Raw genomic sequence first — 57,671 nt, forward strand, 5'->3', positions numbered from 1 at the left:
TGTTATCCATAATTGGCATCATATTCGGCATTTGATTGTTATCCATGATTGGCATCATATTCGGTGGTTGATTGTTATCCATAATTGCCATCATATTCGGCATTTGATTGTTATCCATAATTGGCATTATATTCGGTGGTTGGTTGTTATCCATGATCGGCATTATATTTGGCATTTGAATATTTGGCGGTATGACTTGTGGAATAACTACATTTTCTTTCGATACATTTGGCGATACTATATTTCCTACATTCTCTTTCTTCACTTGTGGTGACACTATATTTCCTACATTCTCTTTCTTCACTTGTGGTGACACTATATTCCCTACATTTTCTTTTTTCACTTGCGGCGACACTATATTTCCTACATTTTCTTTTTTCACTTGCGGCGACACTATATTTCCTACATTTTCTTTTTTCACTTGTGGTGACACTATATTCCCTACATTCTCTTTCTTCACTTGCGGCGACACTATATTCCCTACATTTTCTTTTTTCACTTGCGGCGACACTATATTCCCTACATTTTCTTTTTTCACTTGCGGCGACACTATATTCCCTACATTTTCTTTTTTCACTTGCGGCGATATTATATTATTTTTTTTCGTTTGCGGAGAAATGATATTGTTAGGTTTCATTTTACTAATTTGAGGAGCAATTAACTCGCTTCCTTTTTTTATTACATCTGAAATTTTATATTCTTTTTTCGGTTTTATTGGTGGTTGTGGCGGCTGCGGTAATATATTTACCGAAAACTTCGTGTTTTCTTTTTCCGCCGGTTTTTGTTTTTCTATCACAGGTGGTTTTTGAATAACAGACGGTTTTTCTTTTTGAATTGGCTGTTCTTTTTGCACCTCTTTTTGCGGTTTCACCTGTACTTCTTTTTGCGGCTTTACCTGCATCTCCTTCTGTGGTTTCACCTGTACTTCTTTTTGTGGCTTTACTTGCATCTCTTTCTGCGGTTTTACTTGCACTTCTTTTTGTGTTTGTTGCATAGCTGGCTGCTGTGTAATTGGTGCTGATTGATACGTAACTTCTTCCTCATCTTCTATTCCAAGCGGAGTTGGTGTTGCTGCAAATTCTTTTTGCTGCACTTCTTTTACGTATTGCTTTGGAGGCGCTGAACCTGCTCCAGCCTGTTGTTTCATGTGAACACTCTTTGATGGCACTTTAATTTTCATACCTGGCATGATTAAATCTGGATTACTAAGTTGTGTATTTGTTTTTTTCAACGTATCAAAATCCACTCCGTACTTTTTCGCAATTTTCCAAAGGGTATCCCCTTTTTGCACGATATGAATTTTCAAATTTTCCCCCTCCTGTATAACTTATCTATAAGTAACAAATCTCATAAAGTAACTCTTTCTAAATAACATTAACTTCTTTTCACTTTTATCACTTCTTCGATTTTCAATATTATTCGAAGTAGAATAAGCATAAAGAACCACAATGATTTCTTCAAAACAATGTATGCCCATTTCGTTCTCGTTATGATTATATGTATGAAAAAAAGCAACGGGAATACCGTTGCTTTACACACGCTCTAACATACGATTTAATGCAAGAACTGCTTCTGCCGTTACTTGTTTGTCTACGCTAATAACGTTAATTTCTTCTCCTCTTTCTATCGTTTCAAGTGTCCATAATAAGTGAGGCAGATCAATTCGATTCATCGTTAAGCACGGACACATAAATGGATTAAGCGAAACAATTTCTTTATCTGGATGTTGCTGAATAATTCGATTCACTAAATTCATTTCTGTACCAATCGCCCATTGGCTACCAGATGGCGCTGATTCAATCATATCAATAATATATTTCGTTGAGCCTGCATAATCTGAAGCAGTTACAACTTCATAGCAACATTCTGGATGTACAATAATATTCATATCCGGATGATTTTTTCGTACACTCTCAATATTCTTCATTGTAAAATTTTGATGAACAGAACAATGTCCTTTCCATAAAATCACTTGAATTTCTTCTATATCCCCATCGTACTCTAATGAATCTGTGTGTGGGTCCCATACTGCCATTTTATCTAACGGGATACCTAAATCGTGCGCTGTATTTCTCCCTAAATGTTGGTCTGGTAAAAAGACGAGACGTTCTTTTTGAGTAAACGCCCAAGATACCATTTGCTTTGCATTAGAAGAAGTTACTGTTGCTCCTCCGTTACGACCACAAAACGCTTTAATTGCAGCTGTAGAGTTCACATATGTTAACGGAATCATCGTATCTCCAAATAATTTCGTGAGCTCTTTCCATGCTCTTTCTGTTTGTTCAATATCTGCCATATCCGCCATCGAACAACCTGCACGCATATCTGGTAAGATGACAACTTGATCATCTGTAGTTAACATATCTGCTGTTTCCGCCATAAAGTGCACCCCGCAAAACACAATATATTTTGCATCTTTATTGCTCGCTGCAACTTGCGCAAGCTGAAGTGAATCCCCTGCTGCATCTGAAAATTGTACCACTTCATCTTTTTGATAATGATGCCCTGGAATGAATAACATTTTCCCCATTTTCTCTTTAATTTCACGAACACGCTTTTCCATATCTTCCGTTGACATTGTGTAATAACGCTCTGGTAACATCGTTTCAATTGGCTGTACTTTTTCTAAAATACTCATATACGTTTCTCCCCCTCTAAGCCACTTTCCTTACTCTTCAATATTGAAACTAATATCAAGTGCTTTCACTGAATGTGTTAACGCTCCAAGTGAAATATAATCTACCCCTGTTTTTCCGTATTTCGATAAATCTTCAATTGTGATGCCTCCTGAAGCTTCCGTAACGATGGCACTTGGTACAATCTTTGAAAACTCCCGGATTTCATCTGGCGTACGATTATCGAACATAATAATATCCGCACCAGCAGCGACAGCCTCTCTCACCTGTTCCTCAGTTTCTGTTTCCACTTCTACTTTCACCATATGTCCTAACTTTTCTTTCACTGATGTAACAGCTTTTGTAATAGAACCAACAAAAGCAATATGATTGTCTTTAATCATGACACCATCATATAAACCGAAGCGATGATTAAATCCACCGCCGCACACGACTGCATACTTATCAAACATACGTAGTCCTGGCATCGTTTTTCGCGTATCACAAATACGAGTATAGCTACTATCTAAAGCAAGAACCGCTTTACGCGTCATCGTCGCTATTCCACTCATACGCTGAATAACGTTTAATATAACGCGCTCTGCTGTTAATAACGATGCGATTGGACCTTGCACTGTTGCAATAATTTCTCCTTTTTCTACAAGATCCCCATCTTTTTTATGAAGCTCTATTTCAATTCTCTCATCAATTAATTTAAATCCTGATTCAATTACTAAACATCCTGCAAAGACCCCTGTATCCTTCGCAAGAAACGTTCCTTTCGAAAGCAAGTTATCTGGAAAAATAAGCTGAGATGTTACATCTCTTTCTCCTATATCTTCTAAAAAAAATCGGTTTAATGCTTCTTTAACTTTTATCGTGTTCATAAAGCCTCTCTTCCCCTCATCACACAAGTTGTAGTTTTCTCTTTACTCGAACAATCTCTTTCTTTCCTATATTTCTATCTGGATAATCACTCCGGTAATGCCCGCCAATACTTTCTTCTCTTTGCAAGGCTGACACAACTATAAGCTCACAAGCCGTTAACATATTAATAAGTGTTATCTCTTCATTCGTAAGAACATCATGTTGTAATATCATATTTCGAACACCATACTTACTAAACCATCTCTTCGCATAAGATAAACTTTGCTCTGTTCGCACAATCCCAACATATTTCATCATGCATTTTTGTATTTCTTCTTTCGTCGGTAAATGATTCAGAACGATAAACTTTGCTTCCTTTTCAGCTAGCATGTTCACCTTTTCTTTTGTCTCTCTAGATAAAATGTGTCGTCCGATTCTTTTTCCAAACACAAGACCTTCTAATAATGAATTACTCGCTAATCTATTTGCACCATGAACTCCGTTACAAGCTACTTCACCGACTGCGTATAAGTTCGGAATAGACGTCTCTCCATCACAGTTCGTTTTCACGCCGCCCATGTGAAAATGAGTACCAGGCACGACTGGAATAAGTTTTTTATTTATATCGACTCCATTTGTTTTACATATCGATGACACGGTCGGAAAGCGTTGTTCAAAGTTTTGAATCATTTCGATGTTTAAGTACACTTTTTCACCCGCAAGTAGCTGTTCATGAATAGCCCGTGCGACTACATCACGAGGTGCTAGATCCTGTTCGGAATGTATATCCATCATAAAATGCTGCCCTTTTCCATTTATAAGGACAGCTCCTTCTCCGCGAACAGCTTCGGACACGAGGCCGGAACAACGCCCACCCGCGTATAACATCGTCGGATGAAATTGTATAAACTCTAAATCTACAAGCTCTCCGCCTGCACGGTACACCATTGCAAGTCCATCGCCTGTAATCGTCTCATCATTAGAAGTAAAGGCGTATAAACCGCCAATACCGCCTGAAGCTAACACCGTATAATCTGCATTGTAACGTTTCAATTCTCCTTTATTGTTGCGAGTTAAAGCCCCAACACATTTATCTTTTTCTATAATAAAATCGAGCACCATTTCCTGTTCCACTACCGTAACGTATGGAGCTACTTCTTGAATAAGATGCTCTAATAAATTCTTTCCTGTTGCATCGCCACCTGCATGTAAAATACGACGTTTTCGATGCGCTCCTTCTTTTCCAAGATGAGGACCTGTTTCATCTCCATCAAATTTCATTCCTCTTTCAATAAGGTTATTAATTTCTTTCGGTCCCTCCTCGACTAAATAACGGACCACTTCTTCATTGTTATAATGACACCCTGCTACTAATGTATCTTCAAAATGATCATTAGGATTGTCATATGTAGCTACCGCTGCGGCAATTCCACCTTGAGCTAAATGTGTATTATTATTACGTTTCGTCTCCTTTGTGATAATAATCACATTCTTTTCGTGACAAATCTCTTTTGCAACACGAAGTGCCGCAACACCACTTCCAATAATTAAGACATCTGCACTTGGCATAATTGTTGCCTCCTACTTTACACTTTTCAACTGTCTTGACACCTATATTTACATAGTTTTAAAATAATGACAAGAGTTTTTTTATAATTCTTATTTTCACTACCATTTAAAAAGTAAAAGAACTGTAACTCTTACTAGAGAGAGGAACTTACATGATGATATATCTTGACTATGCAGCTACTACACCTATGAGCGAGGAGGCGTTACAAACATATATGAAAGCAGCGTCGCAATACTTCGGAAATGAACAAAGTTTACATGATATTGGAGGAACAGCTGCTTCTTTATTACAAGTTTGCCGAAAAACATTTGCGGAAATGATTGGAGGAAAAGAACAAGGAGTATTTTTCACAAGTGGCGGATCGGAATCAAACTATCTTGCGATCCAATCACTTCTAAATCCCCGAACTAAGAAGCATATTATTACGACACCTATGGAACATGCATCCATTCGAAGTTATTTTCAATCTCTAAAATCAAAAGGCTATACGATCACTGAAATTCCTGTTGATAAAAATGGACTCATTTGTTTAGTAGATTTAGAGGCAGCTATTACAGAAGATACTGTGCTAGCAAGTATACAGCATGGAAACTCTGAAATCGGAACCGTTCAAAACATTACAGAAATCGGGGCACTTTTAAAAAAATATAATGTTTTATTTCATACGGATTGTGTGCAAACGTTTGGTAAACTGCCTATCCATGTTTTTGAGATGGGGATTGATAGTCTTTCTGTTTCAGCACATAAAATATACGGACCAAAAGGTGTCGGCGCTTGCTACATAAATCCGCAATCTCGCTGGGAACAAGTATTTCCAGGAACTTCTCACGAAAAGGGATTTCGCCCAGGTACAGTGAACGTTCCCGGCATCGCATCTTTTTTAACAGCTGCTGAAAATATATTAAAAACTCAATGGGAAGAAAGTTTACGTTTTAAAGAGTTACGCTCCTACTTTTTAGGGCAAATACAAACACTTCCGCTAGAAATTGAAGTAGAAGGTCATTCTACTTCTTGTTTACCACATATTGTTGGGGTTACAATAAAAGGAATAGAAGGTCAATATACTATGCTAGAATGTAATCGCCATGGTATCGCCATTTCCACCGGAAGTGCTTGCCAAGTCGGTAAACAAGAACCTTCGAAAACTATGCTTGCAATTGGAAAAACGTATGAAGAGGCCAAACAATATGTCCGCTTCTCTTTCGGACAACAAACAACGAAAGATCAAATTGATACTACTATTCATGCACTACACACAATTGGAAATCAATTTTATAGAGGTGTTAAATCATAATGAAACAAAATGACCAAAAAAAGATTTTAGGCGAAGAAAGACGACAGCTTATCCTTCAGTGGCTTCTCGCTGCAAATGAGCCGTTATCTGGGAATGAACTATCGAAGAAGACAAACGTAAGTAGACAAGTTATCGTGCAAGATATTTCCTTGCTTAAAGCACGAAACGAACCAATTATTGCGACTGCCCAAGGCTATTTATATTTAAAACCACAAGAGAAACAACAAGCTTTTGAACGCGTAATCGTATGCCAGCACAAACCAGCAGAAGTACGTCAAGAACTTACAATGCTTGTTGACCATGGCGTTACGATTAAAGATGTAAAAGTTGAGCACCCTGTATACGGTGACTTAACAGCATCCATCATGGTAAGCAATCGCTTTGATGTAGAGCAATATTTACAAAAAATCGAAAACACAAATGCTTCCTATCTTTCACAACTAACAGATGGTATTCACTTACATACAATTGAGGCAGATTCTAAAGAAAAGTTAGATGCTGCTTGTGAGGCGTTAGATAAAGCAGGATTTCTCGTTTATTAATGTAAGGCACAGAGTTTTTATCATTCTCTGTGCTTTTTTAATGCTATAATATTGTAATCAATCGTAAAGGAGATCAAATATGGGAATTGAACTCGTTCACTTTAGCATTGGCAAACCGAAACAAATGAAATATGGCGAAGATAAAGAAATGATAACAGGTATATGTAAAGACCCTACAGAAGAGGCCTTTCTCTCAAAAGACGGATTTCGTGGTGATGACGTAGCGGATTTAAAACATCACGGCGGTCCTGATCGTGCTGTTTGTGTCTACCCACACGAGCATTACGCACTATGGGAAGAGGAATTTCAAACTACGCTTCCAGCTTCCACATTTGGCGAAAACATTACCGTAACAAATATGTTAGAGCGTGATGTTTGCATCGGAGATACATATCAACTAGGTGAAACAATCATTCAAGTGACACAAGCAAGAGTACCTTGTAGCACAATTTCAAAACGTCTTGGCATCCCTGGCATACTGCCACGCATTGTAGCAACTGGATTTACAGGCTACCTATGCCGCGTTCTTCAAGAAGGTACTGTACGTAAAGATTCTAAAATTACATTACTAGAACGTCAACCGAGCAATGTTTCTGTCTTGTTCTCTAACGAAATTTATTTTCATAATAGAAAAGATAAAGATGGTATTGAAAAAATTCTTGCCGTTCCAGAACTAGCTGATATTTGGCGTGGTCAGTTAGAAGATCGTCTTGCGAAGTTAAAATAAAGAATCCCACCTTCTGCAGGTGGGATTTTATTAATCTATTAAAAAATATATTAGGCAATGAAATGATATTGACGATTAGACAAATACCAACATTCCATCTACATCTTACAACCAATAAGAAGAATAACTCCCCAGCACAGTAACAGAAAAACCGAGTGCTTCAAGTTCCATCGTTACGCCTGGCAATAATACGTCATCGTATGCTTTATCAACATCGATTAAGAAAAAGTAATTTCCAAGACCTGTTTTCATCGGACGCGATTCGATTTTTGATAAGTTTAATTTTCTCCATGCGAAAGCTGATAACACTTGATATAGGGCACCTGCATAATCTGCAGGTAACGTTATCATAAGTGTCGTTTTCTCTCCGCGATTCTCTCCGTTATTCGGGAGTACTGCTTTCTTTTTCTTATGGAGTACCAAGAAACGTGTGTGATTATTTTTATGCGTATGAATACTACGTCTCACAATTGTTAATCCGTATTTTTCTGCAGCCGCTTCATTTGCAATAGCGGCAATTTTCTCTTCAGGATGTTCTTTCACATATTGCGCAGCAGCACTTGTAGATGTCATATCTCGAACAATTACTCCTTTTAATTCTTCATTTAAAAATTTGTGGCACTGTGCAATGGCATGCGGATGAGAATGCACTGCATATACTTCATCCCACACTTCTGCATACTGCGGATGTACAAGTAAATGCTGCTGAATTGGTACTGTAATTTCTCCTACAATGGAAAGCGGCTGCTCATGTACAAGGTAATCAACCGTTATATTCACTGAACCTTCTATTGCATTTTCTAACGGTACAACTGCGAAGTCTACATTTTCATTTGCAGCTGCATCTATACAATCTGGAATCGTTCGATATGGTACATGCTCTGCTTCCGGAAAAAAACGACTCACCGCCATATTTGTAAATGTTGCTTCTGGTCCTAAATATCCTACTCGAATCATCGTCTTTTCCCCTCTTTTTCGTTTTCTTACTGTTATACCATACTTTTTTATATTCTTCTATGTAAATTTCGAATATTAAAAAAAAGACTAGCGTTCGCTAGTCTAAATGTTTCTTATATTCTCTTTGAGCGAAGAAGAAATAAATGATACATGCTGCGATATAAAACAGAATGAACAAACCTACTTTTCTTAATGATCCATCCATAAAAAGCGTATTATGAAACGTATATAACGCAACTGCACTATGCATACTCCCTACTATAATTGGCGCAAAAAATAGCATACATAATTGCCAACGAGAAATTTTCCATACTTCTTCCTTCGTCATTCCAAGTTTAGAGAGTGCACCATACTGCTTTCGGTCCGATGCAATATTATGGAACCATTTAAAATAAACGATACTACATGAAGTAAGAAAGAATAATATACTAATAAATGAGCCTACAAATAGAGTAATATCGCCGCCTTCTTTCATATTTACATACAACTCCATATTGCTTCGAAATGCATTATTATTATCTTGTTTCATATGTTTCCGTAAATCTTCATTTAATTTCTTCGTCTTTTCGATATTTGGTAATGTGTAGCCTCTATATATCATTTTTTCAGAATCAGGAACCTGATTTGCTATACTATCAAAATCTTCATCATTCATAACGAAGAACAGACCATTAATGTACGAAGGGTGATGGTTAAATTGAACCCCTTCTTTCTGACCGTTAAATACGAATTGATATGGTTGATTCATTACTTGCAATTGAATCTCTTTTTGATTATATACATTCGAATTATTGTATTTATTATAATAAACGAGTGTCACTGTACCTTTTTTAGGACGATACGTTTTCTGTTTTTGTTTCCTTGCTTCTTGGTTATATTCACTTTCTTTTATAAGCGGTACTATTGTTGTTTCTCCTTTACTAGACTGAAAGGATGCATACACTCCAACAAAACTCATATATTGAAAATCGTCATACCCATATTGATGCAGTAATTTTTCAACCGCACCTTCCTCAAAGACTTCATGAGTAGAAATACCTTTTTCTATGTACGAAAACGAGTGTACCCCTCCAGTTCGCCACATATCTTGCATGCTAGAAAAATATAAGAACACCGTACCTGTTGCTGTAACTACAAACGTCGTTGCCATAGACATCAGAAAGAAAAAGCGACCATTTTCCTTCATTCGATGTGACAATTGATTCACTATAAATAAATAAGGATATGTATACATAATCTTTTTATTTCTCTTTATTATTTCTAACACTTGGGTAGCTCCATGTGTAAAAGAAAAGTACGTTCCAAAAAAGACAAGTATAGACACAGGGAAAAAGTATATCGCTATCGTAGCCATCGTCACTTGTAGCGCCAATGCATACCCGCCCACTAAACAAGCAAAACCGAATAAACAGAGCCACTTTGATGTTTTCTTCTCTTTTTTATCTGTTCGAAATTCTTTCAATAACCGAATGATTTTTATATTCCATATACGTAAAGCACTTATAAAAGATAACAAAATAAAAACGACCATATATGTAATAAATGTTACACCAATCGCCCTTACGTCAAATATGACAGGGAGTTCTTTCGGAAGCCCCAGTAACATACTAAATACCATAAAAAAGAGCTTTAAAAATATCATACCAAGCCCAATACCGAAAATATTCGCGAAGACCCCGATTAAAATTTGCTCGGTCATAATCACTCCTATTACGTTAGACTTCGTTGCTCCCATTAACATATATAACCCTAATTCTTTCTTACGTGCTTCTATGAAAATAGAAGTAGAGTACAAAATAAATATGACGAAAAAAGAAATGATTATAACATTACATATGATAAGTCCCCAGCGTACGTTTTGATACCACATCGTCTCTTGCATATATGGATGCACAATGACAGACATATATGCGTAAGAAGCAAATATTGCAAAACAACTACTTAAGAAAAACACTTTATAATTACGCCAATTTCCTTTTATATTTTGCAGCGCTAGTTGCCGAATGTTCATCTATCGTCCTCCTGTAACTTACTACATAGGCAAAAAGCTAGAGGTTCCCCTAGCTTTTTACGTGTTTTAAATATCCTCTTTGCGCGATCATAAAGTAAATGGCAGAAGCTAAAATGTATGCTCCAATTACAAGCGCACCTGATTTCCACAAATTAATATAAAGCATTTTTCCTAACGTATGAAGAGCAAATCCACTATGAATGGAACCGATTAAAATTGGGATAAAGAAGATAACTCCCATTTGTCGAATCGCAATTTTGCGAATTTCTTTATCTGTCATACCAATTCTCTTTAACGATTTAAATTGAATACGATCTTGTTCTTTATCGTTAAACCATTTAAAGTATGTCATACTACAAGCGAAGAAGAAGAACAGTACCGCTACGAAGAAACCGATGAACATTGTAATTGCTCCACCTTCTCTTATATCCTTATACGCAAACACTGAATTTCTCAATTCCCCTTGCTTTTCTGGTACAATTTCATTTTTCAAATCTAATACAAGATTTTCTGTACTTTTCCAATCCTCAATATAATAACCGTAATATTTCGTCTTTTCTTCATCTGGTACGAGTTTTGCATATTTCTCAAAATCTTGTTCATTTACAATGAGATATTCACTATCATTAAAAACAGAATACTGCGTTGGATTATTTAATTGAACAGACTGCTTTTGTCCGTCAATTATAAATTCATACGGTTTCGTACGATCTATCTTCATCAGTTCATTTGACATATCAACCATAACCATCGTTGCACTACCTGGTGCATTATGAACTTCTGTAGGTTGCTCTCTCTTTTGTTTGCGCACTTCTGCATTATATTCTTTTTCTGAAATAATCGTCATCGGTACTTCATGTTCACTATTAAACAACGTTATTTTCTGTGTTGCTGGTAGTTTAACGTATGTTACTTTTCGTGCATCTTCAAACCCGTGTCTCTTCACAAGCTCCTGTACCTTTTCTTCATTAATAAGGTTATGCGTATTTAACCCCTTTTCCTCATATGAAATAGCATGTGGTGTAAGTTCTACCGTTTTCGCACTCATATTTTCAAAATATACGTACAGTGTACCCACCGCTGAAGATACTACCGCCGTAATGATAGAAATTACAAATAGAAAACGAGCATTATCTTTCATTTTATAAATAAGGTTGCTAAGGACGAACATATTTGGGTACGTATAAAAAGATTGCTTTCTTTTTTGTAATGCTTTTAATACAACTGTACTACCTTGTGTAAATAGTAAATACGTTCCGCCAATTGTCAGTCCTACCACCGGTAAAAAGAGGATGAGGAAATTCAGAAACGTTACTTGGAAGCTAAGTACATATGCAACAATAATACATCCTATACCAACTACACATAACCATGTAAATGCAAACGGCTCTACTTTTTGCTTTCTTGCCTCTCTTAATAAATCAATAATTTGCAAGCGTCCTACTGTCCAAACACTAAACAATGATAGGATTAAAAATAGAATAAAGTATACACCAGCTGTAATAAGAACTGCTTTACTATTCCAAACAAGTGGAAGTGTCTTATCTATTTTTAATAATACGCTTAACGCTTGGAAAAATAATTTTGAACAAAGCATCCCAACCCCAATACCAACTACAATTGCAATACTACCTAACATCAGTTGCTCTAATATAATCATTCGGCCGAGCTGCGATTTCGTTCCGCCTATTAATGTTAGTAGACCAAACTCTTTTTTTCTTGCTCGTAAAAACGTTGAATTTGCATATAAAATAAAGAGTGCCGAAAAGATGACCACAATATAATTCATCGATTCTAATCCTTTTGTGATCATCTTTCTCATACTAATATTACCGCTTACGACATCTGGATGATAAATAAAAGAAGCATACATGAAAAATACGACAATTGATAAACAACTACTTATAAGAAACGCTTTATAGTTACGCCAATTTCCTTTTACGTTATTAAGCGCGAGCTGGCGAAAGTTCATGATATTCTCCTCCTAGCATCGCAAGTACGTCCAGAATTTCTTGGAAAAAGGCTTGTTTCGTTCTTCCTTTATGTATTTCCGAGAAAATTTCTCCATCGCGTATGAAAAGGATACGTTCACAATAACTAGCCGCTACTGGATCGTGCGTAACCATTGCAATCGTTACTTTCTTTTGCTCGTGTAAATCTTGCAGAGCGCCCATTAGCGATTTTGCTGACTTCGAGTCTAAGTTTCCAGTTGGCTCATCTGCTAAAATTAACGTCGGTTCATGAATGATTGCTCTCGCTGCTGCTGCACGTTGTTGTTGTCCCCCAGATACTTCGTATACTTTTTTATTTAAAATTTCTTCGATGTTTAAAAACTTCGCAATTTCCAGTACTTTCGCATCAATTTCATTTACAGATTTCTTCGCCATTACAAGTGGTAAAATAATGTTTTCTTTAATGGATAACGTATCAAGTAAATTAAAATCTTGGAAGATGAACCCTAAATGTGTACGGCGAAACTCCGCTAATTTTGCAGCACGCATTTGATTAATTTCTTCACCATTTACAAGCACATGACCTGAAGTTTGCTTATCAATTGTTGCTAATAAATTTAAAAGCGTCGTTTTCCCACTTCCTGAAGGACCCATAATCCCTACAAATTCGCCTTCTTCTATTTTAAAATTTATATCGTTTAAAGCAGTCGTCGCTACTGAACCTTTTGATTGGTACACCTTCGTTAATCCTTTTACTTCAAGAACACTCATTTCTAATCCCCCTACGTGTTTTCTTCTTACATTTACTATAAGAAAAATAAGAAAAAGAAACGAGTGATTTCCCTTACAAAACGTTTTGTTATCTTACAGTTTTGTCATTTTTCTCATCAATGTATGATATTCTTCATCTTTTGCAAATTGGAATGTGAATGTTGTCCCTTCTCCTTCAGCCGATTGGACATACATTCCATGATGTAAATTATCGCAAATTTCCTTCGTAATATATAAGCCCATCCCAGTCGCTTCTCTCGTTTTACGTCCATTTATTCCCGTAAAAAATGGATCAAATATACGCTTTACGTCTTGCTCTGGAATACCAATTCCATTGTCCTTAATATGTAATAACACCTTTTGATTTTTCTCTTCAATTTGAAATTGAATTTCTTTTTTCTCTGCCGCTGAAATTTTTGTATACTTGATTGCGTTTACAACAATTTGACCTATAGCAATGCTCAACCATTTTCTATCAGATGCAACCATACAAGTATCTTCTTCAAACATCACTTTCGGAAATACAGACGATTGAATAAAGGATTTCCGATTTTCATTAATAATACCTCGCACGACATCTATAACATTTACTACTTCTATCTTATAATCTTTCGCAAACTGCTCTAGTCTTGCCATATGTAACGCTAAATCTAAACCATTTAGTATACGGTTATTTTCTTCACGAATACTTTCAACTGTTGCTCTTGCCTCACGATGCTCTTTGCCAAACTTTTGCAGCAATAATTCAATAACAGATACTGGTGTTTTCATTTGGTGAATCCATTGGTTCATAAATATCATTTGCTGTTGCTCTTTCGCATGCTGTTTATGAACTTCATTCATATATTGCTGTCTTAATAACGTAAAAGATTCAACGACCATTTCTTGCTCTGATGTATAAGATTCATCAATAAGTAAAGAGTCATGTAATGTATTTCCACCAGTAACATACTTTTCGATCCTCTTTAAAAACACACTCCGTTTTCGGTAATCGTAAATGAGGTATACAGTAAACACAACTGTTCCTAATAAAAGTCCATATAACCACGTACTCCAATCAATGGATTTCTTTTCTAAAAGACTTTGCAGCTGTAAAACGAGCCCAAATAAACAAAGGCTAACAATATAAGAAAGAATTAAAGAAAAGCGGTCCATGAGGTAATTTTTAACCTTCATGCCCTTCGCCCCACTCCGTAAGAAGCGCATAACCATATCCACGTTTCGTTACAATTGCATTTTTAATGCCTAACTCCTCTAGTTTCTTCCTTACACGTTTTACATTTACGGTTAATGTATTATCATCCACAAATGCTACTTCATCCCATAGAGCTTCTAACAGTTCTTCGCGCGTTACATATTGATTCACCTGTTTCATTAAACACTCTAATAAGTAAAACTCATTTTTTGTCAGTTCAGTTTGTTGTCCTTGCCACTCAACAATATGCTGAGACGGGAATAACAACAGTCCATTTACACCTAAACAATCACTCTCAGCGGCAGAAGCATACTCTCCGTAACCACGGCGAAGTGCACTCTTCACCTTTGCCATTACGATATCTAAATGGAATGGCTTCGTAATATAATCATCGCCGCCATTTTCAATCGCCATTACTTGATCCATTTCTCCTGTTCTTGCAGAAACAAAAATAATTGGTGCATTCGATACAGTACGAATTTGACGACACCAATAAAAACCGTCAAAGTACGGTAAATTAATATCAAGTAACACGAGATGAGGATTCACTTTTACAAACTCATCTTTTATTTGACGTAAATCACTTGCTCTAAATGATTGATAGCCATACCTTTCTAAATGCTCTTCTAATATTCCCGCGATTTTCTCATCATCTTCTACAATTAATATTTTATACATGTTCGTTTTCTCCCCATAAAAAAATTCTTCTAAAACCACTCCCCTTTTTATTATAAATTGAAAATTTAATTAGTGGGGATTTTTTCCTATATAAATCCGATTTTTACGATATAAAAAAAGACTGCCGTATTTCGGCAGTCTTAATCGATAAATTCAAATTCATATTCAAGAATTTTTACAATATCTCCGTCTTTTGCACCACGTGCACGAAGCGCTTCATCAATACCCATTCCGCGCATTTGACGAGCGAAACGACGTACAGATTCATCACGTGAGAAGTCTGTCATCTTGAATGTTTTCTCGATATCGTAACCAGAGATAACAAACGTGCCATCACTTTCACGTGTAATTTCAAATTTAACACCTTCAGTATCAAATTTGTACATTACACTTGTATCAGACTCATCCGCAACTTCATGTATTGGGAATTCTGGTGTTGTTTCTATTAAGTTCGCTACTTCAAACAGTAAGTCACGAACACCTTGTCTTGTTACAGCTGAGATTGGGAAGATTTTTACTTCGTCTCCCACTTTCTCTTTAAATGCTTGTAAGTTTTCTTCTGCATCTGGCATATCCATTTTGTTTGCAACAACAACTTGTGGACGCTCAGTTAAGCGAAGATTGTATTCTTTTAATTCATTATTAATCGTTACGTAATCTTCATATGGATCACGGCCTTCTAAACCAGACATATCAATAACATGCACGATTACACGTGTACGCTCAATATGACGTAAGAATTGGTGTCCAAGTCCGACGCCAGCATGTGCGCCTTCAATTAGTCCTGGAAGGTCAGCCATAACGAAGCTGCGATTATCACCAGTTTCAACAACACCAAGATTTGGAACGATTGTTGTGAAGTGATACTCTGCAATTTTCGGACGCGCTGATGATACAACAGATAATAATGTAGATTTACCTACACTTGGGAATCCAACAAGTCCAACGTCTGCTAGTACTTTAAGTTCTAGAATAACATCACGCTCTTGACCTGGTTCCCCGTTCTCAGCGATTTCTGGCGCTGGGTTCGTAGCTGTTGCAAAACGTGAGTTACCACGGCCACCGCGGCCACCTTTTGCAATTACAGCAGTTTGTCCATGCGTTACTAAATCGGCAAGAATTTGACCAGTTTTTTCATCTTTTACTACTGTTCCTGGTGGAACCTTTACAAGTAAATCTTCAGATTTACGTCCGTGCTGACCTTTACTCATTCCGTGCTGACCGCGATCAGCTTTGAAATGACGTTGGTAGCGGAAGTCCATTAATGTACGTAAGCCTTCCTCAACTACGAAAACAACATCTGCACCTTTACCGCCGTCGCCACCTGCTGGGCCACCTTTTGGTACATACTTCTCACGACGATACGCAACCATACCGTTACCACCGTCGCCGCCTTTTACATATATCTTGACCTGATCTACAAACATTATTTCACCACACTTTTTTCAATTGGTTGTAATATAACTGAGACTTCTTCGTCTCGCACTGTATAAGAAATGGAATACCATTTATTGTTTTGGGTCGCAAGCCAATTCTGTAGTTCTTCTACACTCGTTAGCTTACCACGAAAATCAAAAAAGAAACGAGCATTATCCGCGTCACATTCAATTGTGATACAAACATAATTTTCAACATATACGTCTAAACTATGCTGAAGCATCGAGAAAAATTGATTCGTCCATGTACATACAGTCTCATCTAAGTGAGATAAGTTATGTAATTTCCCTAATACTTCGTACTCCAATAAGCACGGCTGCTGTTTCCAATTATATGTTAAAATCCACTCTGAAAATAAAGGCATTGATAGCCCCATCAGATTGGATTCTTGTCTCGCTTCTTGGACAAAACGATCGATGAGACTATGAATTTCTTCCACTTTTCCAAGGGAAAGGTTTCCTTTCACCATCTGCATACGATTGAGCCAATCATGTCTTGAATGGCGCAATGCATCTATAATTGTCCATTTTTCATTCATTTAGATACCCCTTAATATAGAAAAACTCTAACCTGCACTCAGGTTAGAGTTTTCCGTGAGTTCTTATGCTTCTTGAGCAACAGGATATACGCTCACTTGTTTGCGGTCACGACCAAGACGCTCAAAGCGTACTACGCCGTCAACTTTCGCGTATAAAGTGTCATCGCCACCACGACCAACGTTAACACCTGGATAAATTTTTGTACCGCGTTGACGGTAAAGAATTGAACCACCTGTAACCGTTTGACCATCTGCGCGTTTAGCACCAAGACGTTTTGACTGAGAGTCACGACCGTTCTTTGTACTACCTACACCTTTCTTAGATGCGAAAAACTGAAGATCTAATCTTAACATACGTTACACCTCCTGCACTTTTTCTATTAAACGGATATACTTTCCGTAATCAAGTTCGATCGTCTTAAGCGAAACAACTAATCCTTCTAAAAGCGTTTGTGCTTTTTCTGCTGTATGAACGTCTAAATCATTAGGCAATTCATACGTTAAGAATCCGCCATCACTTCCGAGTTCAATAGTTGCTTGCACATTACAAAGTTCTTCCACTGCATTTATAGAACCAAACACAACCGCTGTAGTTCCAGCACAGACAAGGTCTTGTCCATGTGGCGCATAATCGGCATGTCCAGTCATTTTAAATGATTGGATACTTCCTAATTTCGTGCGACTTATCGTAATTTTAATCATGTTAACCAGAATTAAGCGTTGATAGCTTCAACAACTAGCTTAGTGTAAGGTTGACGATGACCTTGTTTCTTACGATTGTTCTTTTTCGCTTTGTATTTGAAAACGATAATTTTCTTAGCGCGACCTTGTTTTTCAACTTTCGCAGTAACTGTTGCACCTTCTACAACTGGGCTACCAACTTTAACGTTTTCGCCACCAACGAAAAGAACTTTGTCAAAAGTAACAGTTTCACCAGCTTCAACATCTAATTTTTCAATGTAGATTGCTTGACCAGCTTCAACTTTAATTTGTTTTCCACCTGTTTCGATAATTGCGTACATACTTGCACCTCCTCTTAATTACTAAGACTCGCCAAAAACGAGGTAGACATAAATGCCTTTAGGGAACCTGTCTTGTGCGGTTGTAGCATATAGCCGTTTAGGTGCTATAAACTATAACATAAAGATGTTATCATGAATCATAGACGGTTGTCAATAAATGTTCTGCTAACTATTTTTTCCGCTCTACAATTTCTTTTTTACTTCCAAAACGAACGATAGCATACTTTTCGATATTATCATCTTTGAAATAAATTTCAAATGGAATATTTTTTTGTAATTCTTTTTGCAAAAACTGTTTTTGCAGTTCTTTAGGCGCAGCGATTAATACCGCTTCATCTTCTATATTGCCATATGTGATTAGTTCTCTCTCTAACTCATACGCAATTGTTTCATGCGACATCACATAACCCGTCGCTTTGCAAGGTACACACTCTTTTAATAATACGTCCCGTAAAGAATGCTTTTTACGTTTACGTGTCATTTCCAAAATCCCTAGCTCCGTAAAGCCGAGCACCCTTGTATATGTGCGGTCATCTTGCATAGCAGCTATAAGACATTCTCTTACCTTTTCTTTATCTTCTCTTTTTTTCATATTAATAAAATCAATTAATATCATACCACCAATATCACGAAGTCTTAATTGGCGTGCAATTTCTTCAGCTGCCATCTCATTTGTGCGAAGTACTGTATCTTGTAAATTTTGTTTTCCCGTAAACTTGCCCGTATTCACATCAATTACAGTCATCGTCTCCATTTGTTCTACAATTAAATAAGCACCATTTGGAAGCCACACAATTTTTTGGAGTGCTTTCTCAATTTCACGCTCTATTCCAAAATGGTTAAACATCGAAGACTTTTCATTATAAAAAGATACTTTTTCTTTTCCAACTTTGTCTTCTAATTCTTTTACTATACTTCTTGTATCTACAACTACTTTTTCAATGGTTTCAATTGGATTCTCTTGAAATACACGATCTAAAAAGGTCGCCGGTCGATGAAGTAATAACGGCGCCTTTCCTTGGCCCTCTTTTCTTTTTAACTCTTCATACAACTGTTGTAACCCTTGCATTTCAGCTTGTATTTCTTCAATTGCTCCTTTTTCAGAAGCAGAGCGGAAAATGTATCCCCCCGTTCCCTCTATTTCAATTTGGAGTAACTGTTGTCTTCTTTTATTATTTTTTATTTTTCGAGAAACAGCGCGCATCTCATCAAACGGCATATAAACGACATATTTCCCGGTAAATTCTATATTCGCTGTCAATTTAGGCCCTTTCGTATCAATTGCCTCTTTCACAACTTGTACGAGTATCGCTTGCCCTTCATGTATACGATAAGAAGATGGTACATCATCGTATGAAAGGTAAGCATGTTTTTCTAAACCGATGTTTACAAAAGCTGCATTCATTCCAGCAATTGTTCTTACGACACGTCCAACATAAATATGCCCAACAATCTCTTGCTCTTCATTACGTTTCCATAAAAACTCAACAATTTTTTTCTTCTCTTCAATTGCAACGCGCTTTTCCGAACCAGCATAATTCACATATAACGTTTTCAAAATTATTTCCTCACTTTATAATCTTCTTTGCTTTTACAATAATAAAAGGTTAGTGCTATCGTCAACACTAACCGATTAATTCTTCAACTGATGAAGTTGTTCGTTTTTCAGTAAAATATGCATAGAGCAATTCATTTTCATCCAATGTGTAATGCTCTTTATATTTTCCACGGACGATAATAGAATGCTTATATCCTCTACGAAATTTTGTGAAGATCGTATATAAACGATCTTCCGTTTGCACTTCAATAGGTGCAATCTTTTCGATTCCTCTTTTGTTTCCATAATAACGTTCTAATAAAAAACGCATAAATGCATACCGTCTTTGTTTCCACTCTTGATATAATGACACTGCTAAAAATATGAGTAGTACCCACATCATAATATTGTTACTATTCCAGAGTAACTGCCATCCTAATATTACACCAAAAAAAACACATGACAATTGCATCATCTTTTCATGTGCTTGTAAATAAGGGAAACGATATGATAATACATTAAACAATACTTTCCCGCCATCTAACGGCCAAATAGGGAGTAAATTAAATGCTAAAATAATTATATTATTCCACATAAAGAAATAATATAAATCTGTATTCAGCCAACCGACTTCGAACAACATATAACCTACCAGCATCATCCAAACATGTTGAATCGGTCCTGCAATTACGACAACAAGTTCCTCTTTCAATGACTTATTACCATGTTCCTCAAGCTCGGCCACGCCACCAAACGGCAAAAGTTGAATTCTTTTTATACGCCAATTATAGTGTGCTGCTGCAAAAGCATGCCCAAGTTCATGAATAAGAACAATACAAAATAACAGTATTAACTCTTTAAAACGCGCAGTAAAAATACCAATGACAATAATAACCCAAAATAATGGATGCACGGAAATTTTCGTTAAAACGTCCCTATATTTAATCAAATGATATCACCTGGATCGGATCAATAAATTTTTCATTCTTTTTTATCGCGAAATAAAACTTTCCATTTTTATCATTTGTATCATTACTCACCGTTCCAATTTTTTGTTTCTTTGAAACGTAATCATATAATTTCACTGACATATCGTTTAAGTTTGCATACCATGACTCCGTACCATCTGCATGTTGAATTTGAACTGTATTTCCAAGTTCCTCTTTCTTGCCTGCAAAAACAACTAACCCTTCATTTACTGACTCCACTTTTGCATTTGTAGCTGTTTGGACAAATACACCTTGGCCATTTTTTTGAAACCCTTGCATTACCTTTCCAGAAGCAGGAATTGCATAATCCTTTTGCTGAATACTTCCTTCTTTTTTCTCGTTCGGCGAATAGAATACGAGCGGTTTTCCAAATTGCTTTTCATACCATTTCGCTACAGTAGCAAACTGAAATTCCTCTTTCATCACTTTTTCTGTAACAGCTTTAGCTCCATTGAATGAAGAAGGAGCATTCTTATATAAAATAGCAACCGAAAGAACTAATATTGCTGATAATAAAACTTTGAAGAAAAAGACTTCCTTTCGAAATAAAGGATGCATTTCCTTTTCTCCATCTTCAATAAATACCGCTTCACTATCGAAATTCCCTCCGTTAAAATACTGCTCTTCCTCCATCCTTTCTTGCTCGGCCTTCCTTTTTGCAATCCGCTTTTTAATTTCTTCTACGCGTCTATTCTTCATACTGTCTCCTTTCTTTCGTTAAGCTAATTTCATTAGAAACAGTTGTATACAGTTTGTACATATGTATGAGCTAAGAAAGAAAGATATTCGTGTGAAGAAAAAAGAAAGCACCTCGCATATGTGCGAAGTGCTCTTAACGGATTCCAAAGAAGTTTTTCACCTTTGCAAATACCGATACCTTTTCTTGTTCAAATGCTTGTAATGGTACATTCTCACCTAACAAGCGTCTTGCAATATTACGATAAGCCAACGCTGCTTTTCCGCTTGGTTGCAACGCCACAGGTTCACCTGTATTTGTAGCTCGAATAACTTCATCGTCATCTTCGACAACACCAAGAAGCTCGATTGACAATGTACGTACAATTTCATCAACATCTAACATATCCTGTTCATGAAGCATATGACTACGTACACGGTTAATAACAAGTTTCGGTGGTTCAATATCCTCTTTTTCTAAAAGCCCAATAATACGATCCGCATCGCGCATTGAGGATACTTCTGGAGTCGTAACAACGATTGCTTTATCCGCACCAGCTACCGCATTTTTAAATCCCTGCTCAATCCCCGCAGGACAATCGATTAATATGTAATCATAATCTTGACGTAATACTTGTATTAATTCATCCATTTGTTCAGGTGTTACCGCTGATTTATCACTCGTTTGTGCTGCAGGTAATAAATAAAGATCATCAAAACGTTTGTCTTTAATAAGAGCCTGAGGTAAACGGCAACGCCCTTCAACGACATCAACAAGATCAAATACAATACGATTTTCCAGCCCCATTACTACGTCTAAATTTCGAAGACCGATATCTGTGTCAATTAAGCACACTTTCTTTCCAGATAACGCTAGGGCCGTACCAATGTTCGCAGATGTAGTAGTTTTACCTACTCCGCCTTTTCCAGATGTAATTACTATTGCCTCTCCCACAGCTATACAATTCCCCTTTCTAACTTTGTTAAATTAGGTCTAAGATGAGTGAGAAGTTGCAGGCGATCGACAACAATGTGATTGTTCTCATTAATATACGCACATTCTGCCGCCTCCGCTCCGTCTTCTTTCTCTTCCGGAGCCCGCATTGCCACATCACTAATTCGAAGTTGCATCGGGTTCATAACAGATGCAGCGATTACAGCATCCGAATCCCCATAATACCCAGCATGTGCAATTCCTCTTAATGATCCTACGACAAAAATATTCCCCCCAGCGATAACCGTTCCGCCTGGATTAACATCTCCAATTAACAACAAATTTCCTTTTACATGTAAAACTTGTCCAGAGCGAACAATTTTGGAAATAGGGACAATTTCTGTTTCTTCTTTCCAAGCTATTGCTTCTGCTTTAGTGATAACATCACTTTCAATTGAATCCACAACAAGATTCTTTTTATTACGAATTAACGTACGAATCTCTTCTTGTTGGACTTCTGTTAAATAACGATTTCCTACTTTCACATGCACTTCAATTAAAGAGCGCCCATCACCATCGTAGTAATGTGTAGAAAGTTTTTCGTCTAATTCCACCAATAATTCTGAGAATGAACAACAATCATCTAAATGAAGCGTTATCCCATCTTTTGTCCCTTTTATCGTTACATTTTGTTGCTTTTTTTCTTCCACTAAAGTTCACCCCACCGATTCAATTCGACATAAAATTAGAAAATCCTTTTTTCTTTTTCTTCCATCGCTTTTGAAAGACGCACTATATATCGTCTCAGTGGGAAACAAACTATCAATAAGAAAATAGCATTTAACAATAAAGTAGAAAGGAGACGATCTGTGAAAAAGACATACGCTGGCATATGAGTACGTCCTAATAAAGTTAAGAATCCATACACATAATACTCTAGTGCTACAACACTAGCTAATATGATAGAAACAACAATAAATAAATTCAATTGTAGTACTTTCATCACACTATATACTAAATAAGCTAAAATCGGATAAGCAAAAATATATATCCCGACAAGTTCTGTGTATACGGTATCAAATAAGAAGCCAAATAATAGTCCGTAATAAATCCCTTGGACCGGACTATAATACACTGTAATAAAACATAAGACGATTATAAAGAAATGCGGTGCTGCTATGCTGTCTTTCCAAAACACATCCGTTGGAACAACAGTAGCAAACATATTTTCAAATAGAAACACAAAAAGGAGCAAAAGAGGAAGAGCTGCTCTTTTTAATATCTTCATCATCTCTTCTTCTCCTCCTATTCTAATGGCGCTGAAGGTGTTGCACGTTTAGCAACCGTAATATGCTCTACGTCATTTAAATCAGCGGCAGGTTTTACATAAGCTGTTTTTGTTAAGCCATATGCATCTGGCTGAACTTCAACGATTTTTCCAATTACAAGACCTTTCGGGAAAATATCACCCAGTCCAGATGTTACAACTAGTTGATCTTTCTCTACCGGTGCATCAGAGCCAATCTTTGTGAAAAGAAGTAATTGCTTTTCTTTGTCATAACCTTCAATCAATCCAAAGATTTTCTCTTGCCCTTGTACAATAGCAGAAACGCGATTTGTTCGGCTCATAGAACTTAGTAATTCTACTGATGATGTAAACTGAGATACACTTTTCACTCTTCCAACTAACCCTTGTGAAGTTACTACAGCCATATCTTTTTTAATTCCTTGCTGTGCCCCTTTATCAATTCCAATTAAATCGTACCATTTATCTGGATTACGAGAAACAACAGTAGCTGGAATTTCAGTATACCCGCTATTTAACTCTTTTTTACCAGTTAGCTCTTGTAGCTTCTTGTTATCATCTTCTAATTGTTTTACTTTCCCTGATAGACCTGCATAATTATCTAATTTTGCTTTTAATTCTTTATTCTCTTCATACGTGCGCTTTACATCCTCTACATTTTCGAAGAATCCAGCTACGTATTTCGCTGGCTTTTGGAATACACGTTCTACAACACCGACAGTATCTTTAACAAACTGCTCTGGCCATGTTAAACTGTTCCGTTCTTTCAATGAGATTCCAATCAATGCCACGAGAAGAATAATACTAACCAACAAAACAATTAATCTTTTGTTTAAGAAAAACTGTGGCACGTTCACACCCTCTTAATTTCACTGATTTTTATTTTGCAATATTATCGAGCAGCAGTTTTGAAAAGATCGATATTGTCTAATGCTTTACCTGTTCCAATTGCTACGCAATCTAATGGATCTTCTGCAACAAGAACTGGCATTTTCGTTTCTTCACTAATTACTTTATCTAAATTACGTAGTAATGCCCCGCCACCTGTTAATACGATACCGCGGTCCATAATATCAGCCGCTAATTCAGGTGGAGTTTTTTCTAACGTATTTTTAACTGATTCTACAATCGCATCTACTGTATCTTTTAATGCATCTGCAATTTCTTCTGGCTGAATTAGTACTGTTTTTGGTAAACCACTTACTAAATCACGACCGCGAATTTCCATAGGCTCGATACCTTCTGGCTCGCCTGCAGAACCAATTTCTAATTTTAATGCTTCAGCTGTTCTTTCACCGATCATTAAGTTATAGCTTTTCTTAATGTACTGAATGATTGAATCGTCCATATCATCACCAGCAACACGGACTGACTGGCTTGTTACAATACCACCTAGAGAAATAATTGCAACTTCTGTTGTACCACCACCGATATCAACAACCATACTACCAGTTGGTTCCCAAACAGGTAAGTTTGCACCAATCGCTGCTGCAAATGGCTCTTCGATAGGATAAGCATCACGAGCACCCGCTTGACGAGTCGCATCGATTACTGCACGTCTTTCTACAGCTGTAATACCAGATGGTACACATACCATTACATACGGCTTACGTGAGAAGAAACCGTTTGATTTTTGAGCTTGTTGAATGTAATATTTCATCATTGTTGCAGTTGTTTCGTAATCAGCAATTACACCGTCTTTCATCGGGCGAAGTGCCACAACGTTCCCTGGTGTACGACCAATCATTTGTTTTGCGTCGCTACCTACAGCAACGATTTGTTTCGTATCAGTTTGTAACGCCACTACTGAAGGTTCACGTAAAACTACACCTTTTCCTTTTACATATACAAGCGTGTTCGCAGTTCCTAAGTCTATTCCAAGATCGCGAGTAAATCCACCAAATCCAAACATATTATTTATCTTCCTTTCTTGTTTTCACGGACTCATTTTTTCTTAATTTATATTATAAAAACAGTACGTTTTTTATATCTTTATCCTTTTTGTAGATAAATTTCTACAAAAAACTCATAAATCACATTATAAAACAAAATAAGTAAAAAGCATAGTCTTAAATATGACCTTTTTCCTTTAAACTCACGAATTTATGGTCACCTATTATAATATGATCAAGCACTTCAATTCCGATAATCTGGCCGCATTCTACTAAGCGTTTTGTTACTTCAATATCTTCACGGCTCGGCGTGGGATCTCCTGAGGGATGGTTATGAAGACATATGATAGAGGCTGCTGCACGACGGAAGGCTTCTTTAAAAACCTCCCTCGGGTGTACAATTGACGTGTTTAAACTTCCAATAAAGATCGTTTGCCTATGTATAACTTGATTTTTTGTATTTAAATATAAACAAACAAAATGCTCTTGTTGTAAAAAACGCATTTCTTCCATCATGTATTTCGCACAATCTTCTGGACTTCGAATACTATATCTATTTTGATATTCTAAACGTACCATTCTTCTGCCTAGTTCAAAGGCTGCCATAAGTTGCGATGCCTTTGAAATCCCAATACCATGTATACTAATTAGCTCCTCTAATGTTGCATCTTTCAACATACGTAAGCCATCAAATTGGTGTAAAATTTTATCTGACAACTTTAAAACTGTTTCTTCTTTAGAACCTGTTCTGAGTAACACTGCGAGAAGCTCTCGATTTGATAAACTTCCAGCACCTTCTAACAATAAACGCTCCCGTGGCTGTTCTTCTCTTACAACATCACGAATACCGTTCATCTCTCCACCCCTTTATTTGTTCTCTCAAAGAAAACCCCATGCAATTTTACGCATGGGTTACATCAATATCAAATTGTTTTAATTCCCGAACGAGGCGTGCGATTGGTAAGCCAACTACACTATAGTAGTCCCCTTGAATATTTTGAACGAAAATAGATCCTTTACCTTGAATCCCATAACTACCGGCTTTATCAAGAGGTTCTTTCGACGCGACGTATGTATCAATTTCCTCTTCTGTTAACTCCCAAAATGTAACTTCTGTACGCTCATAAAAAGTAACCGTTTTTTCTTTTGCTATAATCGCAACACCTGTATACACTTCATGTGTTTTCCCTGATAGTAATTGTAACATCTCTTTCGCCTCATCCTCATTAGAAGGCTTACCAAGAATACGCGACTCATATGTAACAATTGTATCTGCACCTAACACAATGTGATCACTATTATTTTCTGCCACCGCTGATGCTTTTTGCAAGGCAAGCGACATTACAATATCAGAAGGCGATGAATATGCACCAATTGTTTCCTCTACTTCACTTACAGCGATTTCAAATGGCACACTAGCTAACTCAAGCAATTCCTTCCTCCGAGGTGATCCTGAAGCTAAAATTATTTTTCTCATATTTTCTCCTTCCTTTCTCACATGAAGCAGAACAATTTATATTAATCGTATCAAAGGAATAGTTTGCCCACAAATGAAAGAAATATTAATTTCTCTAACTAAAATAACACTTCTTTATTGCATACGATTATATTCCCATCATAGAGAAAGCACTTTGCTCTAAATTCAAAAGAAAAGAAAGAAGTACATGTACTTCTTTCTTACTCATTTTATTATCCTATCATTTCACTTTCTACGAAACAATTTTTTCATACGAGAGTAAACCATCAATAATAACTTGATTTAATTTCGCCAAAGATTCCTTATCCATCTTCCCATCTTTTACTGTTTGTACAGCTACCGACGTATACATATACAGTTTCTTTGCTTCTTCTCGTTTCATACTTTCCCCTTCTTTTTCAACCTTTTTCCATTCTTTTTCAATTGCTTCTATATCTTTTGGGCTGCTTTTTCCACCAACTTGTACGCTAGAAGCATATTTTGCTAAATGAGTGTATAATGGCTGCACTTTTGTTAAAAATGTCCCTACTTCTTTATCATCTTTCAGCAATGCTTTATCTGTTATATCCCAGCTCTTTTTTAAAACGGAGACACCATCATTTTTATACTTAGTCATTAATTGATTTATAGACTGTTCATCGCTAGCAATACCAACAACTATTGCATACTTATCACCGCTCGGTCTCAAAGCACCAATGCCCCCATTGCCTTTCCATTCTTCAAGAGCTGCCTGTCCCTTTTCTTCAGAAGAATAAAGCCCCCCTTGAACAAAAAATAATTTCATCGGATCCAATGACGTTCCTGCCTGTGCTTTTTGTTTTTCTTCTTTCGGTGCTGGTGTTTGTTCTGCCGTTCCACCCACCCTTGATTCTCCATTTCCAGTCGGCCTTGAAGCTGTCACTTCACTTCCTCCTGTCGTTCCTTGTCCAGTAAGTAAATGAAGCATCCCCATTCCAAACGCCGTACCGATAATGATTGCAGTTGCAACGATTACAATTAATGTATTACTCCACTTCTTTCGGTATTTTTCCACAGACATTGATTTCGCTTTTTGAAACGGAACAACATTTTTCGGTCGTTCACTTTCTACTACCATCCATTCAAATTCATCTTTCTTTTTTTCCTCATACTTCGCTTCTGTTCCATTCACTTTCACTGAGATCGTTCGTGATTGCTTGTCCATACACTCACACCTCACCTCTTATCGTTGTCCGCATCATATCATATTCATTTCATAAAAAAACGAGATATTTGTCAGAGGAATTCGCCAAATAACCCTATATATTTATCTTATATGTATGCATTTGACTTCATTTGTAGAACAAAAAAACTAGATAGCAAAGACTATCTAGTTTTTCTCGCGAATATATTTTCGTACTTCAGAAATGAAATAAAGAGAACCCGTTATGATAAAAACATCATTTTCTGCTATCTTTTCAACTTTTGTATCAATTGCCTCTTTCCAATTTTCAAAAACTAATTTTGATTCTTTCTGTGAATATGATGCAAGCTTGTCAGCAGAAATAGCACGATCAAAGGCGAATGTTGTAAAAATAATTTCATCTGCAATGGTTTCTAATTGGCCTACCATGTTATGTAATTGTTTATCACCAAGGGCAGTAAATAACACTATTACATTTTTATCTTTGTAATGCGCTTCTACTGTTTTCACAAGGCTTTCGATACCTTCTGGATTATGAGCACCATCTATAATAATATCCGGGTTACTTTGCAGCTTTTCAAAGCGCCCAATCCAATATGCTTCCAGTAATCCCGTTCTTATTTCCTCTTCCTCAATTAAAAATGATAAATATGTTTTTACATACATTACTGCCATAAGTGCTAACGCTGCATTTCCTACTTGATGAATGCCTTTCATTGAGATTTGCAAATCTTCAAATGCGGAAAAAGGACAAGTAAAATCAAACTGTTCCCCATCTTCATTAGACTGTTTATGTAACGCTGTAAAATGCTTGCTAAGTTCGTATAAGTTTGCATGATTTTCCTTTGCAACATTTTGAATGACTTGCAAAGCTTCTTCATCTTGTACACCAGTAATTACCGGCACGCCAGACTTAATAATCCCCGCCTTTTCATATGCAATTTCCCCTAGTGTATTTCCTAAAATATGCATATGATCGTGACCGATATTCGTAATAATCGTGAGAACAGGGTGTATGACATTAGTAGAGTCAAAACGTCCACCAAGCCCTGTTTCAAATAAAACAACATCACAGAAATTGACTTTACCGAAATAGTAAATCGCCATAACAGTAATAATTTCAAACTCTGTCGCTTCCCCTAAATCCGTTTCATCTAGTTTTTCCACGACTGGTTTTACCATCTTTACAAGTTCAGTAATCTCTTCGTCTGCAATTGGTGTTCCATTCACACTAATGCGCTCATTAAATGTTTCGATGTAAGGAGAGGTAAACGTTCCTACCTTATATTTCGCGCCTTCTAACATGTAACGCATATATGTTAATGTTGAACCTTTTCCATTTGTACCAGCAAGATGAACACATTTTATATGACGCTCTGGATTTCCAAGTTCTGCTAGCATCCATTTCATTCTTTCTAATCCTGGCTTAATTCCAAATTTCAATCGGCTATGAATCCACCCTATCGCTTCTTCGTATGTATGTATCACGTATGTTTTTCCCCTTTCAAAAGACAACTTTCATAGTTCTATTATACGCAAAGAAAAGAGACTCACCAATATAGTGAGTCTCGAAAAACATTTTTACTTTTCAAGATCTGCTAGACGTTGACGAACTGCTTCGCGTTTTTCTAGGTAATCTTGCTCTTTCGCACGCTCTCCTTCAATAACCGCTGCAGGAGCTTTCGCTACGAAACCTTGGTTAGAAAGTTTCTTCTGTACACGTTCTACTTCTTTATCGAACTTCTCAAGTTCTTTCTCAAGACGAGCTCTCTCTTCATCAAGATTGATAAGATCAGCTAACGGTAAGAATAACTCTGCACCTGATACGATTGCAGTCATTGCTTTTTCTGGCGCTTGTAAGTCCGTTTGAATTGTTAATTCGCTTGGGTTACAGAAACGCTCAATGTAAGAGCTGTTTTTCGTAAGTTGAGCAAGTACAGCCTCATCTTTTGCTTTAATTTGCATTTGAACTTTTTTGCTCATTGGCGTATTTACTTCTGCACGGATGTTACGAACAGAGCGAATGATATCAACTAGAAGGTGCATTTCTGCCGCAGCTTCCGTATCTTGTAAATCTTCGCGAACTGTTGGCCACGCAGCTACTGTAATAGACTCGCCTTCATGCGGTAAATGTTGCCAAATTTTCTCTGTTACGAATGGCATGAATGGGTGTAATAGACGCATTGTTTGATCTAATACGTAAGCTAAAATAGAACGAGTTGTTTTCTTAGCTGCTTCATCTTCACCGTATAGTGGAAGTTTCGCCATTTCAATATACCAATCACAGAAATCGTCCCAAATGAAGTTGTATAATGAACGACCAGCTTCACCGAACTCATATTTATCCATGTTACGTGTTACGCTTTCGATTGTTTCGTTTAAGCGCGTTAAGATCCACTTATCTGCTACTGATTTTTCACCAGTTAAATCGATTTCTTCATACTTCATATCATCCATGTTCATTAATACGAAACGTGATGCGTTCCAAATTTTATTAATGAAGTTCCAAGTAGATTCTACTTTTTCCATGCTGAAACGTAAATCTTGACCTGGTGCACTTCCTGTTGATAAGAAGAAACGCATTGCATCTGCACCGTACTTCTCGATAACATCCATTGGGTCAATACCGTTACCAAGAGATTTACTCATCTTACGACCTTGCTCGTCACGAACTAAACCGTGAATTAATACATCTTTAAATGGACGCTCTCCTGTAAACTCTAAACCTTGGAAAATCATACGAGATACCCAGAAGAAGATGATATCATAACCCGTTACTAGTGCATCTGTTGAATAGTAACGTTTGAAATCTGCTGAATCTTCATTTGGCCAACCAAGTGTTGAGAATGGCCATAACGCTGAACTGAACCATGTATCAAGTACGTCGTTATCTTGATTCCAGTTTTCAATATCTGCTGGTGCTTCTGTACCTACGTATACTTCACCAGTTTCTTTATGGTACCAAGCTGGAATACGGTGTCCCCACCATAATTGACGAGAAATACACCAGTCATGAATATTTTCCATCCAACGTAAATATGTGTTTTCAAAACGCTCTGGTACGAACGTTACTTTTTCTTCTTCTTTTTGTTGAAGCGCTACTGCTTTTTCAGCAAGTGGAGCCATTTTTACGAACCACTGTGTTGATAAATAAGGCTCAACAACTGCACCGCTACGCTCACTATGACCTACTGAATGCATATGTGGCTCGATTTCTACTAATACGCCAGCTTCTTGTAAGTCTTTTACTAATTCTTTACGGCATTCGAAACGATCCATACCGTTATACTTACCAGCTTTTTCGTTCATTGTTCCATCTTCGTTCATTACTAATATGCGTGGTAAGTCATGACGGTTACCTACTTCAAAGTCATTCGGGTCATGAGCTGGTGTAATTTTTACAACGCCCGTTCCGAAATCTTTTTCTACGTACTCATCAGCAATAATCGGAATCTCACGGCCTACGATTGGAAGTGTAACTGTTTTTCCGATTAAATGTTTGTAACGATCGTCTTCTGGATGAACTGCTACTGCTGTATCACCAAGCATCGTTTCTGGACGAGTTGTCGCAAGACGAATGTGACCAGAACCATCTGTTAACGGATAGTTCATATGATAGAATGCACCTTGAACTTCTTTATGAATTACTTCAATATCAGAAAGAGCTGTACGTGTTGCTGGATCCCAGTTGATGATATATTCACCACGGTAAATTAAGCCTTTTTCGTATAATTGAACGAATACTTTATTAACCGCATCTGATAAACCTTTGTCTAATGTGAAGCGTTCACGAGAATAGTCTAGTCCTAAACCAACTTTCCCCCATTGTTGACGAATGTGAGAAGCGTACTCTTCTTTCCACTCCCAAGCTTTTTCAAGGAATTTTTCACGGCCAAGATCGTAACGTGAAATACCTTCTTCACGAAGTTTTCCTTCTACTTTCGCTTGTGTTGCGATACCAGCATGGTCCATTCCTGGAAGCCATAGTACATCGTATCCTTGCATACGCTTCGTACGAGTTAAAATATCTTGAAGAGTTGTATCCCAAGCATGACCTAGGTGTAACTTACCAGTTACGTTCGGAGGTGGAATTACAATTGTATACGGTTGTTTCTTCTCGTCTCCTGTTGCTTCAAAATATTTGCCTTCAAGCCACCATTGATAAAGGCCTTCTTCAACGGACATATGATCATATTTAGTTGGTAAATTCTTTTCCGTGTTTGACATTATTTTCCCTCCTTAAAATAAAAAATGTCCCTCATCCAAAAAGGACGAGGGACATCGCGGTACCACCTTTATTTACAAACAAATTCATAATTTGCTTATACTCTTAATTTGATAACGGACAAATCCGTCTTTTCCTAATAAGAACTATTCCGTTCAGAAAAGATGCTCCAGGGCTACCTTCTAACATAACTATCTAGAGAATCTCTCAGCTAATGATTCTCCTCTCTGAAGACGTTTCATGTTATACTCTTCCCCTTCAAGGCATTTATATGATTGTTAATTATTATATACAATAGTGTAAAAAACGAAACCTTATTCGTCAAGATAAATTTAAAACTACAGCTTTTCGTGCAAAAAAAAGAAGATAAGTAGAATCCTCTACTTATCTTCTTTCCCCCGCTATTTGCGGGCAGTAAGACCTCCACCTCAAAACTCAGCTGAAGCAAAGAAGTTAGATGGGAGCCCTGCTGCCCGTAAACGCCCAATTGGTGAAGGCTAATCATCAGCGGAGAATGCCTTTACTTTATCCGTTCCCTTGCTGGGCAGCTTGTAATTGCGACAGGAAATATTCTATATTGCTAACGAGCCAATGCGATTGTTGCAAACTCTTTACTCCGCGCAGTTCATTTTCCTCGTTGCGATTATCTCTTCTTTTCTTATAAGACTGGATTTGCCGAATAAATTGCGATGGATACGTCATATACGCAAACATAAGTAGTTGCTCTTCTTTCGTAAAAGGGAAATTTTTTTGATACATTTGAAACCATTCAAACCGATCACTTCTTGCGATTGGATATGTGTTTAAAGACCGTGAATAAAAACCTACTATATCTTGCACAGGCGTTGCAAACTTCGATTTTTCTAAACTAATAAAATAGCCATTCCGCTCATAGTCAAATAAAAAATGATTAAGTGACACATTACCATGCACAAAAGTAATACGCGTTTTCTCTTTTTCTTTCATCGCATCGTTCCACTCATTTAATTGCTTCGTTGCAAATTCACGCGCTCTCATTACATGATGATAGTACGTACAATATTGCAATTCAAACGGGGACATATACCATTTTGATTCAGATTCTACGAGAAACTCTTCTAACATCTCACCATCATTTTCCCAACGATCGGATATACTTGTATAATGTTTTTCTAAATCTTCTTCCGTATACGTTTCTTCCTTCACAGTTTTTTGATGCAACGTTCCAAGTGTCTGAAACATTTTATGGTATTGATCATTGTCCTCACCGTTTCCTTCTGCACGTTCTAACCAAGGCATTAAATAATAATTATACGTCCCGTCACTTAAAATATAACTTCCATCCGTCGCATGATATATAGGTACATAATTTGAAAAACCTTTCTCCTTCAAATATTGAATATGATGCAGAAAGTTATTCCGCTCTAACTTTCTGCCTTCTATTTTCTTGAGTGCATATGGACCTTGATTCGTATAAATTTTCATTACATTTCCGTGCTCTTCCATATGCTGCGTATCCAATCTATATTGCCTCACAATAGGTTCATAGTGATTTCGCAACTCAATATCCATACGAATAACCCTTTCTATTCAAAACATAGCCTCTAAGAAAGGAAGTGAGTGAAAACACTCACTTCCTTATTTCGTCTTTACCCTTGAAACGGGAATATAAATAATTTGCCCCGTATTTAAAAATATATCTTCTGTTTGATTGACACGGTGTAAATTTTGTACAGACGTTTCATAACGGTCTGCAATAGATTCAATTGTATCCCCTTCTTGCACGAAATACATTCTTAACTTTGTAAATTCTTCTTCCGGTTCTTTCGTAAATAGTTTTGTTAAATAAAGCGCATTTTCATCTCGCTGTGAGTACTCTTCTTCTTGTTCTTCCTGCTTTTTCGCTTTTTCTTTCTTGAAATCTTTTCGTCCGAACAGTTCAAATTGTGGCGTTGTTTCTTGCTCCTCTTCACGTTCCACAAATTCATGTTCTTCTATTTTCTCTTCTTCTAATTCCTGCTCTTTTCTTTCCTCTAATTGGAACGGTTCAAATGCGTAATCTTCCCACTCATCTGATTCCTTATATGCTGGTTCTTCTACATGCGGCGCCGGTCTATTTTCATCCTCTTGCGCTGAATCTTCTTCTAACTCAGCATACACCGTTTCTTCCTCTTCCTCTTCAACTTCATCCTCGCTTCTCTCTTCATCACACAAACCGGTAATAGATATATCCGCTAATAATTGTAAGCAACCATTTTCCTTTAATTCATAATCAAATTCCTCGATTGATACATATAGCTCTTCAATTACTTTCACTCGATTTCTCGGAATTGATATTTCAAGTGGAAAGGAATGAACAAGTTCATTAACCCCATCTTCTCTTGTTTCTACATAATCAATTGACTTTGCTGGCGATAGTTCTCTTAATGAATACGCCGAATCATCTTTTCGTGCAACATACTCTCCCGTTAAATCTAATTGTCCTCTCACGATTACTTCATGATCAAGCTCTTCTATCTCAACGTCTGGATCTAACGAAATTGACAAAAGTTCTTCGACTTCCTGTCCTTTTTGGAACCACACAGATTCTTTTAATGAAAATCGTAATGAATGATCTGCAGCCACTTCTTTTCCCCCTCCCAAACTATATGTCATTACAGATTTATGTGCGGAAAGCTTACTTTATGAATAAAAAAAATCGCTCCCCTTACGGAGAGCGATTTTCTCTAATACATTACGCTTTTAATTTTGACATTGCAATTTCAGCTGCTGCAATCGTCGCTTCAATATCTGCATCACTATGTGCTGTCGATAAGAATAAACCTTCGAATTGAGATGGCGGTAAGAATACACCTTGTTCTACCATTTCACGATAGTAAGCCGCAAAGAATTCTAAGTTTGAAGATTTTGCTGCATCGTAATTAATAACGGGTTCATCTGTAAAGAAAATACCAATCATAGAGCCTGCACGGTTAATATGGTGAGGAATGCCATGTTTTTCAGCTGCTTTACGTAATCCAGCTTCTAACATTTCAGCTTTACGCTCAAATTCTACATATGATTCTGGCGTTAACTGTACTAACGTTTCATAACCTGCCGCCATTGCAAGTGGGTTACCTGATAAAGTACCAGCTTGGTAAATCGGTCCGCTTGGCGCAACTTGGCGCATAATTTCCGCTTTACCACCGTATGCTCCTACTGGTAAACCACCACCGATTACTTTACCTAAACATGTTAAATCAGGCGTTACGCCATAATAACCTTGGCCACAATTATAAGCTACTCGGAACCCTGTCATTACTTCATCAAAAATAAGCAATGCACCGTTTTGTTCTGTTACTTCACGAAGACCTTCTAAAAATCCAGGCTGTGGAGGAACAACCCCCATATTTCCTGCTACTGGTTCTACAATTACACAAGCAATATCATCACCGAATTGTTCAAACGCGTATTTTACGCTTTCTAAATCGTTATAAGCTACTGTAATCGTATTTTTCGCTACACCTTCTGGTACACCAGGACTATCTGGTAAACCTAAAGTCGCCACACCAGAACCAGCTTTAATTAATAGCGAATCACCATGACCGTGGTAACAACCGATAAATTTCAAGATTTTATTACGACCTGTATAACCACGAGCTAAACGTAGTGCACTCATTGTTGCTTCCGTTCCAGAGTTAACCATACGCACAATCTCAATTGATGGCACGCGCTCAATAACAAGTTTTGCTAATTTATTTTCAATTTCTGTTGGTGCACCGAAGCTTGTACCTCTTTCAGCAACAGATTTTAACGCTTCTACAACACGATCATTTGCATGACCATGAATTAAAGGACCCCATGATAATACGTAGTCGATATATTCATTCCCATCGATATCATATACTTTAGAGCCTTTTCCACGCTCCATAAACAACGGATTCATCCCAACAGACTTAAAGGCACGAACCGGGCTATTTACGCCACCAGGCATTAAGTCTTGCGCCTCTTCAAACGCTGCAATTGACTTATCAAACTTTTTCATTATTTAGCGCCTCCTTCTTGTAACCATCTTGCTGCATCTTTTGCATGATACGTAATAATTAAATCTGCTCCTGCACGTTTCATACTAATTAATTTTTCAAGAACAACTTCTTTTTCATTAATCCAACCATTTTGCGCTGCCGCTTTAATCATCGAATATTCACCACTTACATTATAAGCGACAACTGGTAAATTAAAGTTATTTTTCACATCACGAACGATATCTAAATAAGAAAGAGCTGGTTTTACGATTAAGAAATCTGCACCTTCCATTACATCCGATTCTGCTTCACGGAATGCTTCCATACGGTTTGCCGGATCCATTTGATATGTTTTACGGTCACCAAATTGCGGTGCACCGTGCGCAGCATCACGGAATGGTCCATAAAATGCTGATGAATATTTCACAGCGTACGACATAACTGGCACGTGTCCAAAACCATTTTCGTCTAATGCATGGCGAATTGCTGTTACGAAGCCATCCATCATGTTTGATGGCGCAATAATGTCCGCTCCTGCTTTCGCTTGACTTACAGCTGTTTTCGCAAGAACTGCAAGAGACTCGTCATTTAAAATAATACCATCTTCAATTACACCGCAATGACCATGGCTTGTAAATTGACATAAACATGTGTCTGCAACTACTACTAGCTCAGGGAAATCACCTTTAATTTGCTGAATAGCACGTTGTACAATTCCATGATCACAATATGCTGATGATCCAACTTCATCCTTTTCAGCAGGTAAACCAAATACAATAACAGAACGAATACCTAAATCAACAACTTCTTGCATTTCAGCTTGCAATAAATCTAAAGACATTTGATATACGCCTGGCATAGAAGGAACTTCATTACGAACATTTTCACCTTCTAATACAAAAATAGGGTAAATAAAATCTTCCGTATGTAAAAACGTTTCACGCACAAGCGCACGCATGCCCCCGCTTTGTCTTAAACGACGATGACGATTAAATTGTAAAGAGTTCATAGATTTCTATCCCCATTCTTTCATTTTATAGATTCACAAACACATTGTAGTAATGCTTCTACAGTGTACTCTTTCGGCACAATAACAGACGGAAAATAAAGACTTGCCTCTTTTTCCGTAATAGGTCCTATACAAGCAATTGTACATTTTTTTGTCCATTCTCTCCAGTTTGTACCCTCAAGTAAACGAACAAAACTAGTAACAGTTGAAGGGCTCGTAAATGTAATAATGTCTACTTTCCCTAACTTCAATGCCGCTATAAGCTCTTGCTTTTTTTCTATATTCACTTTCGTACCGTATACGGTTAGCTCATCTAGAGAAATACCAATTTCCCGAAGTGCAACCGGAATTACCTCTCTTGCTAAATTCCCTTTCGGAAATAAAATACGTTCATTTCCACTTAATTCTTTTAGAAACTCTTCTGCAAATGCTTCTGCAACAAATAAAGTCGGAACAAAATGAACTTGATAGCCCCTTTTTTCTAACTCTAATTTTGTTTTCACACCTACCGCAGCGATTTTAATGGTTAGTGGTAGTTTCTTTTTTAAACTATCCAGAAAAAAAGCTACACCATTTCTGCTCGTAAAAATAACCCAGTCGTATGAATGTAGCTGCTCTTCAATATGTTGAATTTGCCTATGAGACATACCTTCCATACGCAAAAGCGGAATTTCCAATGGAATTCCGCTCTTTTCTTTCACTGCTACACTCATTTGTTTCGCTTGATGCTGGGCACGTGTAATCAATACCGTTTTTCCAGCGAGAGCGTTCATATTTATTGTTGCTCCTTATTTGCAGCAAGAATGAGTTCTTTGGCGCCTTGCTTAATTAAACGGTCCGCGGCCTCTAATCCTACTTCCTCAGGATTAGTACCCACTACTGTCTCTTTTAATAAAACAGAGCCATCCATAGAGCCGACAAGAGCTGTTAATTCGATTGCATCGTTTTCTGTAAGGGTTGCATATCCAGCAATTGGAACTTGGCATCCACCTTCAAGTTTATGAAGAAATACTCGCTCCGCTGCCACTGTTCTTTCTGTTATCGTATCATTAATATGCGCTAACAATTGCAATAAATCCTTATCATCCTCACGACACTCAATCGCTAATGCACCTTGTCCTACAGCAGGTACACATAACGCTTCATCTAAATGTTCTGTAATAACTTCATCATCCCAGCCCATTCTTTGTAATCCAGCTGTCGCTAAAATAATCGCATCGTAATCTTCTTCTTTTAATTTACGTAAACGTGTATCGATATTCCCGCGAATCCACTTAACTTGTAAATCTGGTCTCGCAGCGAGTAGCTGTGCACTACGTCTTAAACTACTCGTACCTAAAATAGCACCTTCCGCTAACTCTTTAAACGATGCTCCATTTTTTGAGATAAAAGCATCACGAGGGTCAACACGCTTTGGTGTACAGCCAATCATTAAACCTTCTGGAAGTACGGCTGGCATATCTTTCATACTATGTACAGCCATATCGATTTCTTTCGTAAGTAGCGCGTGTTCAATCTCTTTTACAAACAAGCCTTTGCCGCCTACTTTTGAAAGAGTAACATCTAAAATAACATCACCTTTTGTGACAATTTCTTTCACTTCAAATTCATATGGTAGACCTAGGGCTTTTAACTGATCAATAAACCAGTTTGTTTGCGTTAATGCTAGTTTACTCTTTCGTGATCCTACAATAATTTTGCGCATAATTCTCTCTCCTCATTATAAATACCAAAAGTGGAAATTGGATAAACTGCTTAATAGAAAAATGTTTACTAGCATTACGAGAAACGATCCGATATTCCACTGTACAATTTTCTTACCTTGCAACACATCTGCCGCTCGTAAATATAAACCTGTGCAATACACAAATAGAACGACAAAAGATCCGATTACTTTCGTATCATACCAATGGAAATTATCCAATTTTGTATATCCCCATATACATCCTAATAAAATTGCTAGTAAGAAAAATGGAACAGAAAATAAATTTAATCCGTAAGACATAGATTCTAGCTTCGGTAAATTCCCTAACCTTCTTAATCTCGCATTCCATTTTTTCTTTTTTAATAGGCGATATTGTAATAAGTACATAATAGAAAAAATGAACGATACAGTAAACGTTGCGTAAGAAATAATTGCCATACCGACATGCACGTATACAAGTTCTGAAACTAATTGTTCCGCAAGTACTGGCGACATCTTTCCGAGCGGTGTAAAAATAGAAAAAGCGCTTACGCCAAATGCAACAACATTTGTAAAAAAGACTAAAAAGTCGATTCTCATAAATCGATTAATGACTAACGACATCGTAATCAATAACCAAACATAAAAATAAATCCCTGATAATAAAGTTAAAATAGGATTCGTTTCTGAATCTGTAGCCCTAAGCAACATAAAAATAGACTGCAGGACCCATACAATCGCAAGTAACCAAAAAGCAAATCGGTTCGCCTTTCGGTTACTTTGGAAATAATCTATAAAATATAAACTAATGCTACAAGCATATAAAATAATTGCAATATGATAAATAATACTGTTATTTAAAAAACTCATCCGATCATCCTTCCAAATTATAAAGATGGAACGGATGGTGTCCACACTTTTTTATGTTCTACTTCTTCCGCACAACTCTCTACGTCTTCCGTTTCTAAATCGAAAATCTTCGCAAATAACGCTAATTTTTCGCTCGCTCCCTCTTCAGCAGCTATTTCTTTCGCTACTAAAATTGGGTCTTTTAATAATTGATTAATAATACTTTTCGTATGCTTACTAATGACTTTTTTCTCACGATCACTAAGGTTTGGTATTTTTCGCTCTAGGCTTACCATCGTTTCACTTTGGATTGCAAGTGCCTTATCACGAAGAGCTGATATTAATGGAACAACACCAAGTGTACTTAACCACGTTTTAAATAGAACAATTTCCTCTTCAATCATAAATTGAATTTTCTCTGCTTCTTTCAAACGCTCAGCACGGTTTGCCTCCACTACTCCTTGTAAATCATCAATATCATACAAGAAAGAACCTTCTAGCTCATCAATCGCTGGATCAATATCACGTGGCACTGCAATGTCAACCATAAACAAAGGGCGACCAGAGCGCATTTTCTCTACCTTCGTCATCATCTCTTTCGTAATGACATACTCCGATGCACCAGTTGAACTAATTAAAATATCTGCTTCTAATAATGCACATTGTAATTCGCTTAACGATTTTGCATGTCCCATATATTTCTCAGCCATTACTTCTGCTTTCGAAAGCGTCCTATTCATAACTGTTACTTTACGAGCACCACTTCCATATAAGTTTTGCAGTGCAAGTTCGCCCATTTTACCAGCACCAAGAATAAGCACATGACAATCTGTTAACTCGCCAAATATTTTCTTTCCAAGCTCAACAGCAGCATAACTAACAGACATCGCACTTTCCCCGATTGTTGTTTCTGAGTGGGCACGTTTTGCTAATGTAATGACTTGCTTAAACAATTCATTAAAAATTGTGCCTGTTGCTTTAACTTGTTGCGCTTCTAAAAAGCTATCTTTTATTTGACCTAAAATCTGCGTTTCTCCGACTACCATAGAATCTAAACCGCACGTTACGCGGAATAAATGATCTATTGCACCATCTTGTTCAAAAATAGTTAAATATGGCGCGACTTCTTCTATTTCAAGCTGAAACCAATCAGCTAAAAACTTCTTAATATAATACCGTCCCGTGTGTAATTGATCGACAACAGCATAAATCTCAGTGCGATTACAAGTTGATACAATGACATTCTCTAACACGCTCTTTTGATTTTGTAATGTAGTCATCGCTCGCTCTAGTTCTGCTGCCTGAAATGTGAGTTTCTCACGAAATTCTACAGGGGCTGTTCGATAATTTACACTAACAACAAGAATATGCACGCAGCATGTCCCCCTTCACCCGTTTTATCACTTTATCTACTATCATAATACAACTTTCCTCTTATGAATCTGACAATCGTGTGAACAACCGATTATTTTTTAATTATTCTCCGTATGTAATAAAGGAGATTCAGTAACACTAATAAAAAAACTTCTACTTTATAATGATTATAAATTAATAACTCTATTTGTACGTTACCAAAAAAAGCCCTCATAATCAAGTGATGGAAACTATTCCATATAAATTATAACATCATCTTCCCTATCTTCTTTCATCATGAAGGAAAATATGTATGATTGTTCCAAAATGCAACAAAGACTTTCTCAATACAATGTATTTGACATTGTATTTCTTTTTCGTTATATTGGTTTTACAAAATTAAATTGTTCACAACTTAATTAGAAGGGAGTTATTTATGACAGAGGACTCTTTGCATCTAGATAACCAACTTTGTTTTTCTATTTACGCCTGCTCTAGAGAGGTTACTCGTTTTTATCGACCTTATTTAGAAGAAATGGGTATTACGTATCCCCAGTACATTACTTTACTCGTACTATGGGAGCAAGATGGACTAACAGTAAAAGAAATTGGAGAACGTCTATTTTTAGATTCTGGTACGTTAACACCTATGTTAAAACGCATGGAATCATTAAAACTTGTAAAACGTGTTCGTTCCAAAGAAGACGAGCGAAAAGTTTGTATTGAATTAACAGAACAAGGCAAAGATTTAAAGGAAAAGGCTTGTTCATTACCGACAACGATGGCTACAAACTTAGGAATTACAGAGCAAGAATATCGCTCTTTATTAATTCAACTAAATAAACTAATTGACACAATGAAAACAATTAATGATGGAAAAGGGGAATAAATATGGATAAATTATATACTGCTTCAGTAACAGCAACAGGTGGAAGAAATGGGAAAGTAGTTTCAGATGATGGCATATTAAATCTTGATGTAAAAATGCCGAAAGCACTAGGTGGTGCAGGCGGAGAAGCAACAAATCCAGAACAACTATTTGCAGCTGGTTATGCAGCTTGTTTCGATAGTGCATTACAACTTGTCATTCGTACAAAACGTGTGAAAGTAGAAAGTACAGAAGTAACTGCTCACGTTTCTATCGGAAAAGATACAGATGGTGGTTTCGGTCTATCTGCTGTACTTGATGTACATGTGGCTGGCGTTTCATATAGCGAAGCACAAGAACTTGTAGAAGCGGCTCACGGTGTATGTCCTTACTCGAAAGCAACACGAGGAAATATTGAAGTTACATTAAACGTACGCTAAAAAATTTAGCAAAACAAAAACGCGCGACATTCGTCACGCGTTTTTTGTTTTTGTAAATTTATGAATTGCTTTCCACGCTTCTTCTTTTCCAAGTCCTGTTTCAGAAGAGAATAGAACAATTTCATCGCCAATTTCAACAGCAAGCGTTTCTTTTACAACTTTTAAATGCTTTTGCCATTTCCCTTTCGGAATTTTATCGGCTTTCGTCGCAATAATAATTGTTGGGATTTCATAATGCTTTAAGAAATCATACATCATCACGTCATCACTTGTTGGTTGGTGACGTAAATCAACTACTAATACAGCTGCGTCTAATTGCTCACGGGTTGTAAAGTACGTTTCAATCATTTTCCCCCATGCAGCGCGCTCCGATTTAGATACTTTTGCATATCCATAACCTGGAACGTCAACAAAGTGCATCATCTCATTGATTAAGAAAAAGTTCAGCGTTTGCGTTTTTCCTGGTTTAGAAGAAATACGCACTAACTTTTTACGATTTAAAATTTTATTAATAAAGGAAGACTTCCCCACATTTGAACGACCTGCTAATGCAATTTCTGGTAAATCACTGTCTGGATATTGTTCTGGTTTAACAGCACTAATTACAATATCTGCTTTTGTTACTTTCATTGTTTCACTCCTACTAATGCGTGCTCCAATACTTCATCTAAATGAGATGCAAGCACAAACGTAAGGTTTTCTTTTACGCTCTCTGGAATATCATCTAAATCTTTCTCGTTTTCTGCTGGCAAAATAATTTTTGTTAAGCCTGCGCGGTGAGCACTTAATGTTTTTTCTTTTAAACCACCAATTGGTAATACACGACCACGAAGTGTAATTTCACCTGTCATACCCACTTCTTTACTTACAGGAATACCTGTTAGCGCAGAAATAAGTGCCGTTGCCATCGTAATACCTGCTGACGGTCCGTCTTTTGGAACTGCTCCTTCTGGAACGTGAATATGAATATCATTTTTCTCATGGAAATTCGGATCGATCTGAAGCTCTTCTGCACGAGAACGTATATAACTAAACGCAGCTTGTGCTGATTCTTTCATAACATCCCCAAGTTTCCCTGTTAAAATTAGTTTCCCTTTTCCTGGCGCTACAGAAACTTCAATGGCAAGTGTATCGCCGCCTGCTGCTGTGTAAGCTAGACCTGTTGCCATACCAACTTGGTCTGTTTTTTCAGCTTGCCCATAACGGAATATGTGTTTACCAAGTAAATCAACAATCTTTTTCTCTGTCACAACGATACGTTTACGTTCTGCTGTAACGATAATCTTCGCTACTTTACGGCAAACTTTTGCAATTTGGCGCTCTAGCGTACGAACACCAGCCTCACGTGTATAATAACGAATAATCTCAAGCAGCGCTTCATCACGCACTTGTAAATTACCTTTTCGTAAGCCATGTTCTTTTAATTGTTTCGGCAATAAATGCTCACGAGCAATGTGTACTTTTTCAAGTTCTGTATAGCCAGCAATCGAAATGATTTCCATGCGGTCAAGTAATGGACCTGGAATACTTGAAAGTGTATTAGCAGTTGCTACAAACATAACTTTTGATAGATCATATGGTTCTTCAATGTAATGATCACTGAAGTTATGGTTTTGTTCTGGATCTAATACTTCAAGTAATGCCGCTGATGGATCTCCACGGAAATCGTTAGACATTTTATCAATCTCATCTAATAAGAAGACTGGATTAACTGTTTTCGCCTTTTTCATACCTTGAATAATGCGTCCTGGCATTGCTCCAACATATGTACGACGGTGACCACGAATTTCAGATTCATCACGCACACCACCAAGAGATACACGGACGAAGTTACGATTCAATGATGTTGCAATTGAACGCGCTAACGAAGTTTTGCCGACCCCAGGAGGGCCTACTAAACAAAGGATAGGTCCTTTTAATGAATTCGTTAACTTCTGTACAGCTAAATATTCAAGTACACGCTCTTTCACTTTTTCAAGACCGTAATGATCGTTATTTAAAATCTCTTCCGAATGAGCAAGGTCAATTATATCTTCTGTTGCCTCTGTCCACGGAAGCGCTAATAACCAATCAATATAATTGCGAATAACACCACTCTCCGCAGAACTTGCTGGTAACTTTTCATAACGATCTAATTCTTTCAGGGCAGCCTTCATTGTTTCTTCCGGCATTCCTGACTGTTCAATTTTCTCACGAAGTTCTTCTACTTCTCCGCCCTTGCCTTCTTTGTCGCCAAGTTCAGTTTGAATCGCCTTCATTTGCTCACGTAAGAAATATTCTTTTTGCGTGCGCTCCATGGAACGTTTCACTTTTTGCCCAATTTTCTTTTCTAGGCTAAGTAACTCTTGTTCATCTTGAATAATTGAAATAAGTGTTTGTAATCGTTCTTTTACAGATACAATCTCTAAAATCTCTTGTTTCTGCTTCGTTTTAATCGGCAAGTGAGAAGCAATTAAATCAGCTAATCTCCCTGGTTCTTCCACATCAGCTACCGTTGCAAAAGTTTCATTTGAAACTTTTTTCGAAACTTTAATATATTGTTCGAAATGCTCCAGTAACGTACGCATAAAAGCTTTCTCTTCTAAATCATCTTCTACTTCTTCAGTTACCGTTTTAATAGACACTTGTACTACATTTTCTTCTTCGATAAACTCTATTACTTCTGCTCTATGTAAACCTTCCACAAGGACACGAAGCGTACCGTTCGGCAATTTTAACATTTGCTTCACTTTCGCCACTGTACCTACACTATATATGTCATCTTCTTTCGGATCATCGATATTCATTTCTTTTTGCATTGCTAAAAAGATGATATTTTCATCCATTGCCGCCTGCTCTAGTGCTTGTATCGATTTATCACGTCCTACATCAAGATGCAAAACCATCGTTGGATATACGAGAACGCCTCTTAATGGTAGGAGGGGCACGATTCTTTCGTTCGTATTCATACTAGACATAGCACCTCCATAATAAATTAAACTCCTGTTCAACTATTTTATATTACAATACACCTAGATGCAATTGCTGAGATTCCGCGCAATTGTAAATAGCTTGTTTTTCTACCTCACGAAAAGAAAAAGACTCCGATTAAGCATACAAACTTAAACGAAGTCTGGCAAATTTTATTATTGTTTATTTTTACATAGATTGTGCATCTGTTTCGTCTACGTGAGTATGTACATCTAGCTCTCTATGCATATTTTCTTGCATAAACGTTAACTCAAATACTTCTTTTAACTTACGGACAGGAATAATTTCAATTCCCTTGATCGTATACAAAAATGGTTGCATATTTTCAGCAGGAATAATGACTTTCTTAGCTCCCGCTTTTTTCGCAGCTTTTATTTTTGCGTATACACCACCAATAGGCTTTACTTCTCCGTGTATACTTATTTCACCTGTCATCGCTACTTCATTATTTACATACGTGCGATGCACCGCAGAATATACACCTGTTGCCATAGCGATTCCTGCAGAAGGGCCATCAATTGGGATACCCCCTGGAAAATTAATATGTATATCGTATCCTTCTGGCAACACATCTAAAGAACGAAGTACTGTTAATACATTATCAACAGAGCCTTTCGCCATACTTTTACGACGAATAGATTTCGTTTGACTACCAATACTTTCTTCTTCCACAATTCCGGTAACATTTACCGATCCTTTATCTTTCGCCGGAATTGCTGTTACTTCAATTTCTAATAACGCACCTGTATTTGGTCCGTATATAGCAAGACCATTTACAAGACCAATCCTTGGAATCGGATAAATGCGCTTTTCATATTTCGGTGTAAGCTGACTTGAGTGAACAACCCACTCTATATCTTCATCCTTAATGAAAGAACGTTCTTCATTTATCGCCATACCCGCAGAGATTTGCACGAGATTAATCGCTTCTCGTCCATTCCTTGCATACATCCCAATCATCTCAATACCATTTTCACCTATTTGCATTTCCACTTTTTCCGCGGCATTTTTCGCTACTTTTTGAATTTCTTCCGTATCTAATTCACGGAAAAATACTTCTAAGCAACGTGACCGAATAGCAGGAGGAATTTCCTCTGGCGAACGTGTCGTTGCTCCAACTAAGCGAAAATCTGCCGGTAAGCCTTTTTGGAAAATATCATGTATATATGTTGGGATCATTGTATTTTCTTCACTATAGTACGCACTTTCTAAAAATACTTTTCGATCTTCTAACACCTTTAACATTTTGTTCATTTGAATCGGATGGAGCTCGCCAATCTCATCAATAAACAAAATACCACCATGTGCATCTGTTACAGCACCTTTTTTCGGTTGCGGAATACCTGCTTGCCCCATCGCCCCAGCACCTTGATAAATCGGATCATGCACCGAACCAATTAAAGGGTCTGCGATACCACGTTCATCAAACCGAGCTGTTGTCGCATCAAGTTCAATAAATGTTGCATTCGTACGAAATGGAGATTTAGGATTTCGTTTCGCTTCTTCTAATACAAGACGTGCTGCCGCTGTTTTCCCAACACCTGGTGGGCCATATATGATTACATGTTGCGGATTCGGACCACAAAGAGCCGCTTTTAACGACTTAATCCCGTCCTCTTGCCCTACAATATCTAAAAAGGTTGTAGGACGCACCTTTTCTGCTAGCGGCTCTGTTAAAGAAATCTCACGCATTTTACGAAGTTGTTCTAATTCTTTTTTCGATTCTCGATCAATTGAAACTTTTTGTGTTCGTTGATTTCGAAGTAAATGCCAGAAATACAATCCGACAATTACACCAAAAACAAGTTGAACAACTAAAAATATATTTGTCCAGCTCATTATTTATTTCCTCCCGCAATATTTTATCTCTTAGTATTTCCGCGGAGGAACGTAGCTAAACATAAAGAAAAACAGCAATTATAAAAATTGCTGTTTCCCTTTCGCATTATGCAGATGTTTTTGTATCAAGTACAGTACCGTCTTGTAACACCAATTTTGGCGGCTCATTATCAGCTACTGTTTCTTTTGTAAGAATACACTTCTCGATATCTTTACGAGATGGAAGTTCGAACATTACATCAAGCATTAAGCCTTCAATAATAGAACGAAGTCCACGAGCACCCGTTTTACGTTCAATTGCTTTTTTCGCAATTTCGATTAGTGCACCTTCTTCAAACTCTAACTCAACATCGTCAAGCTCCAATAGTTTTTGGAATTGCTTAACAAGTGCATTTTTCGGTTTCGTTAAAATATCAACAAGAGCATCTTCATCAAGTGGCTCTAGGTTCGCAATAACTGGAAGACGACCGATAAACTCTGGAATTAAACCAAATCTTAAAAGATCCTCTGGTAATACGTGAGATAAAACATGCTTCTCATTTACATCAGCATTTTTCTTCTCAGAACCAAATCCAATTACTTTTTCACCAAGGCGACGTTTAATAATCGGCTCAATGCCATCAAACGCTCCACCACAAATGAATAAGATGTTCGTTGTATCAATTTGAATAAACTCTTGGTGCGGATGCTTACGACCACCTTGAGGTGGAACGCTTGCTACAGTACCTTCTAAAATTTTCAGAAGTGCTTGCTGCACACCTTCACCAGATACATCACGTGTAATTGATGGATTTTCGGACTTACGTGCCACTTTATCAATCTCATCAATATAAATGATTCCTTTTTCCGCTTTCTCTACATCATAATCAGCTGCTTGAATTAATTTTAGTAAGATATTTTCTACATCTTCTCCAACATATCCAGCTTCTGTTAAAGATGTTGCGTCCGCGATTGCAAATGGAACATTTAGAATACGCGCTAACGTTTGTGCAAGTAATGTTTTACCACTACCTGTTGGCCCGATAAGTGCGATATTACTCTTCGCTAATTCTACATCATCAATTTTGCTGTTAGAATTAATGCGTTTGTAATGGTTATATACCGCTACCGCTAGTGCTTTTTTCGCGCTATCTTGCCCGATGACATACTCATCTAAGATTTCACGAATTTCTACCGGTTTCGGTACATCTTTGAATTCTACTTCTTCGTCCTTCGCAAGCTCCTCTTGTACAATTTCAGTACAAAGTTCGATACACTCGTCACAAATGTAAACACCTGGACCTGCCACTAACTTTCGAACTTGCGTTTGTGTTTTACCACAGAAAGAACATTTTAATTGCCCTTTTTCATCATTAAATTTAAACATATTTTCACACCCCTTACAAAGTGCTAACCTCTTGCCTTCGTATGTACACGATAAATGTATCGTATGTAAATACATATTATGTCACTACGTGGCGAGAAATACAAATAATATGACTAGTTATGTACAAATAAAAAATTTTTAAAACTTTTGAAATATGTATATTCGACTTGTAAAGGAACTTTTCCTTCTCCATCGAAAAGTTTTATAAATATATTTCTATATTTATAAAACAAGGCACGATTTTAATCGTGCCTTGTTATTTTATTATGCAGCGTTTTCTACTAAGAAGTCTACAGCTTTACGCACTTTAAGATCTTCAGCTAAAGCGTCTACGCTTCCAAGAGCTTGCTTGATAGCGTCTACTGGCATACCGTACATTTCAGCCATTTTTTCAACTTCTGCAGTTACTTCTTCTTCAGTAACTTCGATGTTTTCAGCTTCAATGATAGCTTCAAGAACAAGATTGATTCTTACACGTTTTTGTGCATCTTCTTTCATTTGCTCTTTTAATTTGTCAGCGTCAGTACCTGTGAATTGGTAGTAAAGCTCAAGATTCATACCTTGTTGGCTTAAACGTTGCTCGAATTCACGAACCATACGATCTAACTCAGTGTTGATCATAGCTTCTGGAATTTCGATTTCAGCGTTAGCAGCAGCTAATTCTACTACTTCGTCACGTACTTTGTGCTCAGCTTCGTGCTTTTTGCCTTCTTCTAAGTTTGTGCGAAGTTTTGCTTTTAATTCATCAAGAGTTGCAACCGCTTCGTCTGCTTCTTTAGCGAACTCGTCGTTTAACTCAGGAAGTTCTTTTGTTTTGATTTCATGAATTGTTACTTTGAATGTTGCTGGTTTGCCAGCTAATTCAGCAGCATGGTACTCTTCTGGGAATGATACTTCAACGTCTTTAGACTCACCAGATTTAAGACCGATTACTTGCTCTTCGAAACCTGGGATGAATGTACCAGAACCGATTGCTAGAGAGTAGTTTTCGCCTTTTCCGCCTTCAAATGCTTCGCCATCAACGAAACCTTCGAAGTCGATTACAGCTGTATCACCGTTTTCAACAGTTCCTTCTTCTTTAACAACTAGTTCAGCTTGACGCTCTTGTAAAGATTTTAATTCGTTCTCTACATCTTCGTCAGTTACAGTTGTTTCAACTTTTTCTACTGCTAAACCTTTGTACTCACCTAATTTAACTTCAGGTTTCACTGTAACTTTTGCAGTGAAGATAAGGTTAGCATTTTTTTCGAACTTCTCGATGTCGATTTCAGGATGATCAACTGGGAAGATACCAGCTTCTTCAATCGCTTCACCGTATGCTTTTGGTAAAATGATATCTAAAGCATCTTGGTATAAAGATTCAATACCAAAGCGTTGTTCGAATAATGGACGAGGCATTTTTCCTTTACGGAAACCTGGTACGTTAATTGTTTTTACTACTTTTTTGAACGCAGCGTCGATAGAGTTGTTTACTTCTTTAGCATCAACTTCGATTGTTAAAACGCCAACGTTACCTTCTAATTTTTCCCATTTTGTAGACATTTATTCTTTCCCTCCAACTATAATAATGTATGCACATACCTCTATAGATTAAGATCTTCATTATCTCTTTTTTGAAATAACAAATACACAAATAATCCTCTAGCAAAAGCTTTCAGATATAATGTTCCAATCTACTAATTGCCCAGAAGACAACTACGGTATATTTTGTTCGAGAATAATATGAAACATATTAAGTAAGAGAATTACACTTCTCTTCTCTTACAAACAGGCAGTTTTCTGCCTTTTGCAACCCTTACATTATAACATAGAATATGCTCGTTTCAAGAACTGAACGATTCTTTTTCATAATTATACAGGCAAATATCCTTCTCTTTCAACACGTAATAACCATTGATAGGCAATATGAAACTCTTCCAATTCGATATTGTATGCTGCCATAAGCTCTTCTTCATCAATAGCCAATCCGAAACGCTTTCTTCCAATTCTCTCTAAAACAGCTGACCAAATCTCTTCTTTATCCATTAATAGAGCGAATGGGAAAATGCTAATTTGCAATTCTTTCCAATATGTAACCATCGCTTCAAATATATCGGGATAATTTTGCTCTAATCGACTTGATAATTTATGTATAATGTTATTGGATTGCTCCTCATTATGACCTGTAAATGCTGGAATTACCTTAATCATATTCCCAAACTTTTCTACCTCTATTTCCTCTTCTACCTGACTTTCTATCATTTTATACAAAATAGAAGTTTTCAAATAGGGGTGTTGCTCTTCATCTATTAAAAATTTCTTTAAAACAGGTAATGCAAGATCTAAGTCTTTTAATGAAAGTCGCTGAATCGCTCTTAGCTTCTGTCCAAAGTTTTCTCCAAAAATTTCATGAGTAAACTCATTCAACTCAAAATTTGAATCCACTAGCGATGCGTCTCCCTCATTTAGCATACCTTCTGCAAATAAAGCAAGCTGCGCTAATTTTTCCTTTTGATCAGGCATTATATCTTTCGTTTGTAAAACCTTTTCAACAGTTTCAATAACACCTTCATAATCATTTGTTTGAACTAAAATAGTCACGTACGTTTCAAGAATATCACCAAATAAGACAACTCCTGTTTTAAGCAACTGTTCACATTTGCCTTTCGCTTCTTCCATACGTTTTAATTCGAGTAAACAAATAACTGAAGCTAATTCCGTTTGTTCCGTTTCCGCATTATACTGACGTAATATTTCAAAGCAGCGCAATGCATCTTCGAACTTCCGCTCTTTCAACGCTAAAAAACCTTCATCAATATAGCGCTCTGATAGCTGCGGAAACAATACGACCGTATTTTCTTTTTTATCCATACGTCCGCCTCTTTTTCTTGATTTTAATTATGTTCAAAGTAAATATATCAAATGCGTAATGAGAACACAACATCCCCAAATTATTTGTTTGAAATATGAAAATATTTAATTTTTACATTCCAATACAAATAAATCTCTACTAAAAATTAAAATTGTACAAATAAAAATCCCCAGCAACAAACGCAGAGGATTCATCATTAATGGAAAGCTTTTATAATTGTGGGGTATATTACAAGGGTAATAATTTGGAGAACAATAATTGCCATAACAATCATGCTAAAATAGAAGATTGGTTTACTTCGCTTCATTAAAAACATAATAATAAGCATCGTACAAGCAAACAAACTTAAGAAGAACAAACTTGTTGTCGAACTAAGTATACCACTTGGGACAAAGAACAATAACACTACACTACAAGTACCTATAATTCCAAATAACCATTCCATTCATTCACTCATTCCCTTTCCCTCTCATGGCTGTTTTCTCTAAGCAATCAAATGTTTCACAACATCAACTACATACGTTAATTTCTCATACGCTACAAATCCAAAAGCAACCGTCAAGCCCGTTACAACTAATCCTTTCATCATTTCTGCCTCCTCGTTTTATCGTTGTTATCTTCATTATAAAAGATTAGCAATTTCTTACCATCGAACTACCTTACAGTTACCTTACAGAATTGTAAGATTTCAAAAAGAGATTGAAAAACACCTCATATCGCTTGAGGTGTTTTTCACGGAATTTATTTATAATCACTTGCAAAATTAACTTTTTTCTCTTGGTTATTTTTCGGAGAATCCACTCTTAAACTAATAGATTTACTAAATAATTTAGGATCAAAATAATTATTCATTACTTTTCTTAACTTACCTTCAGATATTTTCATATTACAAGAAAACAAAGGATGAAGATCATGTTAATATATTTTTGTACAATTAAGAATTTAATTTACAAGGGGGATTATATATGTTTAAAAAAATGGCCGCAGATGTATTAGGACTAAGCGATGTAGGTTCTGTTATTACACCTAAAGACTATGATAAGGTCGATGCCGATGATTATGTAATGCATGAAGATGGGGAGAAAATTTACTTTCTAATTAAATCGAAATCAGATGAATATTGCTTCACAAACAAAGGGTTAATTCACTTAGACGGTACAAGCGCAACAAGTAAAAAACGTACACTACGCCGCTTTAGCTATAGTAAATATCAAATTAAAAACGTAGCGCTTGAAACTGCGGGAACGATTGATTTAGATGTAGAAATTAAGTTCCAAATGGGCGATGAGCATTACTCAATTGATGTTCATAAAAAACATATTGAAGAATTAAAAGATTTATATAAGGCTTTACTTAAAATCGAAGAAATTTCATACGACAACGATATTACATTACAATATGCACACAAAAGTTTAGATATGGCATCTAATGCCTTTAGCCGCATTTCAAACGCACAAGTAAACTTAGCAGAGCAATTTAAAGAGATGAACGAGATCGCCTTTAACTGGCTTGTTGATACGAAGAAACAATATAATGTGAAAGATTATGGTTTTGTCTTTGACAAGTTTATTAACAACTAATTTAAAACAAACAAAAAACCTTGTTATCAAAAGATAACAAGGTTTTCTTAGCGTCCCAGGAGAGATTCGAACTCCCGCTCCGCCCATTTCCGTACTATTTTATATATTTTGACCGCAGTCTTAATATATCTTCTCCTTCGCGAATGCCTGCCGATCCTTTCCTCACATTTTTTACGACAGTCCAATTCGGGTTAGTTTCATCACCGATGTTCTGTACTGTAAAATTGCCATCACCATATTTCCGGTGACCTTCCGCCAATTTCTCCGTTAAATCATTCTCATTTGATCTCGCCATCTTTGCGCCATCTCCCTTTTTTATACGACCTTCTTAAACCATCTAACCAATCACAGGTCCAGTCAATTGGAGATTCTCGTTTTCCGCTTCTATTAATTGTAACACACTACCGGGAATAAGTTCCGATAACTGCTGCTGAATTGTACTAGAATGGTAAAGAGTTTTATAATATTGTAAGTAAACAATTAAGAGAATCTGGATATGGATTTGAGTTCCATCATAAACCTATTGATTCTTTAAATTAAATAAGAGGAATAGGGCGCATAAATGGCGCTCTTTTTATTTAAGAAAAAGAAGTACATATGCAACTGCTTAATATCAAAGGAAAGGTCGCAAATATCAAGAATGAACTACACCTATAACCCAAACATCAAATTTTAGACAAACAAAAAACCTTGTTATCAAAAGATAACAAGGTTTTTTTAGCGTCCCAGGAGAGATTCGAACTCCCGACCGTACGCTTAGAAGGCGTATGCTCTATCCGGCTGAGCTACTGGGACATGGAGCGGGTGAAGAGAATCGAACTCTCGACCAGAGCTTGGAAGGCTCTTGTTTTACCACTAAACTACACCCGCATATGTTATTTTCTTTTCTTCGTTAGCGCCGTTGCCCTATCGACAATATTTATTATATGTATAACCACACATAAAGTCAACACCTTTTTTAAAAGAGGATAAATTTTCTTATCCTCTTTTAAAAACTGCTTGTTCAACTAGTTGTCCGTCTAACGTTTCAAAACGAACTTCCATTTGATTTTCATCCATTTCTAATAAAGCAAATGTCTTTTCTACACGCTGACGTGGTAATAAAATACTGCCTGGATTAATAAATAAAACGCTCTCGATTAATTCCGCACCTAATACGTGAGAATGTCCAAAGCATGCAACTTGCGCTCCCACTTCTTCAGCATGGTACGCTAGCGTTTGTAATGTCATTTTCACATTATGGCGATGTCCATGCACAACTAAGAAGCGAATTCCATCTACATCAGTTACAATTTCATCTTGAAAGTTAGCATAATCACAGTTTCCTTTTACAACACGGAAACCTTGCAGTTCTTCATGAGCAGGCGTTAGCTCTGAATCACCGCAATGAATCATGATATCTACTTTCCCTTCATATTTCTCTTTCAACTGCTGTAATTCCTTCACAGAGCTATGACTATCACTTACGATTAAAGCTTTCATCATTCTCTCTCCCTTATTCTCCTAAAAACCATTCCGGGATTTTTTCTTCTAATTTACGAAGAGCACGGCCACGATGGCTAATAGCATTTTTCTCATCTGAACTTAGTTCCGCCATCGCTTTTTTATATTCTTCCACATAAAAAATCGGATCATATCCAAAGCCGTTTTCCCCGCGGCGTTGTTCTAAAATAAATCCTTCACATGTCCCGTTTACAATGACAGGCTTTTTATCACCTTCAGGGAAAGCAACTGCTAATGCACAATAGAAACGAGCTTTACGCTTTTCAAACGCTACTTCATTTAATTCTTGTAACACTTTATCAATATTCGCTTGATCATCTTTCGGCTCTCCAGCAAAACGAGCTGAATACACGCCTGGTTTCCCGTTTAACGCATCTACAATAAGACCTGAATCATCCGCAATTACAATTGCATTCAACTGTCTACTCAAACTATCCGCTTTTAAGATCGCATTTTCTTCAAATGTTTCACCAGTTTCTTCGACTTCTTCAATATGAGGAAAATCGTGTAATGATTTCACTTCTAAATCAAATCGCTCAAATAACTCAGCAAACTCACGTACTTTCCCCATATTTTTTGTCGCTACAACAACTTGTTTCATACTTTCCACCTCTACTCTATATGAGATACGATGTCACCTAAAGCTTCTTTTTGCATATCAATCAGTTGGAAAATGCCTTGTTCTGCTGCATCAAGTAGTTCATTTAACTGCGCTCTACTAAACGTCGCTTCTTCTCCAGTTCCTTGCACTTCAACAAACTGGCCTTTTCCAGTCATAATCACGTTCATATCAACGTCTGCTTTAGAATCTTCTGCATAGTTTAAATCTAAAACAACACCTTGTTCTTCAACAATCCCTACTGACGTTGCTGCTAAATAATCTTTTACTGGAATTTTAGATACTTTTTCTGCTTGTAATAACTTCTCAAACGCTAATACCATCGCTACATATGCACCTGTAATAGAAGCTGTTCTCGTTCCACCATCCGCTTGAATAACATCACAATCAATCCAAACCGTTCTCTCACCAAGCGCTTCTAAGTCAACTACCGCACGTAATGCTCGTCCAATTAAGCGCTGGATTTCCATTGTACGTCCTGTTACTTTCCCTTTACTTGACTCCCTAATTGTACGTTGTTCTGTCGCACGTGGAATCATCGCATATTCAGCTGTTACCCAGCCCTTTCCTTCTCCACGCATAAATGGCGGGACACGCTCTTCAATTGTCGCTGAGCAAATCACCTTTGTATCCCCAACCTCAATTAATACTGATCCTTCTGGATGTTTTAAATAATTCGTATGAATATGTATATGGCGTAATTCTGTTTTCTCTCTACCATCTACTCGCATAAAAATAACCTCCTCATAACTACTCGTTAGTATAGCCAAATTTAAATGTATGATATGTATACAATAAAAGAAGGAGAACCCAAAAAGCAATTCTCCTTTCTTACTTAAGTATATCAAATTATTCAAGATTAAAAACTACCTGTATTCACGTTTTCTGGACGATCTACAGGTTTTATTAACTTTCCGCCCTTTTCATCTATAAGATTTGCTTTTCCATTTACTTCAATAGAAATATTTTTCACACCTTTCTTTTCTGTTAAAGATAAAACTAACGACTTCAATACGTAATTTGAAATCATATTTTTATCTGGGTTTACAAATATATTTTCATTAAAGTTTAATGTAAGGTTTCCGTCTTGTAATTTCGGATTCGTAATAAGCTTAACGCCTGGATTAAAATCATTTAGGAGCGATTGATGGATCGGACCTTTTACAAGCTCATCTATAATTGCTGCATAGTCATTTTCTTTACCTTCCGCAACGCGGCGTGTGACTGGTACGTAGTATTGCTGTTTATTATTATTTTGCGCCATAAAATACAGTGTGACTGGTTTTGTATTTGTTACATCTGTTACTTGTTCATCATCGAAGTTAATACCATTTGCACGGCTCACTCCTTCACCAAGCGGTGTACCACCAACCGGCATTTTTGCTAATTTCTCACCATTTATTTGGAACTGCACTTGTTTTATCTCTGTAAATTGCGTCAACGTCCAAGCTATAGATTCAACAATTTGACGCTCTTCTTCTTTCGCATAGTTTTTCATTTCTTTAGAGAAATCAATAACTGCCGTTCCGTCCTTTTTCAAATCTAAGGTCATCGTTGTATTCGCCGGAATGACTGCACGAAACCCATTTGGTAATAAATTCGTTACCGGTCCATCTTTCACAAGGTATTCTAACGTTTGCTTCACAGTCTCATTTGCTTTCGGAGTAGGTATAGCTAACGTTTGTGGTACAACATAACCATTTTTATCAACAAGGTATAGTTCTCTATTTACCATTTGCCCTTGCTTATCTTTTTTAGCTACTTCTTTCTTCCCACCCTCTGTATACGTAACTTGTTTTGGCGGATCAATTTGTTCAGTTGCTTTCTCTTGATTTATAAAGCCACACCCTGTTAGTAAAACAGCGCTCACAGTAGCACCAACAACCCATTTAAAAGTGGATTTAGGCATGCCATTCCCCCCTAAAATCTAAGTTTGTACTATTATGTATACGAGCTGTTTCACGTTTTAGAACAAGCTGTGCCTCTTATAAATTGAAACTTTAATCAGCAGGGGTCTTACTACCCAGCAAATAGCAAGATAAAACAAAAACTCCTGATTTCTCAGGAGCTCACTTATATAAATTCTACTATTATTCTTTTTCTAAATGAATATGCTTCACATTTTCAATCGGTTGACCGAACCATTTGGATGCAATTTCTTTAAACAAGCCTATTTTTCCTGTTGTTAAGAAGAGATGATCGCTTTGTTCTTCTCCTTCATTCAACATTTTACTATGATATAAGATTGTACTTACTTCACGTGCTGTTTCATCACCAGAACTAATTAGTTGTACTTTATCTCCCATTACTTTTTTAATAACAGGTCCTAAAATCGGATAATGTGTACACCCTAATATAAGTGTATCAATATCGGTACTTTTCAG

General features: G+C 36.9%; 54 protein-coding genes, 2 tRNA genes, 2 pseudogenes and 2 other annotated features (1 of these 60 running past the window's edge). Of the genes and pseudogenes, 7 read left to right on the top strand and 51 right to left on the bottom strand.

Annotated features, from left to right (window positions below; all coding sequences use genetic code 11):
* The 4 genes and pseudogenes from exsA to nadB all read right to left on the bottom strand — a co-directional run.
* Nucleotides 1-1,306: pseudogene (exsA, locus tag ACQGSG_RS04810) on the bottom strand (spore coat assembly protein ExsA); the annotation flags it as partial.
* 225 nt (nt 1,307-1,531) lie between these two features.
* Entirely contained in the window at nt 1,532-2,638 is a 1,107-nt protein-coding gene (gene nadA / locus ACQGSG_RS04815) for a quinolinate synthase NadA (protein ID WP_325842551.1), read from the bottom strand.
* Nucleotides 2,639-2,668: 30 nt separating this feature from the next.
* The gene (gene nadC / locus ACQGSG_RS04820) at nt 2,669-3,502 is read right to left on the bottom strand and encodes a carboxylating nicotinate-nucleotide diphosphorylase (RefSeq protein WP_065703133.1); all 834 of its coding nucleotides are present in this window, start codon (nt 3,500-3,502) and stop codon (nt 2,669-2,671) included.
* A 19-nt stretch (nt 3,503-3,521) separates the two neighbouring features.
* Nucleotides 3,522-5,051, bottom strand: coding sequence for an L-aspartate oxidase (gene nadB / locus ACQGSG_RS04825; RefSeq protein WP_098295394.1), 1,530 nt, complete (start codon nt 5,049-5,051; stop codon nt 3,522-3,524).
* A gap of 152 nt (nt 5,052-5,203) precedes the next feature.
* Here nadB and ACQGSG_RS04830 point away from each other — a divergent pair, with 152 nt between their 5' ends.
* From ACQGSG_RS04830 to ACQGSG_RS04840, 3 genes are all read left to right on the top strand, one after another.
* On the top strand, nt 5,204-6,346 hold the full coding sequence (locus tag ACQGSG_RS04830; protein ID WP_016111795.1) for an IscS subfamily cysteine desulfurase: 1,143 nt from the start codon (nt 5,204-5,206) through the stop codon (nt 6,344-6,346).
* On the top strand, nt 6,346-6,888 hold the full coding sequence (locus tag ACQGSG_RS04835; RefSeq protein WP_000812240.1) for a transcription repressor NadR: 543 nt from the start codon (nt 6,346-6,348) through the stop codon (nt 6,886-6,888). Before ACQGSG_RS04830 ends, ACQGSG_RS04835 begins: the two co-directional genes overlap by 1 nt.
* A gap of 79 nt (nt 6,889-6,967) precedes the next feature.
* Nucleotides 6,968-7,615, top strand: a complete 648-nt coding sequence (locus ACQGSG_RS04840; protein ID WP_000510668.1) for an MOSC domain-containing protein — start codon at nt 6,968-6,970, stop codon at nt 7,613-7,615.
* Nucleotides 7,616-7,720: 105 nt separating this feature from the next.
* Here ACQGSG_RS04840 and pheA read toward each other — a convergent pair whose 3' ends face one another.
* From pheA to hemA, 32 genes are all read right to left on the bottom strand, one after another.
* Nucleotides 7,721-8,572 (bottom strand): prephenate dehydratase, encoded by an 852-nt coding sequence (pheA, locus tag ACQGSG_RS04845; protein WP_000621699.1) that lies wholly within the window; start codon nt 8,570-8,572, stop codon nt 7,721-7,723.
* A gap of 97 nt (nt 8,573-8,669) precedes the next feature.
* Nucleotides 8,670-10,583, bottom strand: coding sequence for an ABC transporter permease (locus ACQGSG_RS04850; RefSeq protein ID WP_001026367.1), 1,914 nt, complete (start codon nt 10,581-10,583; stop codon nt 8,670-8,672).
* A 49-nt stretch (nt 10,584-10,632) separates the two neighbouring features.
* On the bottom strand, nt 10,633-12,555 hold the full coding sequence (locus ACQGSG_RS04855) for an ABC transporter permease (RefSeq protein WP_065703128.1): 1,923 nt from the start codon (nt 12,553-12,555) through the stop codon (nt 10,633-10,635).
* On the bottom strand, nt 12,530-13,306 hold the full coding sequence (locus ACQGSG_RS04860) for an ABC transporter ATP-binding protein (RefSeq protein ID WP_000114529.1): 777 nt from the start codon (nt 13,304-13,306) through the stop codon (nt 12,530-12,532). The genes ACQGSG_RS04855 and ACQGSG_RS04860 overlap by 26 nt, the downstream gene beginning before the upstream one ends.
* Nucleotides 13,307-13,399: 93 nt before the next feature.
* Nucleotides 13,400-14,482 (bottom strand): HAMP domain-containing histidine kinase, encoded by a 1,083-nt coding sequence (locus ACQGSG_RS04865; protein ID WP_000865399.1) that lies wholly within the window; start codon nt 14,480-14,482, stop codon nt 13,400-13,402.
* A complete protein-coding gene (locus ACQGSG_RS04870) occupies nt 14,472-15,179 on the bottom strand; it encodes a response regulator transcription factor (RefSeq protein ID WP_000276723.1) in 708 nt (235 codons plus the stop codon). Before ACQGSG_RS04870 ends, ACQGSG_RS04865 begins: the two co-directional genes overlap by 11 nt.
* A gap of 140 nt (nt 15,180-15,319) precedes the next feature.
* Entirely contained in the window at nt 15,320-16,606 is a 1,287-nt protein-coding gene (gene obgE / locus ACQGSG_RS04875; RefSeq protein ID WP_000497128.1) for a GTPase ObgE, read from the bottom strand.
* On the bottom strand, nt 16,606-17,154 hold the full coding sequence (locus ACQGSG_RS04880; RefSeq protein ID WP_001003584.1) for a sporulation initiation phosphotransferase B: 549 nt from the start codon (nt 17,152-17,154) through the stop codon (nt 16,606-16,608). Before ACQGSG_RS04880 ends, obgE begins: the two co-directional genes overlap by 1 nt.
* A gap of 63 nt (nt 17,155-17,217) precedes the next feature.
* Nucleotides 17,218-17,508: a 50S ribosomal protein L27 gene (gene rpmA, locus ACQGSG_RS04885; RefSeq protein WP_000944958.1), complete on the bottom strand. Its 291-nt coding sequence runs from the start codon at nt 17,506-17,508 to the stop codon at nt 17,218-17,220.
* Nucleotides 17,509-17,511: 3 nt separating this feature from the next.
* Nucleotides 17,512-17,856 carry a ribosomal-processing cysteine protease Prp gene (locus tag ACQGSG_RS04890; protein ID WP_002001054.1) on the bottom strand — a complete coding sequence of 115 codons (345 nt, stop codon included), beginning with the start codon at nt 17,854-17,856 and terminating at the stop codon, nt 17,512-17,514.
* A gap of 11 nt (nt 17,857-17,867) precedes the next feature.
* A complete protein-coding gene (rplU, locus tag ACQGSG_RS04895; protein WP_000270907.1) occupies nt 17,868-18,176 on the bottom strand; it encodes a 50S ribosomal protein L21 in 309 nt (102 codons plus the stop codon).
* Nucleotides 18,177-18,190: 14 nt separating this feature from the next.
* Nucleotides 18,191-18,268, bottom strand: a sequence feature (ribosomal protein L21 leader region).
* A 77-nt stretch (nt 18,269-18,345) separates the two neighbouring features.
* Nucleotides 18,346-19,734 (bottom strand): Rne/Rng family ribonuclease, encoded by a 1,389-nt coding sequence (locus ACQGSG_RS04900; protein ID WP_000855488.1) that lies wholly within the window; start codon nt 19,732-19,734, stop codon nt 18,346-18,348.
* 67 nt (nt 19,735-19,801) lie between these two features.
* Entirely contained in the window at nt 19,802-20,662 is an 861-nt protein-coding gene (gene spoIVFB / locus ACQGSG_RS04905) for a stage IV sporulation intramembrane metalloprotease SpoIVFB (RefSeq protein WP_325842546.1), read from the bottom strand.
* Nucleotides 20,655-21,401, bottom strand: a complete 747-nt coding sequence (gene spoIVFA / locus ACQGSG_RS04910) for a stage IV sporulation protein SpoIVFA (protein WP_000797471.1) — start codon at nt 21,399-21,401, stop codon at nt 20,655-20,657. Before spoIVFA ends, spoIVFB begins: the two co-directional genes overlap by 8 nt.
* A 133-nt stretch (nt 21,402-21,534) precedes the next feature.
* A complete protein-coding gene (minD, locus tag ACQGSG_RS04915; RefSeq protein ID WP_000503309.1) occupies nt 21,535-22,332 on the bottom strand; it encodes a septum site-determining protein MinD in 798 nt (265 codons plus the stop codon).
* Between the two features lie 2 nt (nt 22,333-22,334).
* Nucleotides 22,335-23,021, bottom strand: coding sequence for a septum site-determining protein MinC (minC, locus tag ACQGSG_RS04920; protein WP_000391525.1), 687 nt, complete (start codon nt 23,019-23,021; stop codon nt 22,335-22,337).
* Nucleotides 23,022-23,056: 35 nt separating this feature from the next.
* Entirely contained in the window at nt 23,057-23,602 is a 546-nt protein-coding gene (gene mreD / locus ACQGSG_RS04925) for a rod shape-determining protein MreD (RefSeq protein ID WP_000975766.1), read from the bottom strand.
* 14 nt (nt 23,603-23,616) lie between these two features.
* A complete protein-coding gene (mreC, locus tag ACQGSG_RS04930; RefSeq protein ID WP_001135488.1) occupies nt 23,617-24,468 on the bottom strand; it encodes a rod shape-determining protein MreC in 852 nt (283 codons plus the stop codon).
* 41 nt (nt 24,469-24,509) lie between these two features.
* The gene (mreB, locus tag ACQGSG_RS04935) at nt 24,510-25,529 is read right to left on the bottom strand and encodes a cell shape-determining protein MreB (RefSeq protein ID WP_000466736.1); all 1,020 of its coding nucleotides are present in this window, start codon (nt 25,527-25,529) and stop codon (nt 24,510-24,512) included.
* Between the two features lie 157 nt (nt 25,530-25,686).
* Entirely contained in the window at nt 25,687-26,364 is a 678-nt protein-coding gene (radC, locus tag ACQGSG_RS04940; RefSeq protein WP_001013391.1) for a DNA repair protein RadC, read from the bottom strand.
* Nucleotides 26,365-26,410: 46 nt separating this feature from the next.
* Nucleotides 26,411-26,986 carry a Maf family protein gene (locus tag ACQGSG_RS04945; protein ID WP_325842545.1) on the bottom strand — a complete coding sequence of 192 codons (576 nt, stop codon included), beginning with the start codon at nt 26,984-26,986 and terminating at the stop codon, nt 26,411-26,413.
* A 232-nt stretch (nt 26,987-27,218) separates the two neighbouring features.
* Nucleotides 27,219-28,169 carry a hypothetical protein gene (locus tag ACQGSG_RS04950; protein WP_000361014.1) on the bottom strand — a complete coding sequence of 317 codons (951 nt, stop codon included), beginning with the start codon at nt 28,167-28,169 and terminating at the stop codon, nt 27,219-27,221.
* Nucleotides 28,170-28,334: 165 nt separating this feature from the next.
* Nucleotides 28,335-29,636, bottom strand: a complete 1,302-nt coding sequence (locus ACQGSG_RS04955; RefSeq protein WP_000582036.1) for a bifunctional folylpolyglutamate synthase/dihydrofolate synthase — start codon at nt 29,634-29,636, stop codon at nt 28,335-28,337.
* Nucleotides 29,637-29,729: 93 nt separating this feature from the next.
* A complete protein-coding gene (locus tag ACQGSG_RS04960; RefSeq protein ID WP_000072250.1) occupies nt 29,730-32,375 on the bottom strand; it encodes a valine--tRNA ligase in 2,646 nt (881 codons plus the stop codon).
* A gap of 37 nt (nt 32,376-32,412) precedes the next feature.
* Nucleotides 32,413-32,644 (bottom strand) — a binding site (T-box leader).
* Between the two features lie 254 nt (nt 32,645-32,898).
* Entirely contained in the window at nt 32,899-33,924 is a 1,026-nt protein-coding gene (ysxE, locus tag ACQGSG_RS04965; protein ID WP_000350658.1) for a spore coat protein YsxE, read from the bottom strand.
* A gap of 66 nt (nt 33,925-33,990) precedes the next feature.
* Nucleotides 33,991-35,007 carry a stage VI sporulation protein D gene (spoVID, locus tag ACQGSG_RS04970; protein ID WP_002062448.1) on the bottom strand — a complete coding sequence of 339 codons (1,017 nt, stop codon included), beginning with the start codon at nt 35,005-35,007 and terminating at the stop codon, nt 33,991-33,993.
* Between the two features lie 79 nt (nt 35,008-35,086).
* A complete protein-coding gene (hemL, locus tag ACQGSG_RS04975; RefSeq protein ID WP_000712943.1) occupies nt 35,087-36,376 on the bottom strand; it encodes a glutamate-1-semialdehyde 2,1-aminomutase in 1,290 nt (429 codons plus the stop codon).
* Nucleotides 36,376-37,365 (bottom strand): porphobilinogen synthase, encoded by a 990-nt coding sequence (hemB, locus tag ACQGSG_RS04980; protein WP_001087065.1) that lies wholly within the window; start codon nt 37,363-37,365, stop codon nt 36,376-36,378. Before hemB ends, hemL begins: the two co-directional genes overlap by 1 nt.
* 20 nt (nt 37,366-37,385) lie before the next feature.
* Nucleotides 37,386-38,138, bottom strand: coding sequence for a uroporphyrinogen-III synthase (hemD, locus tag ACQGSG_RS04985; protein WP_000992342.1), 753 nt, complete (start codon nt 38,136-38,138; stop codon nt 37,386-37,388).
* A 2-nt stretch (nt 38,139-38,140) separates the two neighbouring features.
* Nucleotides 38,141-39,070 (bottom strand): hydroxymethylbilane synthase, encoded by a 930-nt coding sequence (gene hemC / locus ACQGSG_RS04990; RefSeq protein WP_001226396.1) that lies wholly within the window; start codon nt 39,068-39,070, stop codon nt 38,141-38,143.
* Between the two features lie 15 nt (nt 39,071-39,085).
* Complete coding sequence (locus tag ACQGSG_RS04995; protein ID WP_000008991.1) at nt 39,086-39,919, bottom strand: cytochrome c biogenesis protein; 834 nt, start codon at nt 39,917-39,919, stop codon at nt 39,086-39,088.
* 17 nt (nt 39,920-39,936) lie between these two features.
* Entirely contained in the window at nt 39,937-41,271 is a 1,335-nt protein-coding gene (gene hemA / locus ACQGSG_RS05000; protein WP_000547867.1) for a glutamyl-tRNA reductase, read from the bottom strand.
* Between the two features lie 416 nt (nt 41,272-41,687).
* Between hemA and ACQGSG_RS05005 the strand changes: the two genes are divergently transcribed.
* Together ACQGSG_RS05005 and ACQGSG_RS05010 are read left to right on the top strand one after the other, a co-directional pair.
* Nucleotides 41,688-42,140: a MarR family winged helix-turn-helix transcriptional regulator gene (locus tag ACQGSG_RS05005; protein ID WP_000133916.1), complete on the top strand. Its 453-nt coding sequence runs from the start codon at nt 41,688-41,690 to the stop codon at nt 42,138-42,140.
* A 2-nt stretch (nt 42,141-42,142) separates the two neighbouring features.
* Nucleotides 42,143-42,559, top strand: coding sequence for an organic hydroperoxide resistance protein (locus ACQGSG_RS05010; protein WP_149287627.1), 417 nt, complete (start codon nt 42,143-42,145; stop codon nt 42,557-42,559).
* Nucleotides 42,560-42,592: 33 nt separating this feature from the next.
* On the opposite strand, the gene ysxC is transcribed toward ACQGSG_RS05010, so the two are convergent.
* The 7 genes from ysxC to ACQGSG_RS05045 form a co-directional block, all read right to left on the bottom strand.
* On the bottom strand, nt 42,593-43,189 hold the full coding sequence (ysxC, locus tag ACQGSG_RS05015; protein WP_000869116.1) for a ribosome biogenesis GTP-binding protein YsxC: 597 nt from the start codon (nt 43,187-43,189) through the stop codon (nt 42,593-42,595).
* The gene (lon, locus tag ACQGSG_RS05020) at nt 43,186-45,516 is read right to left on the bottom strand and encodes an endopeptidase La (protein WP_000097285.1); all 2,331 of its coding nucleotides are present in this window, start codon (nt 45,514-45,516) and stop codon (nt 43,186-43,188) included. The genes ysxC and lon overlap by 4 nt, the downstream gene beginning before the upstream one ends.
* A 181-nt stretch (nt 45,517-45,697) precedes the next feature.
* Nucleotides 45,698-47,368 (bottom strand): ATP-dependent protease LonB, encoded by a 1,671-nt coding sequence (gene lonB / locus ACQGSG_RS05025; RefSeq protein WP_325842540.1) that lies wholly within the window; start codon nt 47,366-47,368, stop codon nt 45,698-45,700.
* Nucleotides 47,369-47,474: 106 nt separating this feature from the next.
* Nucleotides 47,475-48,734, bottom strand: a complete 1,260-nt coding sequence (gene clpX, locus ACQGSG_RS05030) for an ATP-dependent protease ATP-binding subunit ClpX (RefSeq protein ID WP_000472289.1) — start codon at nt 48,732-48,734, stop codon at nt 47,475-47,477.
* A gap of 264 nt (nt 48,735-48,998) precedes the next feature.
* A complete protein-coding gene (gene tig / locus ACQGSG_RS05035; protein ID WP_000105215.1) occupies nt 48,999-50,276 on the bottom strand; it encodes a trigger factor in 1,278 nt (425 codons plus the stop codon).
* 309 nt (nt 50,277-50,585) lie between these two features.
* Entirely contained in the window at nt 50,586-51,584 is a 999-nt protein-coding gene (locus ACQGSG_RS05040) for a hypothetical protein (RefSeq protein WP_325842538.1), read from the bottom strand.
* A 197-nt stretch (nt 51,585-51,781) separates the two neighbouring features.
* Nucleotides 51,782-52,030 (bottom strand): hypothetical protein, encoded by a 249-nt coding sequence (locus ACQGSG_RS05045; RefSeq protein ID WP_001983650.1) that lies wholly within the window; start codon nt 52,028-52,030, stop codon nt 51,782-51,784.
* Between the two features lie 520 nt (nt 52,031-52,550).
* On the opposite strand from ACQGSG_RS05045, the gene ACQGSG_RS05050 reads away from it, so the two are divergent.
* On the top strand, nt 52,551-53,165 hold the full coding sequence (locus ACQGSG_RS05050) for a PH domain-containing protein (RefSeq protein WP_000473868.1): 615 nt from the start codon (nt 52,551-52,553) through the stop codon (nt 53,163-53,165).
* Between the two features lie 94 nt (nt 53,166-53,259).
* On the opposite strand, the gene ACQGSG_RS05055 is transcribed toward ACQGSG_RS05050, so the two are convergent.
* Nucleotides 53,260-53,460 (bottom strand): hypothetical protein, encoded by a 201-nt coding sequence (locus tag ACQGSG_RS05055; RefSeq protein ID WP_000124460.1) that lies wholly within the window; start codon nt 53,458-53,460, stop codon nt 53,260-53,262.
* Between the two features lie 152 nt (nt 53,461-53,612).
* Between ACQGSG_RS05055 and ACQGSG_RS05060 the strand changes: the two are divergent.
* Nucleotides 53,613-53,705: pseudogene (locus tag ACQGSG_RS05060) on the top strand (DUF6572 domain-containing protein); the annotation flags it as partial.
* A gap of 181 nt (nt 53,706-53,886) precedes the next feature.
* Here the strand turns inward: ACQGSG_RS05060 and ACQGSG_RS05065 are convergent.
* The 7 genes from ACQGSG_RS05065 to racE form a co-directional block, all read right to left on the bottom strand.
* A tRNA-Arg gene (locus ACQGSG_RS05065) sits at nt 53,887-53,960 on the bottom strand.
* 1 nt (nt 53,961) lies between these two features.
* A tRNA-Gly gene (locus ACQGSG_RS05070) sits at nt 53,962-54,035 on the bottom strand.
* Nucleotides 54,036-54,143: 108 nt separating this feature from the next.
* Nucleotides 54,144-54,647, bottom strand: coding sequence for a metallophosphoesterase (locus ACQGSG_RS05075; protein ID WP_325842536.1), 504 nt, complete (start codon nt 54,645-54,647; stop codon nt 54,144-54,146).
* Nucleotides 54,648-54,660: 13 nt separating this feature from the next.
* A complete protein-coding gene (locus tag ACQGSG_RS05080) occupies nt 54,661-55,269 on the bottom strand; it encodes an XTP/dITP diphosphatase (protein WP_000815943.1) in 609 nt (202 codons plus the stop codon).
* Between the two features lie 11 nt (nt 55,270-55,280).
* On the bottom strand, nt 55,281-56,018 hold the full coding sequence (rph, locus tag ACQGSG_RS05085) for a ribonuclease PH (RefSeq protein WP_001261765.1): 738 nt from the start codon (nt 56,016-56,018) through the stop codon (nt 55,281-55,283).
* A gap of 128 nt (nt 56,019-56,146) precedes the next feature.
* Entirely contained in the window at nt 56,147-57,196 is a 1,050-nt protein-coding gene (gene gerM / locus ACQGSG_RS05090; protein ID WP_001126749.1) for a spore germination protein GerM, read from the bottom strand.
* A 181-nt stretch (nt 57,197-57,377) separates the two neighbouring features.
* A protein-coding gene (gene racE, locus ACQGSG_RS05095; RefSeq protein ID WP_000774005.1) for a glutamate racemase crosses the window boundary here: on the bottom strand, nt 57,378-57,671 show its 3' portion. The gene runs 516 nt beyond the window's last position; 294 of the gene's 810 nt are visible here — the last part of the coding sequence; its start codon lies off the right edge, out of view; the stop codon is at nt 57,378-57,380.

The organism is Bacillus sp. GMa5/1 (assembly GCF_050172015.1).
Taxonomy (GTDB): domain Bacteria; phylum Bacillota; class Bacilli; order Bacillales; family Bacillaceae_G; genus Bacillus_A; species Bacillus_A cereus.

Excerpts from the sequence above, each read along its gene's own strand:
- nadA (WP_325842551.1), bottom strand. The coding sequence starts at position 2,638 with ATGAGTATTTTAGAAAAAGTACAGCCAATTGAAACGATGTTACCAGAG.
- nadC (WP_065703133.1), bottom strand. The coding sequence starts at position 3,502 with ATGAACACGATAAAAGTTAAAGAAGCATTAAACCGATTTTTTTTAGAA.
- nadB (WP_098295394.1), bottom strand. The coding sequence starts at position 5,051 with ATGCCAAGTGCAGATGTCTTAATTATTGGAAGTGGTGTTGCGGCACTT.
- ACQGSG_RS04830 (WP_016111795.1), top strand. The coding sequence starts at position 5,204 with ATGATGATATATCTTGACTATGCAGCTACTACACCTATGAGCGAGGAG.
- ACQGSG_RS04835 (WP_000812240.1), top strand. The coding sequence starts at position 6,346 with ATGAAACAAAATGACCAAAAAAAGATTTTAGGCGAAGAAAGACGACAG.
- ACQGSG_RS04840 (WP_000510668.1), top strand. The coding sequence starts at position 6,968 with ATGGGAATTGAACTCGTTCACTTTAGCATTGGCAAACCGAAACAAATG.
- pheA (WP_000621699.1), bottom strand. The coding sequence starts at position 8,572 with ATGATTCGAGTAGGATATTTAGGACCAGAAGCAACATTTACAAATATG.
- ACQGSG_RS04850 (WP_001026367.1), bottom strand. The coding sequence starts at position 10,583 with ATGAACATTCGGCAACTAGCGCTGCAAAATATAAAAGGAAATTGGCGT.
- ACQGSG_RS04855 (WP_065703128.1), bottom strand. The coding sequence starts at position 12,555 with ATGAACTTTCGCCAGCTCGCGCTTAATAACGTAAAAGGAAATTGGCGT.
- ACQGSG_RS04860 (WP_000114529.1), bottom strand. The coding sequence starts at position 13,306 with ATGAGTGTTCTTGAAGTAAAAGGATTAACGAAGGTGTACCAATCAAAA.
- ACQGSG_RS04865 (WP_000865399.1), bottom strand. The coding sequence starts at position 14,482 with ATGAAGGTTAAAAATTACCTCATGGACCGCTTTTCTTTAATTCTTTCT.
- ACQGSG_RS04870 (WP_000276723.1), bottom strand. The coding sequence starts at position 15,179 with ATGTATAAAATATTAATTGTAGAAGATGATGAGAAAATCGCGGGAATA.
- obgE (WP_000497128.1), bottom strand. The coding sequence starts at position 16,606 with ATGTTTGTAGATCAGGTCAAGATATATGTAAAAGGCGGCGACGGTGGT.
- ACQGSG_RS04880 (WP_001003584.1), bottom strand. The coding sequence starts at position 17,154 with ATGAATGAAAAATGGACAATTATAGATGCATTGCGCCATTCAAGACAT.
- rpmA (WP_000944958.1), bottom strand. The coding sequence starts at position 17,508 with ATGTTAAGATTAGATCTTCAGTTTTTCGCATCTAAGAAAGGTGTAGGT.
- ACQGSG_RS04890 (WP_002001054.1), bottom strand. The coding sequence starts at position 17,856 with ATGATTAAAATTACGATAAGTCGCACGAAATTAGGAAGTATCCAATCA.
- rplU (WP_000270907.1), bottom strand. The coding sequence starts at position 18,176 with ATGTACGCAATTATCGAAACAGGTGGAAAACAAATTAAAGTTGAAGCT.
- spoIVFA (WP_000797471.1), bottom strand. The coding sequence starts at position 21,401 with ATGAAGAATAGACGCGTAGAAGAAATTAAAAAGCGGATTGCAAAAAGG.
- mreD (WP_000975766.1), bottom strand. The coding sequence starts at position 23,602 with ATGATGAAGATATTAAAAAGAGCAGCTCTTCCTCTTTTGCTCCTTTTT.
- mreB (WP_000466736.1), bottom strand. The coding sequence starts at position 25,529 with ATGTTTGGATTTGGTGGATTTACTCGCGATCTTGGAATAGACTTAGGA.
- radC (WP_001013391.1), bottom strand. The coding sequence starts at position 26,364 with ATGAACGGTATTCGTGATGTTGTAAGAGAAGAACAGCCACGGGAGCGT.
- ACQGSG_RS04945 (WP_325842545.1), bottom strand. The coding sequence starts at position 26,986 with ATGAGAAAAATAATTTTAGCTTCAGGATCACCTCGGAGGAAGGAATTG.
- ACQGSG_RS04950 (WP_000361014.1), bottom strand. The coding sequence starts at position 28,169 with ATGGACAAGCAATCACGAACGATCTCAGTGAAAGTGAATGGAACAGAA.
- ACQGSG_RS04960 (WP_000072250.1), bottom strand. The coding sequence starts at position 32,375 with ATGTCAAACACGGAAAAGAATTTACCAACTAAATATGATCATATGTCC.
- ysxE (WP_000350658.1), bottom strand. The coding sequence starts at position 33,924 with ATGGATATTGAGTTGCGAAATCACTATGAACCTATTGTGAGGCAATAT.
- spoVID (WP_002062448.1), bottom strand. The coding sequence starts at position 35,007 with ATGACATATAGTTTGGGAGGGGGAAAAGAAGTGGCTGCAGATCATTCA.
- hemL (WP_000712943.1), bottom strand. The coding sequence starts at position 36,376 with ATGAAAAAGTTTGATAAGTCAATTGCAGCGTTTGAAGAGGCGCAAGAC.
- hemB (WP_001087065.1), bottom strand. The coding sequence starts at position 37,365 with ATGAACTCTTTACAATTTAATCGTCATCGTCGTTTAAGACAAAGCGGG.
- hemD (WP_000992342.1), bottom strand. The coding sequence starts at position 38,138 with ATGAACGCTCTCGCTGGAAAAACGGTATTGATTACACGTGCCCAGCAT.
- hemC (WP_001226396.1), bottom strand. The coding sequence starts at position 39,070 with ATGCGCAAAATTATTGTAGGATCACGAAAGAGTAAACTAGCATTAACG.
- ACQGSG_RS04995 (WP_000008991.1), bottom strand. The coding sequence starts at position 39,919 with ATGAGTTTTTTAAATAACAGTATTATTTATCATATTGCAATTATTTTA.
- ACQGSG_RS05005 (WP_000133916.1), top strand. The coding sequence starts at position 41,688 with ATGACAGAGGACTCTTTGCATCTAGATAACCAACTTTGTTTTTCTATT.
- ACQGSG_RS05010 (WP_149287627.1), top strand. The coding sequence starts at position 42,143 with ATGGATAAATTATATACTGCTTCAGTAACAGCAACAGGTGGAAGAAAT.
- ysxC (WP_000869116.1), bottom strand. The coding sequence starts at position 43,189 with ATGAAAGTAACAAAAGCAGATATTGTAATTAGTGCTGTTAAACCAGAA.
- lon (WP_000097285.1), bottom strand. The coding sequence starts at position 45,516 with ATGTCTAGTATGAATACGAACGAAAGAATCGTGCCCCTCCTACCATTA.
- lonB (WP_325842540.1), bottom strand. The coding sequence starts at position 47,368 with ATGAGCTGGACAAATATATTTTTAGTTGTTCAACTTGTTTTTGGTGTA.
- clpX (WP_000472289.1), bottom strand. The coding sequence starts at position 48,734 with ATGTTTAAATTTAATGATGAAAAAGGGCAATTAAAATGTTCTTTCTGT.
- tig (WP_000105215.1), bottom strand. The coding sequence starts at position 50,276 with ATGTCTACAAAATGGGAAAAATTAGAAGGTAACGTTGGCGTTTTAACA.
- ACQGSG_RS05040 (WP_325842538.1), bottom strand. The coding sequence starts at position 51,584 with ATGGATAAAAAAGAAAATACGGTCGTATTGTTTCCGCAGCTATCAGAG.
- ACQGSG_RS05045 (WP_001983650.1), bottom strand. The coding sequence starts at position 52,030 with ATGGAATGGTTATTTGGAATTATAGGTACTTGTAGTGTAGTGTTATTG.
- ACQGSG_RS05050 (WP_000473868.1), top strand. The coding sequence starts at position 52,551 with ATGTTTAAAAAAATGGCCGCAGATGTATTAGGACTAAGCGATGTAGGT.
- ACQGSG_RS05055 (WP_000124460.1), bottom strand. The coding sequence starts at position 53,460 with ATGGCGAGATCAAATGAGAATGATTTAACGGAGAAATTGGCGGAAGGT.
- ACQGSG_RS05075 (WP_325842536.1), bottom strand. The coding sequence starts at position 54,647 with ATGAAAGCTTTAATCGTAAGTGATAGTCATAGCTCTGTGAAGGAATTA.
- ACQGSG_RS05080 (WP_000815943.1), bottom strand. The coding sequence starts at position 55,269 with ATGAAACAAGTTGTTGTAGCGACAAAAAATATGGGGAAAGTACGTGAG.
- rph (WP_001261765.1), bottom strand. The coding sequence starts at position 56,018 with ATGCGAGTAGATGGTAGAGAGAAAACAGAATTACGCCATATACATATT.
- gerM (WP_001126749.1), bottom strand. The coding sequence starts at position 57,196 with ATGCCTAAATCCACTTTTAAATGGGTTGTTGGTGCTACTGTGAGCGCT.